Below are 40,590 nucleotides of genomic sequence, written 5' to 3' on the forward strand. Positions count from 1 at the left end.
AATCCGTTATGAAATTTTCCCCGCTTGCCACCGAACTCGGTATATACTTGTTGTGTCTGTTCATTCCTGGCGAGGAACATATCCAGCAGTTCAGGTCTGACATGAGGCACAAGGGCAAGCATCAGAATGAATCGTTCCTCGAAGGAGAATTGATATTCCCTGACCAGCCGGTGGTATCCGGAATCTTCCGAACTCAGCGTAGGAAGCGGGACTTCAAACACATCGGTGTACTTGCATTCTGCATTTGCGTTCAGCAGTGATCTGGTTTTAAGAACTTCACGGAACCACTGCAGTTCGGATTGCAGGTCGCGGGCATTGGATTTTATGGAGGTTGTTGTTACCATTCTACGTGTATCATTGATTTGTTCCAGGGCATCATCACCAGGGAAATCCCCCAGGGAAGGCGGTCCATCAGGATATCCACGGTTTGCCGCTCGACGTTAAGCTTCCATCCTCCCCCGAATCCTTCCCGTGACAGCAGTCCTTCGCGTTGAAGGAAGGTTTGCTGAATAGATGCCGGTGATGCATTCTTCAGAACCGTCCATTGTTTCACCACATGCTCCAGCAATGCCTGGCTCTCGCTTTTTTCACTTTTGGTAAGTCGGATTTTGGAAATAACGGGGGCCGAAGGTTCCATACCACACAGCAGTTTATTCAGGGTGAGTTCTTCTTCTCCCGCATTGCATCTTCCGTCTACGAGGTATTGTAACAGGTGAACCGCACGCATTTGTTTGCTCTCGGATACAAACTGTTTATCCTTCACGAGGCCTAGTCCTTCGAAATAAAATGGTAAAAGCGAATGAAGGATCACCACACCGGCATTTTTCACGAATGCCTCTTCGACCTTTGGCAAGGGCCAGGCGTCTTCCTTCCTGCTTGATTTCTGATTCTGAAAATTCAACGGTGTTGATTTCCCGTCTGACGGTCGCAATTCCTCTTTTGATTGACCGTTCGGATGTTTTTCGTTCTTTGTGGAAACCGTATCGCTTTTCTTTACCTCTCGTTTACTTTCCTCTCCGGATTTGCGGTTGTTTTCTTTTACCGTGCTTATTTCCTTTTCATACGTTTTACCGGCTACCCTTACCTTATTGGTTTCACCTTTTTGCTCCCCATCTTTATCTTTTCTTTCGGGTTCAATCGGTTTCGAATCCGTTCCAGATCTTCCCGGAAGCTGTCCGATCATATCTTCCCAGGCAGACTCCAAAACAGGCGAGAGCGCATGGTTCTTCCGCCATGACTGATATGTCCGGCTGAGCTGTATCTCTCTGGCACTTGCTAAAGGATGGTTTATTTCCGCATGTCTTGTCGACGTCTGCTCATCCCAACCCGAGACCATAACCCGGATGAGTTGGGCAACAGAAGACACATCGGTTGATCTGGTGGTGATGGTCCAGTAAATAATCGGTTGCCACTGCTTCCACCTTGTTGTTGAGCGATCGTCTCCACTTTGTGGTAGCCCGACTTTTGCGAGGGCATACAAGCCTGTGAGCAAATCCGTTTTTCCGGGAAGGATGGCTGCCAGCAGCTCGATCAGAGGTTTATCAGGGCATTGATATACCAGACGTTGTGCGCCGTGTGGAGATAACAGGCAGCGCCTGAGCACGCTGACGGTATCTTTGGGATGTTCGGTAATCAGGGTTTTGAGCCAAGTAGATAATGTTCCCCGGATCTCCCCGTAATGCTGACCGGTTTCGAGAAAGCGGATGATCGATTCCAGTTCGTGTACATGTGCTGATCTTCGTTCCGCATGTGGAACTTTTTCCGAAGCCTTTTCCGTCAGAAGTGGCGCGGATGGGTTGCGCGTTGTAGCGCCGGAAATGATATCAGGAAGTTTTGCGGCCAATGCCTCCTTCACCCTGGAAGGAAAATCTGCTTCCAGGCGATCCTTATCCAGGACACCAAGATCAATCTCTAATTTATCTATAACAAATACCTCCTCTTTTCCTCCATAGGAATCAAACAGCTTCTCCATCTCCAACAAAACCTTCTGGCGGTATATTCGACTTATGGTATTTTGCAGGACCTGGCCCTGATTTCCTGGTACGTTACATTGAAGTTCCAGTTTTTGTTTGGCAATGGAATGTTTGTTACCCATAGTATGAATTCGGAGTTAGACAATACTATTTTCTTTTAAACAGCGCATCCACCATATCGCTTCTATTCAAACTGGCGTCTACGCCCAGTTGCTCCGCTAACTTGAAAAGTGTTTCATCACTTAATGATGCTACCTCTTTTCTGGTCAGCGGTTGCGTTTTCAATCCTTCCTGTAGTTTTTTTGATAATGTTTCTCTTGTATCGGCCGTGGTCACTTTAAGCTGTCTGGACTCCATCAGGGCCGACAGTTCATTTCTGTTCAGGAATAAAAGATTATCCGTCAATGTTATTGTAGGTGTGGTCTCTCCCTGAATCTGGAAGTCCACGATCTGAGAAGAAGCCATGGCACCATCAAGGTCTACCGCCCTTCCCTGAAGTCTGTACGAACCGGCCTTGAGACCTTCCATGACATACCCGAAATTCTGTTCCTTGGTGGTCACACCGTGGAGTTGTCCGTTCAACAGCACCTCCACTTTTGCCACGCCGGTATCGTCACCTGTGATGAACACCACATCAATGGCAGAGCCAACCGGGAAGATCTGGTTTGTTTTCGGCTGTGCGATATTTACAAAGGGTGGTTCATTGCCACGAAGCAAACTGATATTCAGGAATGCCTGTGCAAACAATCCACTTGGATCGGTCACGCGTATTCCCAGTTGGAAGCCTTGTGAGTTGGGGAAGTTGGTGTTGCTGGCTACCACGATCTGTCCGGTGTTTGCAACAATGCGGAATGCATTGCCTGTATTTCCGGAAACGATACTGAAGGTGAGCGGATCTCCGTCAGGATCGCTGGCTTCCATGGTGGTCACCACTGTTCCTACCGCTATGGTCACAGGAATCTCAACACTTTGATTCCCGATGTTAGGGGCTTTGTTCTCATCAAACACCGTGATCACGACAAATGCTTCATCAAACAAGCCGAGAGGGTCTGTCACCCGAACACCCATTTCATATGGGATCGGCTCCATGGAATCCGGGTTGATGATCTGGATCTCTCCGGTTTGCGGATTGATGGCGAAGATATCCGTACGTCCTGTAAAGAATGAGAATGTCAGTGGTTCATTATCCGGATCGGATGCCTCCACAGTTCCAACGATGGTACCTTTAGGGCTATTCAGTGAGATAGAGAAATCCTGGTCAGGAATAAACGGCTCACCATTGCCTGTCGGGCGCAGGGTGATCTTTCCGCATCCGTCATTCTTATCACCTTTCGCGGTGTACTTGAATGTATAAGGATCCTGGATGCTTTGGTTTACAAACATATGCAGTTCCACGCCACCGTTTTCAATGGATACGATTTCCTGATTCACATCCGGATCATTGAACGTAAATCCTGGGTTATCCTTCAGGCTGGCCACCACATGGTCACCTTCTTTCACAGCAAATTCAAATGACGGGAGGCGAACGCACATCTCACGAACAAGAACGGTGACGACCCCGGTATCTCTGAGCCCGTTATTGATGTTCTCCAAGGTATAGCTGTATTTTACAATGCCGGTGAAATCTTTGGGTGGGGTGAACAGCACACTGCGTTTGTCCTTGCTTATCTGCAATTGCGGTTGGTTATCATCAAGCGGCTTGACACCTACGATAAATACATTCCATGTCTCTTCCACTTCTTTGACGCAGAACTCTTTTTCCAGGTCATGAAGATTATGGTCGTTGATAACCAGCGGCATGGTGATGGATACATTCTCGAAAGTATATCCGTAGTCAGGTCTTGCGTATGGCGCCACCATGATGTGTTCTTTCGCGATGGCATCATCGCAGACAGGAATGCAGCGGTGATCGTCACAGCATCGGTAAGGCAGGGAAAAGTCTGCCAGCACACGCTGGTTCATCCCCAGGAAATTGCCATAGACGATCACGAATGTTCCGCCGGATGGTGTACCGGCCATATGTTCTATGCCGGGATGTTTGGCGATGTATTCACTGAACGTCTGACTATGTTTATTGAATTGAAGGGAGTAGTAATATTCCCTTCTTCTGAAAGCATAGTAAATTCTGTACAGGCGATTAAAGAACAGCATATCGAAGAACTGGTACACCACATGTGTAGCTTCTGCGATCACTTCCTGTGCAATATCGATACCAGTCACGTTATCCACTTCCTGGGCACCTTCATCCACATCGTTCAGGTCAAGATGTTCGAACACCTTATCGGTCACAAAGACGATGGCATCTGCATAGCGATCTTTTAGCTCTTCGAATGATGCGGCGAAATCCGGAAGGCAGGGAGGCAATGTTTTACAGATGAATGTAACGATGCCTTTGTACACCTCTTCAATGATCTTCCTGACTTCGTCATTGATTGGTTCTTCAAAATCCTTGTCGTTTTCCTTTGCGATCTCTTCGATCCTTTTGTAGAGATCCCAGACCGTGGGGCCGAACTTGAGCATGTTCACGATCTGGTAGCGGCAGGAAATGTAGTCTTCGTGCAGGTCATGGAATCCGCAGTTGTAGTCTACGGGCATGTCTTCCAACGATGCAGGCACGACCGGGGCAGTCGCATTATTCACCCTTACCGCAACCACATCAAACGGGAGATTGTATTTGTGAATCTTTTCTTCCAGCAGGTCGATCACTTCGGCGCAGGATTTCCCGAGCCCACCTTCGATCCGGTAAAAACCGTAAGGGTCTCTGTTAAACTGAAGGGGCTTACTTACCTTGGTCTCTGTTGCCGGTCCGCCGGAGATATCATCATAGTTATTGGCATATGCCAGCAGTCCGTCACCAACGGCACATCTTCTTTTGATATCGTAGTCCCAAAGTGCTTCCAGGCTGCCAAACTTGCCATTGATCTTGGTTCTGAAATAGTATGGAATAGCCCGTTGGGTAAGCCAGGATTTTTTCTCATCGCTGGGTGTGACCTTTACTTTGAGCGGATCATAGCTTTCGGTCTTATTCACCCTGTCGGTATCAAATGCTTTAACCATTCGCTCCACCCGGTAAAACAGTGTTTGCGTTTCGAGCAACAACTTCCCGAAAGTCGCCTTGGCGGGGGAATGCATGAATTGCTGACGGTAGGCTGACGGGATGCAGTCGGTGGTCACTTCACCAAGCATCAGGTGTTTCGGAAACTTCTTTTCATCGGGACAACATCTTGTAAGCAGGTCAAATGACACTTCTCTGAATTCACTGTAGGAAACAAAGAGGTCTTTGATAAAGTCATAGTAATACTGTATCCCCATATACTTCGGCGCGCTGCCACTGCCGTCGAAAATGGCTTTCCATGCATTGGCCATGGCGACGGGGTCAGCGAACGGATTGGCAGGAAGTGATTCCCTCAATATGGGTGCGAATGCTTCATAGGCGTCTTTCCAGGCGTTGAGTATGGCGAGAACGGGGTTCTGAGCTGCCGAAAAAAGTACGTTTCCGTAGGGTGCTGCAATCTTGGCGAACGTATCGTAGTCTGCCACCGGTGGACTGAACAGCGGCAATTTCACACCAATATCCGGAAGGCGGTACCGGTCCGGGTATAGCATCACATCTTCATTCTCCGTACGCGGCAGTACCTTGTTTTCTATATCGGAAATAGAAATGAGCAACTTGCGCAGTGTGAATTTCCTTTCAATACCGATGTCGTCACAGCTTTTGGTGAGACAGGATTTCAGGTCTTTATCATAGCATTCGAGATAAAGAACCACCACCTTATTTTCGAAGATGGACTGATCAATTTGTACAATAGGTTCCTCACTTCCATCGGCTTCAAAATCATCCGTAAGCAGTTCCTGCATCACGATATCCTGCTGTTTGGTTGCAGGATTCTGAAACGGCGGATAGTCGATGTACGGATTCATCACATAATTCCGGTAGGATGTGATAGGACATCCGCAGAATTGGATCAGAAAACCTTCCGAGGTGACGCCTACACCTTCTGAGATGTACAGCGTATCCACACCGAGGTCCGAATCGCTTTCGGGCACAAAACGGGTTTCCAGTCCGCACAGCACGCCGATACCGATCAGGCTGGACCGTGTGAGTCTTCCCTGCTCTTCCAGATAAGAAACCAGCTGGTTGAGCTGGGTGTTGGTCAGCACCTGGTTCTTTTCAAAAATGGGATAGGCATTATAGGTTGTAGAAGCCATGATTACTTGTTTTAGGCATTTCCTAGAATAGAATTGTTCAGTATGATTGAGTTCTCCGTGGTATTGTCTTCCTCACAATCGTGCAGGTGTCCCACGGGGTATACATTTCGTAATCTTGTCAGGATATCGATGAGGTTGCTGAGGGCGATGCTCAGCTGAACATGATCTCTGTCTTCCTTCGATATTTCGAGCAGCCAGCGTTTGTACATCTCCTCGAATTCGGACATGTGTGCGTTGCTCACCCAGCAAATATTCAGGAAGATGTGAGCGGGTGCTTCCAGCCTGATCTTCCGTTCAAAGAATTTTCTGAAATCAGCGTTCCGGAACCGTCCTTGCCAGTAAGGCATAATCACCGAAGCGATATAGGTGTAGGGGTTCTCAAGCTGACAGTATATGCAGTCGGGATCCAGGTTTACGGGCAGCAGGCGATCCTGAACGAGGCTTTCGATGGATGCCAGGATGATGTGGGTGGAGCCGCCCTGTATCTCGGAAGATTCCACTTTGTACGTTCCATCGTTCCGTTGGTCCGTTGATCCTGTCAGATGCACAACCGTTTCTGCATCCACGGGTATTTCTCCGGCCACGATCACATCGCGGTTGGCGGTAATCACCGCCTGAACAGGAGATGACACATGATAAGACACAATGCCCTGCGGTTCGGTTGTGGTTTCCGGAAAAGCCTGAACCACCTTGATCTCCGTCACATCGTCACCAACGTCATAGGTAGCAGTATTTACCGTATAGGTATCATCATTGGCATGTGTTCCGCTGACAGCCACCAGCAGGCCGGCATAGATCTCGGCTGTCCAGTCACCTTCTACGCGGAATATTTTAGAGGATTTCACGGAAGACTTGATATCCAGTTTCCGTTCGAAAAAGATCAGACCTTTATCTGCCAGCCCGCTGGCCAGTGTGTCCTCATCCGCAGGTACAAAATACCAGCCATTTACACGTGGTCTGAGCAACAGATGCTCTACAAGGTGAAAACCTTCATTGCTATAAAACTTTGTTTTGAAGAAGGCAACGGTATCGTTCACTGCCTTTGTATCCAGTCCACCGAGCACGGTCACTTTGTTTCCGGAAATCAGGTGTACAGGGAAGGATTTGGTGAATGACAGTGTACCATCGCTGTTGGTGGAAGCGAGTTCTTCCTTCACCTCAATGACAGTATCTCCGCTGACCAGACTCACCTTACGGATATTGAACAGCCCGTTGTTAAAGCCGGAACCCATGATGAGCACATCTGCCACATCGTGAAGGATCGGTGTGTAATCACCAGACAGAATAAACGCATTGCCGGGTTTATCGGCGGTAAATGACAGGCTATCGGTATAGGCCAACTCACCATCAGAACCTGCGGCGGGCATGGGTGCGGTCATGGTCAGTTCCACATACGGACCATCCGCGGTGGCACCGGTAAATGTATAATCTCCGTTGTTGGTGTCAGCTCCGGTAATGCTCACCTGTTTTGTGGTGAGCGCATTGAATGCATCAGCGACCGGAATATTAAAATCGAATGCCGTACTTCTGCCGAGTTCACCACCCAGTCTACTGGTCAGCACAAACTCATAAGGTGAGGTAAAAGGAGCTTCATCAGGAAGGAAACTATACTGGTCAGGATCATCACCGTTGGCGACTACGTCCCAGATAAAATCAACAGCTCTCTCCTGGGCCAGGTTCTCCATCTCCAACAGGGTCATACCTTCTTCTCCGTCGCCGGTTTGTTCGCCGGTCATGATCACATCTCCCGGATCTGTTGAATAGGCCTCGGAATGCAACTTATAGGAGATGGTATATTCCGGGATGGTGGGAACCATATCCACGGCGATATCCACTTCAAAATAATTGTCTACCGGCGCCGCCAAATTATTGCGGTTGGATTCGGGGTTGAAGAAAATTTCATTAGCCAGGTCTGCATGCAGTTGGGTGATCGCTTGCCCTGCAAGTTCTTCGGAAGCGTAGTTCACTTTCTTACTTATGGCGGAAAGTACCTCATTGCAATACAGTGCAAATGAAAAGGCGCCGGGTCCTTCTTCCTTAACCACAAAATTGGTGACATACTGGCCATGGGTGATCACGTCCTCAATGGCAAGTGCTGCTTCATCGGTAGTATCAAAGAGAATGCCGTCAGGCGACTGTAAAATGTAAGGCGCACTGCCAATCTCAAAACGGAACTGATCGCCGACGGCGATGATGTCAAAGGGTGCACTGAAAGAAAGATCGGAAGCCTTTCTTTCGTCCACACCCACCATGAGTGCGCCTCTTTTTTCGAGTCCGGACTTATTGTCGATATGCCAGATATGGCAGCGGTCCATATAATTGAAAGCGGTTCCTCTTGCTGCGCTTATCTCGGGGTAGGCATTCAGGAAAGTAAGCTTGTCCTGGATCAGATCGCGGTCGGCATCGACACCTGCCAGGCGATAGGTCATCAGGGCGTAATCGGTAAACTGCTCGGAGAAGCGGGCCATCAGGTGATTGAGGAATTTGTTGCGCCGTTCAAAGAACAGGTGCTGATCCTCGGCCAGTTCGGCCAATGTTTCGGGGTGATGGTCCGGATCGGTGTACAGGCCGTCTGATTCGGGCACGATGTCTTTCAACACCTGCGTAAAATACGTTCTCCCGATGACGTAATTTCCGTCTTCATCTTTCTCCGCATTCATGGAGAAAAGATCTTTCACGTGTGCCAGCTGCGACATATAATTGGCCAGCAGCTGATCAAAAAACATAAGAAAGCCTTTCAGTTGTTTTACCTGGGCTTTTTGTTTAACCGGGGCACTGGCGGGCAGGCCTTCATCCCCGATACCGTATACCAGCGGAAAGTCTTCCTGAATGCTGGTGTATTCTTCCAATTGCAGATAATTGCCTCGTGGCACTTTCAGGTCAAGTACCGGGTTCTCTATTTTTTGTGATTGTTCTCCGGACTCCAGTTCTGCGACCAGGGTATCCACCACGGTCTGATCTGCCTGATAAGGAAGTTGATCTTTATAATAGGTGATCTTTGAATCGGTGACTGACAACCTGGGGATGTAGTTGTATTCGAAAGCCAGGTCGAGGCACCACTTCACGCTTTTGGAGGGGATGCCGTCATCATTATCCTGGGGCAGGTTGGCGATCTCGATCTTTTTTACGGCAACGACACCTTCCACATCCATAATGATCTGGATAAGATCGGAGACATGGATCACATCGCGACGATCTGCGGCGTCCACATCTTCATCCAGCAGAAAACCATGTTCCAGCAATGGGCCTTCGTAGATCTTCTCCACCGGAATATCCATTTCCAACATTTCATCCAGGGAATAGTAAGGCACGGTGGGTGACAGAAACCTTCCGATGTGATAGTAAATCTGCGCCTGCACTTCTTCCACGTCGGCTTCGAGCTCCAGTTCAATATCCGTGCAAAGAGCGATCTCTTCGATCTTGAGTGCATTGAATTTAAAAAAGTCCTCACACAGATTCCGATTGGCGTGGAGTTTTGCCTTAACGGCTTTCAGTATTCTGAATATCTTGAATACCTTGGCCTGATAGCGGGCAATCAAGCTATCCGGACCGTTGTAAATGTATGCGTTCAGGTTATCGGAGATCATATCCATACCCAGCACTTCCTCAGGATCCGGGGCTCCGGGCTTGAGGCCTGAGAGAACAACATACTTGTTATTGTCTACCTTATAATCGAAGGTATATCGTCTGGGTTTTCTGAAAAACTGAACATTGATATTCTGAACGGATTTGCGGATGCTATCCGGATCATTCCAGTCTACCCCTTCTTCATCCCAGCGTGGAAACTCCACTTCCACTTTGATCACCAGGCCGTTCAATTTATCGTCCACCGCTCCGGTCACGGTCATTTGTCCGTCGAGCTCATTTTCATTCAGATCACCATAGGCGTCGCATTTCTCAAACTCCAGCAATACGTTGTAAAGCGGTTTGATCTCCAATGGTGGTTTGCCCGGATGAAGGGGATGCGGATCATAGCTCAGGATACTTTCCACGGTATGGGCATGAACGGGAAATTCATTTTCCGGAGAAACGCTGACCCAGGCATTTTTCACACCTACGAATGAGCAACCGTCGTCACTGCTGTCGCTTACCGAAACATCCATGATGATCTTCCGGATATCGCGAATGGTCAATGCTTTATTGGGAAGGATTTTTGCCGCGGTGAAGAAATTCTGTATATCCTTTTTATCCGGGTCGGAAGGATCCTGGGCAATGATATTCCGGATGTCCTGGTTCACCCGATGTCCCAGGTCAGTGATGGCATAGCTCAACACTTCCAGAATGGTCACTCCCGGATCGTGGCTATTATAATCGGTCCAGATCTTTCCTGACAGGTTCTGCACATGCTCAACACCCAGATCACGAAGGGCTTGATACTGCATGCTCTCCAGTTCCGGTAGTTTCTTCGATATTTTGATGGACTCTTCCACGTCTGTTTTTTGAGGATTACTCGTTCATTATATGATCTCTATCTTTCTTCATTAATCACAACCACATCCATCAGCAGCTAGCTCTTTCACACCGAACACTTCGTTTTCATCGCATCCGCAGATCGCCTCTTCCATCACGTGGATGAGATGTTCCGGTGCAGATCCGAGTACGGATCCGGTGGTGCTGGCTCGCGCCTCGTTAATGTCTATGGTTGACGGTGCCACACCCTCCGATGGCACTGTATGATACATTTTAAAGCAGGTCACATAATCTACATAGTCCCGTTCTTCCACAAAATTCAGGATCATGGATTTGTGTATTCTTCCGCCGAAGACGATATCCGAGCTATCCTCATAGGCCCATGGGGACAGGAAAGCTTTGATCTCATCATTCAGTAATTCCTGGTAATAACCATTGTCGATACCGTCATAAAACTTGACATTCAACTCCACCTGAATTTCTTCATACAGTGGGTTTCTGACATGAAGCTCTACGCATTCCGCTTTAATATCGGTAAGGAATGTTTCGATCTCCGCCAGGGTAATCAGACTGGTTTTAGGTTTTAGCGGGTCTACCGCATTCTTATTGATCACGCTGGAAATCACAATGAGGGACACATGTCCAGGCGCAACCTCGGAGTAGTCTGTTGTTGTTCCATTAAAAATGGTATGGTTGATGCACTTCACCTTATACACGGAAGGGAACTCTTCCAGCACGAGTCTTTCATAGTCCCAGATGGTGATAGCGCGCTGCTTATGCCTCAGCCGTTCACTGACCCGCGTATAAAAAGCACTGCTGCTTTCTTTCAGCTTTCCACCGAATGAGCTGAAAGGCTGCTCTACCTTATCAATGGCAGAGTCGCTTTCCCGGAGCTTCTTGATCGTCTCCGCAGGCAAAGCCTTTCCCAGTCGGTTGGGGTCATTGTTGATATCCTCAGCGGTGGCTGTAACCGCTTGTGCGCGGATATCCACCATATCGGAAATGGCGGGTGTATCCTTGTCGACGGTAGCCCTGATCCAGAGCAAACCATCGGAGAGTAATTCGTGTGAGGTATTCGCTTCTTTGGGCAGAGCAAAGGAAATGATACCGGAAGTCAGCAAACCGTTGGTGGAATCTGACAATATCTTCCGGTCGTTGAAGGTCTTCCAGGTATTGCCGGCCAGATAACTCCAATTTACCTTCTGTTGCAGATAGTCAGGGTTTGCGCTGCCCTCTGCAACCTGGAAAAGAAGTGACAGATTACTTCCTCCGGTTAAATTTTCAATTCCGATATAGAGGCTGCCTTCGCTGGTGATTACCGGCATCAGGTCATTGGTGGCTTCCCTGGCATCCGTTTCTGCCGCACCGAATGGGTGCACATGAAAGAACTGTTCCACCCGGTTTTCCCATGCCTTCTCCGATTGCTTTACAATATTCAGATCAACAGAGGAGGAATAGTCCAGGGACAGTTCCTTGATCGTTGGTGTGTAGGGTTCATTCGGAAGATTTGGAGGGACCGGCGGATTGGCGGTTACACCTGCCAGCACCTGTTGGGTATAAGAAGTAGGATAATCCTTATGACCGAAGTTTTCCCCTTTCAGGGTCATCCTCAGAAATCCTTTTTGTGTTGTCGTATCAAGCTGGGTGAACGGAATGATCTCCGGATCACGTTTTACATCGCCAAGCGAATCGGTTGCTCCGGTGTTCGCTACAGATAAAAATAGGTTGTTGACCGGATTGATGATTTCCTCATCGGTGGCATTATCGAATAGCTGGAGATAACTTCCGTCTTTCATCACCGGCGTCCACTCTCTTTTATCAAGCAAAGAAACCTCTGTAAGAAAGGTGGTATTCTGACGTTCGCCGGTCTGCACGGTATAGTTGGCATAATACGCGCCGAAGCTTTGTTCTTCAGGAAGCTCATGCCATTGTATGTTGACGGTCAGTGTTTCCAGATTCTTTTGAAAGATCTCCTGGTTGCCGATGTAGAAGGAGGCATCAAGTTGCGGCCGGTTACCGAATGGCTGGAATGGCTTGGCCGGATCAAGCCGGGCAGCATCATTCTGAATAATATTACTCTTCACATCCGACACATTCACATGGATGTTGGCTGCGGTCAGGTCGAGGTCCCTGAGATATTTATACACATACGGGCTTGCCGGATAATCACGATTCAATGTGACCTTCATCACCGGCCACGATGTTTTATACGGTTCAAGAAGTACCTCCTGATTGTAAGCAACCACGGCGGGCTGACTTTCCTCTATGGTACGGATGATGGTGATCGTGTTGGCAACGGGGTCTACAATGGTGGCATTGGACAGGTTCCTGAAAGTGTAGGCCATGTCGTTCAGCTTATCAATACCGAAGCCTTTCACATCCAGCAGCTGATCAAGGGAGGTGTAAGAGCCGATGATATTCCGTTTGGCGACGATGCGTTCTGCCACCAGCGCACCTATATCATAATCATCGATCTGGTCTCCATAACCGGTATTCGGGTCATCGCTGATCTTGTGATCGAGGTCATCTTTCGTGGCAGAGTTTGCAAATGCCAGTATTCTTTCGACCACCTGCGGATGATACTTTCCATCGGTGACATCATACGCATCCTCACCTTCGGGAGATATCCATTCTTCTTCTCCACTGAACACCACATCAAATGATTTATCAGCATGCGGAAACACGGATCCGATCTTTGTCTCCGGAGAAAATGTGAGGGTAACGGTTACCGTTCTTTCTCCTTCGGCAAGGAAAAGTATGGGAGATGCAAATGCAAAACCGATCTCGGGTTGATCCCTGTCGGTATTACCGAATATCTCCCAATGCATGTCTTCACTCTCGATTTCAGCACCTTCTCCATCTGATGAGTTTGCGATGGGAGAGGCATACAGGCGTTGCGTGTTTTCTACATCTGCAAACAGTGCCTTGATGGCGCTCACCTCACCTTTGTTCACCACGAGTTCATCATCCGTAGCGAAGAACAGAGGTTGTCCGGTGTCATCTTTCCCGGCCTTCAGCTCTGTGTTTTCCTTTACAGCATGGGATTTGGCAATGTGCTTTGCCAGGGTGAAGATGAGGAATACCTGATCTGAAACGGCTGGCTTTTCTTCCAGGCGAAGTACTTCTTTATAATAGAAATCAAGATGGCGTTTTGTAATGGTGTTAAGGTCATCCTGTGCCTTCCTGAATAACTTCAGAAACGCAAGGAATAACGCAAAATGAGGCTGGGTGAATCCGCCCTTCTTTTCAACATAATCCAGAAAATTCTCTGTGTCGCTGTAATCTTCATCCAGCAGGATATCGATGTCATTGTCGGCGTTGAAGAACGTTTTCCAATCACCATCTGCCAGGTTATCAATATCCACATAGGCGATCTCACCCGCATACTGCTGCACAAAGGTGATGAGGTCCTTCATGCTGCGTTCGTCCACCGCCACATATTCAGGCAACAATGCTTCCGCCAGCCGTTCATTCCGGTTGGTTCCGTCGCGCTGTATAAGGGCTTTATTTTCGCAGGTTTCCATGGATAAGTACTAAATATCTGTTCCTTCGTTAAAGTAAAACGGGTAAACGAGGTTGGTCCTCGTATTGGTCGCGATGATGGTATAATCCAACTGTATGAGGATGTATCCTTCTTCAGGATCCTGTTGATAGGACACATCTTTCACACTTACCCTGGGTTCATGGAAGAGGATGGCGCGTTTAATATCTTCAGTCAGTCTGGCGGCAGAAGATACCCGAAGCGGCTCGAATATCTTTTCGCGCAGACTGGCACCATAGTCCGGTCTCATCACGCGTTCTCCGCGGATGGTAGACAACAGTATTTCCAGACTTTCACGGATGTCCTGTTCGTCTTCCGACAGTTCCACCATGCTGCCTTCTTTATTAAAAGTCACAGGCCAGGCCCATCCCCTTCCAAGGAAACTGTTCTGTTGTTGACTTTCAATATCTATGTCTTCTGTTTCAGGCATTGTCTTAATTTTTATCCGATCATCACCGTTGGTTCACCAACAGCGGCGCCAGCACCACATATACAAACATCACCTACCCGGATGGCCGGCTTGCCCCCTATCAGCACCGTTGTACTTCCCATCGGAAAGGGACTTGCCGTAGGCTGATGTGCATTGGGTGGCAGGGAGCATACATGATTATCTCCTGCCACACATGCCGGCATGTTCCCGATAAGCACGGTGGCTTCTCCGGGTCCTACGATGGTTCCCCCATGGGTCGTTGTGTCGGTTACTCTTGCTGCGGGTGGCATTGGTTGGTTTTTAGTTTGTGGTTTTTAGTTTGTGGTTCTTTCAGCAAGCATTATCACATCATCAAATTTTCAAATTGCCACATTTTCAAATTGTCTAATTGATCTGAACCAGAGAGCCTTTGACAACGGTTTGGGCGCTGGAGGTAAGTTCCGCACCTGCACCGCCGTCGGCTTTATAGCTCGCACTGGCTTTTTCAGTGATGTTTGTTCCTTCTATATTGATATCTCCTGATGCTTTCAGGTTGATGTCTTTTGCACTTTCGATTGTGATCCCGTCGGAGCTCATCGTAATTTTATTTCCATTCTCATCTTCCAGGTTGATCCCTCCTTCATCATCGCTGATGACCATGGTATTTCCGTTCGGGGTCTCAAGCGTGATACTGAGCTTATCATCGTTGAAGGTGAGTTTAAGTTCTCCCCTTGTAACAAAACCCTTCTCATTATTCTCTTCTTCCGCATCGATCGGCGCGGGTTTGGCGCTGCTGTGCACCATCCCCAGAATGATCGGGTCACGGGGATCATCATTCAGAAATCCAACGATCACCTCATCTTCCACTTCGGGTCTGAAGACCATGCCGCGATTCTCTCCTGCATCGGGGCTCACCATTCTTGCCCAGACCCCTTCATTCTCAGGGTCGATGACAGGCAGTCTGACCTTGATCCGGAAATCGCCGTCCGGGTCTTCATGGATATTGGTCACCACGCCTACCTGCAACCCGTGTATCGGTGGCAGCATACCACCTGCAGGCTTATCCACGATGTCATCATAGCGGGTGATGAACCATTGCTCATCCAATCCGAATTCCAGGTGCGTATACCAGGCCATCCCGGTGGTGATCTGATGAACAACCGAGGATACGAATGCAGGTCCGTTAAATCGGTTTCCGAGTCCCTGGAACGAGATGATGTGGCCTGGTTTGATGTCACTGAAGCCAACGATCTTCACACGCCCTTTTACTTTTGACAAGCGGCTTCTGAGCAGGCGTGCATCCGACCAGGCTTTGAGTTCGGTGTCCTCTACCTTTCCGCTGTGTTGCTGTGTAAACGTTTCCAGGCCGATCACGTCAGACAGGTCCGAGGTCGTAAAGTCACCCTGTTCGGAAAGACCGGGATCCTCTCCTTCCTCTTCGATCATCTCCTGTGCCGTGAAGTCCCATGATTTACTGACGGAGGCGGCCAGCTGATCCCGTGCGTCCATGTCGGCCTCAAATTCCATGATGTTGTGTCCGTAAGCAAGGTTCAGCAAGGGATCCTGTGAAAGGTCCGGCGCTTTTACACCCAATGTGCCGTCATCCGCAAACACCAGCAGACCGTTTACTTCGGCTCTGCTTACAACGAAGTCCCAGTCTGTGCAATGGTATTGCACCATTTCTTTATGTGTAACGGAAGTGGCTTCGACGTCTGTTTGCAGTCCGTATTCACCGGCGATCTCTTCGATCACATCACTGTCCGCAACCTCTTCAAAATATTTGCTTTTCCTGCCTATGGTCATTTTAACGGCGGCATCGCGCAGCTCTATGATGAGGACCGGGTTTTTATTTTCCAGGGATTTGATACCATGTTTAATGATGATCCCTTTAAAAACGGTGTCTTCAATATTGTGATAACCACCTTTGATCTCCACTTCTTTACCGGGGACGAACATGTCTCCGCTGCTGACCTCAAAATCTTCAAGCGCCACATCTCCGTCGCTCAGGATCAGTCTCGCCTTGGGGATTTTGTTGACGGCCTTGGATACCATGATCGAGATCAGACCGAACAGTCCACCGATATCCTCCCCGTCCACCAGCACCTTGAAGGTGGGCAGGTCGGTTGCAGCCTGGGTTGGTATGGTGAGGGTTTCGGCCATGGTTATTTTTTCTTGTCAATTGGTGGCAGAATCAGCTTCTGTCCCACTTTCAGTTTCCGGAAGTTGATCAGTTTATTCACGCGGGCGATCTCCAGGTAGAAAGATGGATCGCCGTATATTTTGTTGGCAATTCGTGGCAGTGTATCTCCGGCTTTCACCAGGCGGTAATGGGTAAGGTCAGGAGATGACTTCCTGTCTTGTGCCGCCTGTTCCTGCAAGGATGTATGCTTCCGGAAGCTGCATGCCACGGTAGACCGGATAGGGTTACCATCCAGGTTGAACAGCTTATGTGTTACGGTCGCCGATTCGAGCAGTCCTCGGAATTCGAAGTTCCCCCAACGGAGTTTGAGAAAATTCGGTTGGTGCGTATCGCCGGAACGCTGGTATGTGACTTCGAGAAAATTCTTGATCGCATCATCGGTATGCTTGTCTTTCAGTACCTGGTCGGCGATATTGGAAGTGCCGGACAAACTGGCACCGGTGGCATCAAAAAGGAACTCAAACGAGACATTCTCCGGTTCGGTATGGGTGAATACGAGTGTACCGGTATTTCCCTGGGTGGTGGGACGCTCGTAGTTATTCTTGTATTCCTGGCTGTACGTATTGGGATTGTACATCACCTGAAACGTGGCAATCTCATCCCCATCGTTGTATTCCTCATCGGGATAAGCGTCGATGGTCATTTTGGCCAGGCCATCCAGCTCGCTGAATATGTCAGTGATTGCCATCAGCGCTCGTTTTTATCTTCCTTGATCAGTTCCAGAATCTGACTGAGTGTTTCTTCCAGTTTCTTATCGCCGGTATTGCCATTACCTCCGCGTTGCGGTGACTCATCAGGCTTCCGTTGGCTGGCATGGTCCACCACAGCTTTGATCACGAGTTCACGTACTTCTATGGGCATGGCACGGGGTTGTTAAACTGATTAGAACGGTAACAGATCCGTAGGATCGATGCGGCGGAAGTACTGGTAAGAGAACTCCACGGATTCGATCAGGATTTGTGCATCCTGCGCATTGAGATTGGCGATATCCCATTTCACCGGGTAGGCCTGAATAAAGTTCCAGGCTTGAAGCGGAATGTGATCGCCGTTCAACAATACCACGGTGATATCAGCCGGTTCAAAGGTGAAATTCTCGGTGCTTTCCTTGAACCATTGCATGAGTTGAGAGCCGATGAGCAGGCCGCGTTTCATGACAAGATTCTGGTAGCCCGCCGGCTGGGGAAGGCGATGTTTAAATCGGTTCTCGCCTCCCTCGTGATACTCTTCCGTAGCAATATCCACGTTGATACCGGACACTTCCTGAAAGCCAAGATCCGGAATACCCAGATACTTGGGATTGGTGAGCAGTCCTTCGAACCGCACCAGAAAATGAAACCCTACAGGTGGATTGAACAATGGCATGATGCAATCGTTTCAGGCAGATTATGCAAACTCGATGGACAGTCCTTCGTGTTGAAGCTCGATGGATTCCACGGCAACTTCGTTACCGGTAGAGTTCAGGCTCGGACCTTCCACTTTCGAGGGCCATGCATCCTTTACCTTCCAGGTTACGATAGGCGCATGCTCTTCATTCAGCAGACTGATGGTAAGATCGCGTCTTTCGATGCTGTTCAGCTTAACGGTATTCAACCATTGGAAGAACTCATTGTCGCCCTGAAAAATTCCACGCTTCAAAGTGATGGCGGAAAACTTCGGGATACCGGGCATTTTGGTTACCTGATATTCCAGCGAAGATCCTTCCCTGTAGTCGATAGACTGCAGTTCAATAGAAAGGCCCGATACTTCGGTAAAGCCAATACGTTGTCCACCCCATTCTACCTGAAAATGAAAAGCGGTTACTGGATAATTGATTGCCATATGCTTCTTTTTTTATGGTGTTAAAAATGATTGTTGCGGTTATGATTGCTGTAATTTGTGTGAGAATTTCAGGATGATGAATTCTGCGGGTCTGACAGCGGCCAGTCCGATTTCAATGTTCATTCTTCCTTCCAGGATATCCTGAGCAGACATGGTCACACCCAACCCTACTTTCACAAAAAATGCCTGATCTGTCTTGGCTCCGGCCAATGCACCATCCCTCCAAAGTTTGGTCAGGAAATTCTCGATCATGGTTTTAACCCGCAGCCAGGTGTTGGCGTCGTTGGGTTCAAACACGGAAAACTCTGTGGCTTTCTTCACCGATTCCTCTACAAAAATGAAGAGACGGCGAACCGGTACATAGCGCCACTCATTATCGTTTCCGGCCAGGGTTCTTGCGCCCCACACCAGGGTTCCTTTTCCGGGGAAAGCGCGCAATGCGTTGATCGACTTCCCGGAAGTCGCATCGATATTGAGGCTTTCCTGTTGCTCGCGTGTGATCTTGATAGTAGGTCCGACGATGGAAAATACACCAACGTTTGCCGGGGCCTTCCATACGCCGCGGTCATTGTCTACCCGGGCATAGATACCCGCCATAGCCGGTGACGGTGGCAATGTCACAAGCAATGTCGTCAGCTTGGCGATGATGCTGCGATACACATCGGGGTTTGACGCTTTGATGGCCGCAATGGTATCACCATCCAATGCACCGGGGTTGGCCGGATTGATTTCATTATGCGATACGGTCAACAGGCTTTCATCATAACCATATGCCAGTGTTGTTTTGATATAAGGATAGTAGGCAGCACCGTACTTCAGGTTGTCAGAGCTTACGCCTGAACTTCTGAAGGCGGTGGCATCTGCGAAGGCGTCGCCCGTCTCACCTTTATAGTCCATGATCACAAAGCGGTCTTTCAGTTTCTGGCATTGGGCCAGCGCTTCGTCGTAGACATCCTTGTAATTGGCCACGGTAGAATGGTCCGGGAATACCAGCAAGGTCGGTTCATCGATCTTCTCGATATCGGCCACACCATTCATCAACTTGGACTTTGCAACGTTGGCTGTGGATCCCGAGTAATCACCTACCGATACGATGTAACACGGACCGCCACCATTAGCGAAGAAATGTTGCAGCGCATAGTACATCTTGAATGCACTCGCGCTTCCGATGGCAACGGATATGGTTCGGCTCACCACTTCGGCGCCGCCGTCCATATCGTCTTCTATGCCAACCGTGATGGCGGCATGTTCGGAAAACGGACCGCCGAAATACTGCTCGTACTCCAGCATATTGGTGATTCGTGTGGGAACGCGATCGAGTGCACCGCCCACGCCATTCTTATCCGCGATCTCTGTGCATCCTATGAATGCGGGTATCGCCGTTTCTACCGCCGCAACCGAGGGAGGCAGCGTGCTGACCTCTTCGATGTAGACTCCGGGGGTTTTGGGAAAAGCCATAGTATCTTGTTTTTATTGGATGAGTAAGGTGAGTTATATTAGGATTCCTGAAGTTTATGAGAGAATTTCAGGATGATAAATTCTGCAGGACGAACAGCGGCCATGCCGATCTCTACATTCATCCGCCCTTCCAAAATATCCAGGGGTGTCATGGTTTCTCCAAGGCCTACTTTTACAAAAAAGGCCTGTTCGGGTTTGGCACCCGCAAGGGCACCTTCACGCCAGAGTTTTACCAGGAAGTTCTCGATCATGCCCTTTACGCGCTGCCAGGTACCGGCCGTATTGGGCTCGAATACCACGAACTCGGTCGCCTTTTTGACAGACTCTTCCACGAAAATGAACAACCTGCGAACAGGCACATAGCGCCATTCGTTGTCGTTCCCTGCCAGGGTACGTGATCCCCATACCAGCACGCCTTTTCCACTGAAGGTGCGAATGGCATTGATGGACTTTCCGGAAACCGCATTCACATTCAGGTTTTCCTGCTCTTCCGCTGAAATATTGAGGAGAGGTTCTGCTACACTGCGTACGCTTACGTTAGCAGGTGCTTTCCACACCCCACGCTCACGGTCTACCCGGGCGTATATTCCGGCAACGGATGATCCGGGAGACAGGATCACCTTTGCCTGGCGATTGATCTCACCCTTGATCTGGTAGTAAACCGCCAGGTTGGTGTTGGCACCTTCACTGCTGAGGTCATCCAGACCCAGACCGTCAAAAGCGCCGGCAGGATTGGTGTCACCATCGTCGGTGGTATGGGTGATGGTGACGTCCGCATCAACATAAGGAACCACAATGGATGAACGGAGGTACGGATGGTATACCGCACCATACTTCAGGTCGTCGATCCCTAAGGTTGTTGATGCGTCTACCGTATCTGAATCGCTGTTGTGTGTATCGATGATGGTGAATCTGTCTTGCAGAGATGCACATTGTGCCAGCATTTTCTGCGCGAGTTCATAGTGATCATCGGCGTTAAGTCCATCAGCGGTCTCAGGCATCAGAAGCAATGTGGGCTCATCCACTTTCTTAATGGCATCCAGGCCATCTTCAAAATCATCCTTGCTGAAGGCCGCCACAGGAAACGTGTGGGGATTCGGGTTTACCGAAACGATATAACACGGACCGCCGCCGTTGGCAAAGTACATCTGCACGGCATGATAAAGGTTGTGTTCAGACGGATCCGCCTGGGCTACCGTTATGGTACGGCTGATGAGATCGCCGGCCGGGCCGGTCAGTTTATCATGAACGGTCACATCCAGTTCTTCAGATTCGGGTCCACCGAAGATCTCTTCAAATTCAGGAAAGGAAGTGATGCGCACGGGGACGTTAGGTCCCAGCGTGACGCTGTCTTTCCTGCGTTTCTCCGTATAGCCTATAAATGCCGGGATCGCTGTGGCAACGGCCGCAACAGATGCAGGGAGTTTGGATATCTCCTGAATATAAACACCAGGGGTTTTGATCACTGTAGCCATGTGTTGAATGGGTTAGCTTGTTTTACAATGGGTTTAGGATTCCTGCAGCTTATGAGAGAACTTCAGGATGATAAATTCGGCGGGGCGAACGGCGGCAAGACCTATCTCCACGTTCATACGTCCTTCAAGGATATCCAATGCGGTCATGGTTTCACCCAGACCTACTTTCACAAAGAAGGCATCTTCGGGTTTGGCACCTGCCAGGGCACCTTCACGCCATAGTTTCACGAGGAAGTTCTCGATCATGCCTTTTACCCTGAGCCAGGTGTTGGCATCATTGGGTTCAAAGACCACGAACTCTGTTGCCTTTTTGGTGGATTCTTCAACAAAAATGTAGAAGCGGCGAACGGGAACATATCGCCATTCATTGTCATTCCCTGCCAGGGTGCGCGCACCCCAGATCAGGATTCCTTTACCTGCAAAATTGCGGATAGCGTTGATTGATTTACCGCTGTTGGCATCCACGTTCAGGTCTTCCTGTTCTTCACTTGAAACAAGTGCAACGGGAGCTTTTACAGAACGCAGGCTGACATTTGCAGGAGCTTTCCAGACTCCGCGGTCACGATCGACGCGGGCATAAGTTCCGGCAATAGCGCTGCATGGATATAATTTCACTTTGATCTTCCGGATCTCATTGATCAGTTTGGCGTATGCATCGGTGGCTGTTTCTTTGATATCGGCCAGGCTGTCCTGATTGGCAGGTGCTGCATCCAGGGTGATCACTGCATCATCAAAATCTTCGGCAGCCGCGTATGCTCCGTTCACCGTGCGATTCACTTTCAGAGCGGATTCATCGTAGGCGAAATTAATGGTGGTTTCCAGCTGAGGGTAGTACGCGGCACCATACTTCAGGTAGGTACTTCCTACATAATCATCGCGAAAATCATCGCCATCCTCTTTCACAGTTTGTGCGCTATCGGTAACCACATCCATGATCACAAACCGATCCTGGAGTTTGTTGCATTGCGCGAGGGCGGCATCGTATAATTCTTTGGCATCCGCAGGATCCAATGTATTTGCCTCGGGGATGGTGATGAGTGTGATCTCATCTTCCATCTCACATTTCTGGAGCCCTTCCAGAAGAGCTGCCTTGGCGGGAGAACCTGCTGCCGTGCCTCCCACGGATACGATATAACATGGGCCGCCTCCATTGTTGAAATACATCTGAATGTAATAGTACATTTTGTAATCACTTTCAGATGGCAGGGTCACCTCATACTCCCGGCTTTGAAGCAGCCAGGTACCCGGGTTGTCGGCATCTTCTTCTGTTGTATCCTTAACCCTCAGGGTAAAGGTTTCGTTCTTCGCAACGCCGAACCATTGCTCATATTCAAGGAGCGACGTGATGCGTGTAGGCACATCGGTGATGTCTTCTCCATTGCGGGTGGCGTCGGCAGTATAGCCTATGAAGACGGGGATAGCCGTGGCTACCGGTGCAATTGAAGCCGGCAGGGTGGATATCTCCTCCACATAAACACCGGGGGTTTTGTATTCAGGCATGGTTAAGGTGTTTGGTTTTATACAAATACATACATCTTGGATTCAACGATATGGTTTCCCGGTACGGCGGGATTGTTCAAATGCGATATGATCACGGGATCAGACGCGCTGGTATTCTTGAGTGCCAGTCCTGTTTTGGGCGACTGGAACAAGGGTATGGGTTGTTTTGAATTAAAGGTGATGGCATTCCTTCCGGCCCACTCCGTACTGGATTCATCCAACGGCCCCTTCACAAATTCGTAAGTGGCATAAGGATTTCCCGTATCACCGCTGTCATCTTCAATGACCAGATCAGCGTCTGTGAAATCGATCTGACCTGACTTGTCTATAATGGTGAATGTCCAGTAGGTGGCCTTCTGGTCAAACTGTAGTGCGTAATATTCCTGGTCGCCAAACAGGTGGGCATCAGCTCCCGGGTATGCAATCTCCACGATTCCCAGTGGTGCGGTACCTGCCAGTTCGGGATGATAGTAGAGTCGTTTCGTGGCAAGGGTCTGCGACTCATCCGTTGTTTTCACAGTAAAGATGTAAAGGCCTGAAGGTCTGCTTCCCAATCTCACGGGATGTCCGGACACCCCATCATCATCTGGGATGATGGTTGCGGTATTGTCGTCCGGTCCGGTTAATTTGAAAACCTCTCCTGTTGGGCCCGTCACTTCCACGATCGTATCCACCGGGGTTTCGAGTGCATATACAAAGTTGAAGGCGGCCGGCACGATCCTGTCGATCAGATCTTGTGCGATGATCTCCGCGTTATTGGGATCTGATGAGGCGGATGCGGGTACATTTTTAAAATACGCCACTTTGCCCGAGGTATATTCGGTCACTTCGTAGCTGGCATTTGCGAACACGGAAAGTTCTTTGATACCATACCCTTTTCCATTGTTGCTTTCCTCACATTGAATTCTCACGTACCGGCCGGTTGCAGCCAATCCGGAGACATTGATATTGTTGCCGTTGCTTCCTTCAAACCTGGATATGGCAATCCATTGACCGGGCTGGTGTGCAACCTGGATCTCAAAAGTCTCCGCACGTTTTTGCCATTTGATATCAATTTCAGTGATGCGGAATAACTGTCCAAGATCTACGATGATGAATTGATCATCATTCTCCTCGCTTTGCCATGAAGTGGCGTTGGAGCCGTCTACTGCGTTTTCACCTCCACTGGAACCATCCTTGACGGACGACACTGTCACATCCTTATTCTCTGCCTGATTCACCGATGGATTAACAGCCGTTTCCGTGATCACATCCAGGTCTGTAAAACTTTGAAACACCTGGGGGCTGGAATGATCAAGGCTGAACACGAGGGTCTGATCTCCCGATATCCCGATCACCGGATCACTGCCGGAGGTGATGTATTCATATAGCATCACATAACCGGATTCCAGTCTTCGCCATATCCAGCGACCATTTCGCATCAGGAGCGAAGTATTTCCATCAGGTTTCAGATAGAGGTCACGTCCCTTCCCATCATGATAATACGGATGATTGAAATCTACCTGAAATAATGGAGTGTATGCAGCCATGATTACCCCCCGATCAGATTTAGATTGTTTTCCAGGATCGGTGGACCCTGTTCTTTGACCGCTGCTTCCTGGAATCTTACCACCCGGATTTTGTACAGCACAGAAGGGAGGTACTTCGCGCCGATAACGGTCCAAAGGTTGTCCTGTTGTTCGAAGCCGTAATAGTACAGTTCGACAATCAGCTTTTCCAGTTCACCCATGGCTGCCATGGCCGGTGTATTGGCGGGCGTGAACACATGTTTCTGCTGGAAAAAAGAGATGATGTAGGAAAGCTGCTTGAGCCCTTCCGTATATTTTGTACTGGTGGCGTCGGTATCTCCGTTTGGGAAATTGGCCGTTACCAAAGCGTATAAATTAAACCGGAGTTCCGGATTGTAGAAAGATATTTTCCCGTCAGGATTTTTGTGCGCAGAATTTTGTTCCTTCAGCATTCTCTCCTCTTCCACCTTCACAAGGGACATGCCCAGCTTGTCTTCCGGAATAGCCCAGCTTCCACTCTCGGTAGCTACGTTGGACAGTACGATCTTATCTTCAACCGTTCCGTTCTTCAAATTCAGATAGCTATTGGCTTCACCTCTGAGCAGTATGAGGGCCTTATCAATCATAATTGTTTTGGTATTCTCCTAAAAACACTGGAAAGATAGCGGCTCACGCCTGCCTGCTCAAAGTACACTTTGATGAAAAATTGACAGACTTTGAAGGACTAACCGAAGAAGGAAAGTCTTTTGTCAATGGGGCATAGATCAACAATGGATGTTTGCATTATTGACAAGCTTTGCCTCATTTATGTTATTTAAAAGGGGGCAGATTTTATGATTAAATAACAAGAACTACTTAAGAAGAGGGTAAAATACCGCGGCAGGATATCACCCGAAAACCGGCAAGCGTTTGTTACGGTTAAGGCTGTGTTCATGACCTTCCAGCCATTCACCGGCCGGGATCAATTCAAAAGCGATAGGGTCCCAGGCAAGACTATTACCGGACTTTCCGTCAAAAGTCAGCAAAGTAATCTGGCGCCCGTGTGGTTCGCGATGATCAGGAATACCGGCTGTTCGGACAATGGAAGCAAGGGCACGGGCAATCAATCTGTAGCGTTGCGTTCCCGGTTCATCCCTGCGTTTCAATAATTGCTGAAATGCATCAATACGTATCTGAGCCAGGTCCCACTTCCGGCTTTCAATCAGGAGGATCAATTCGGTGTAACGGTAACCAAGATCCGCACCGTACACCCTGTCGTCCAGCATGCAGGTGGCTTTTTGAATTCCGAGAAGGGCGGCTTGCAGGTGCCCCTTTCTGTAGTGTATAACGGATCTGTAGAACATCCAGCGGTATCCCTTTTCTGTCTGACCTACGGCATTGAGCAGGTACTTTTCGGTCAATGCTTCAGCTTCCTCGTATTGCCGGGCATACAGGTAGGTCCTGAATAACAGTTCACTCCATACTTCCGTAACAGGCTCACCCTTCATTTCATCATAAATCAGACTTTGAAGTCTGGCTGACGCCTCCGCCCATTGCCCCGTGTACAAATAACAGAGGGCAATATTAAAACTCCCGTTCTGTCTTCCGGAATGGGACAATGATTCCGGGTCCATGTTATCTACTTCAATCGCCTGCTGAAGCGCTTTCTGGTATTCTCCTTCCACCCTCAGAATGCACGATGAGAAGCTAAGCAGGTAATAACGAATTTCAGCTGTAGGTCGACTGCTCATGGCACCACTAAGATCATTCACCAAATCTCTGATCACTTCTTTCCGTTCAGAAAGCATCGCCAGGTTTTCATACAGTGCGGCGCGGTTGAACACAAATGTTTTGAGGTATTGCCGGGCCACCAGAAGATGGGCCATCTGTCGAAGGTCATGAGGATCCTTTTCACCGATCAATTGTTCCAGGGTCTCTCCCGGAAAAAATTCAGAAATAAACTCCAGAACCATCACCTGCTCTGTAGACAGATGATTTTTCCAGGCGAGCTGGGCAGCAGTCTTCAGATTCCGCCACCCCTCTGTTTTAATTCCTTTTCTCACCAGGATCTCGCTGAGCAACATCTTTTTTCTGCAGGCAGTGCGGGATGCTTCAACCATATCTCCATCCGAGATATTGGCCAGCATGACATCCATGATGTCGTCGAGCAATCTGCTTTTCAAATGGGAAAACGCGGAATTCGGCTTACCCCCATATAACATCTGCGCAGCATCCAGATCGGTGCATACTTTTCCACGGTGCACCAACTCAAAAAGTTCAAGTCTTTTTGAATGCTGACTATCATTTCTGTTCTTGTAATACGTCCGTATTTTAATGATGTCGGCCCTTCCGAGTGCTCCGATCACCTCTTTAAGTCTTTCCATACCACTTAACTAAATATTCCGCTTTGCACAAAGACAAAGCGCTGGCCGGAGGAAAGGCAAAGGGACCGGACCGCTACGGATGCGGATCACAGCTGATCTCCAATGTCACCTCCACATTGAGCATCGCGGTTAGTAAATCAACAACTGATACAAATTTCATCCACTCCGGCGCCATGCTGCACCAGGAGAGCTAAAGATAGAAAATCCCTCCCATATCCGAATGATTGGTGCCATGAAATAATTTTGAACCGTTGAAAACAACGGTCGCCAGATGGTCATGTAATGGTTCGCCACGATGGAATTTATTTGATACATCAACCAAAACGGACAAGACAATCAGCAAACGAATCACCATTGAACATCTATCCCTATTATCTTTGCCCCATGCCAATTGCTACGGATCTTTTGATTGTCGGAGGCGGAGCCGCAGGAATATTTGCTGCCATCCGATACGCCTCCGGACACCCGGAACACAAGGTGTTGGTGCTTGAGAAAAGCCCACACCTCCTATCCAAAGTCAAGGTTTCCGGGGGAGGCCGTTGCAACGTCACCCATGCGTGCTTCGAGCCTGAAGAACTGATCACACACTATCCCCGGGGAGGCCGGGAATTACTGGGAGCCTTCCATCGTTTTCAGCCCGCTAATACGGTAAGCTGGTTTAAAGATCATGGCGTAAACTTAAAGACGGAAGCTGACGGACGGATGTTTCCGGTATCGGACAGGTCACAAACCATCATCGACTGCTTTCTCAAGGAGGTGAAGAAACACAACATCACCATTGAGGTCAAAACTACAGTCACATCCATTACGCAAGCAGCCGCTGGCTTCGAAATCAGGGCCGGAGAGAAAACCATTTTAAGCCCCAAGGTCATACTGGCCATGGGCGGCTCTCCAAAGGGTGAAGCATACGATATGATCCGGCAACTTGGCCATACCATCGTACCTACCGTACCATCGTTGTTTACCTTTAATCTACCGGGATCAGACCTGCTTTCTCTTCAGGGTCTCGTAACGCCGGTGACCCTAACCCTACCAGGAAACGGCCTCACCTCTTCCGGACCATTGCTTGTTACCCATTGGGGAGTGAGCGGCCCCGCAGTCCTGAAACTCAGCGCGTGGGCAGCTCGGTGGCTAAATGAACAGAATTATCATTTCAAATTCCTGGTGGACTGGCTGCCTGACACCTCCGAAGAAATGTTGACCGGACATCTGATGAAATCCAAGGACATGCCTGGTGCGGTAACGGCATCAAAGGTTTTTCCTCCGGGACTTCCAAAGCGCCTTCAGGCCTACTTGTTGGATAAGTCGGGCATTGATGCGAACCGCCGATGGGCTGAGATCGGTAAGAAACAAGTGAGAGAATTGGTACGGATACTTAAACATGACGAATATGAAGCGTCAGGAAAGACCACCTTCAAAGAGGAATTTGTTCAATGCGGTGGGGTGACGCTAAAGGAAGTGGACATGACCACCATGGAAAGTAAACTGGTGCCCGGACTGTACTTTGCTGGAGAGGTGTTGGACATAGACGGGGTGACGGGCGGGTTCAATTTTCAGGCGGCATGGACGACGGGGTTTTTGGCGGGGAGTATTGGTTAAAGGTTTAAAGTTAAAGGTTTAAGGTACCGTTTACTTTCTCTTACTTCCGGAATCTTTTTTGCCGAATGAAGGTTTATGTAGTTTGGCGAAGATTATATCTTCGTCAGGTCGTGATGCAGCTCTTTAGTCAGGATCAAGTTTCAGCTCCGGTAGTCAGTGTCACGAAGCAACTTTAAACCTTAAACATTAAACTCTACATTTGTCTGCCATGGCATTTGAATTCATCGACTGGACGATCATTGGTGTTTACCTGGCGTTCACCTTATATATAGGTTTTCGCTACCGCGGTCAGGCAGGTGGTGACCTTACTTCGTTTTTCCTTGGAGGCAGAAAACTGCCCTGGTTCATTGCCGGTATATCCATGGTTGCTACCACCTTTGCCGCGGATACACCCCTCTGGGTTACCGAGGTGGTTGCACAGCATGGTATTTCAGGCAACTGGCTTTGGTGGAACATGCTTGCAGGCGGCATGTTAACCACCCTGTTTTTCAGCAGACTCTGGCGCAGGGCAGGTGTAATCACCGAACTGGAATTCATCGAACTGCGCTACAGTGGCAAACCTGCTGCAGTACTCCGCGGATTCAAATCGGTATACATGGGCATCTTTTTGAATGGCATCATTATCGGCTGGGTGAATGCCGCCCTGATGACCATATTGCATGTATTTTTTGACATCCCGGAACAGGATGCCTTCTGGTATACGGGCCTTGCCATGCTCCTGGTGGCGCTCTATTCCACCCTTGCGGGATTGATAGGGGTTGCCCTTACGGATGCCGTGCAGTTTGTGATTGCGATGGTGGGATGCATCATCCTTGCCTACGTGGCCCTGGACCAACCAGAGGTGGGAGGACTCAGTGGCCTCACCGAAAAGCTACCGGCCTGGCGCTTTGATTTCTTCCCCCATATAACTTCCGGTGCAAGCCTAAGCGAAAACATAGGCACATTCAGCATTACCATTGGTGCCTTCCTGACCTTTACCTGCGTACAATGGTGGGCAAGCTGGTATCCCGGTGCCGAACCCGGCGGAGGCGGCTATATCAGTCAACGGATGATGAGTGCCAAAAACGAAAAACATGCCGTTCTGGCCACCTTATTTTTCCAGGTCGCACATTACTGCCTGAGACCCTGGCCATGGATCATTGTTGGACTTTGCGCGCTGGTCCTTTATCCGGAACTTCCCCTGGCTGACTCCGGAAAAGGTTTTGTCTTTGTGATGAGGGATTATCTTCCGGCGGGCTTGAAGGGCCTGTTGTTCGTCGCCTTTCTCTCCGCCTACATGAGTACCATATCCACCCAGTTGAACTGGGGTGCCAGTTACCTGACCAACGACTTGTATAAAAGGTTCATCCGAAAAGAGGATACATTCTCGACGGGTGAAGAAGGCAACCGTCACTATGTTTCTGTCGCCCGGATTATCACCCTTGGCTTGGTGTTACTGTCATTTGGTGTGACATCTATGATAGACAGCATTGATCAGGCTGCAAGATTCCTGATCGAATGTGGTGCCGGCCTGGGTCTTGTCCTTATCTTAAGATGGTATTGGTGGCGTATCAATGCATGGAGCGAAGTGGTAGCAACCGTTGCCCCGTTGGGTGGATGGCTCATAGCCAATAAAGGGCTTCATCTTGATTTTCCGGAAAGCTTTCTGCTTACAGTAGGCTTCAGCACGATATGCTGGATTGTGACAACTTTTCTGACCGCCCCTGACAAACAGGAACACCTTCAGCAATTTTATGACCGCGTCAGACCCGGAGGCGCCTGGAAGCGCTTTCATAATAGTGATTCCGGCGATCGCCCTGTTCGGATAGGCCTGCTTCTGGCATGTTGGCTTACCGCCACATTGTTTACCTATCTCCTTTTGTTTACCATGGGGGCGTTACTTTTCAAGCCGTTGACAGATGCTTGTGGGTATGCATTGATAATGGTCGGACTGCTCCTTGTGTTTCTATGGCTGGCTAAAAAGGCACGGCTTTTTTCTGACTGATAATCAACACCTAAGCTTTTACAGACGTCTGTTCCGAAGCATCATGAACTTTTTGAGAATTGATTATTTTTTGCTTACTTGCAGCCTCTTTTAAAACCCGCGTAATATGAAGGTATTCAAGAATCGGGAACTGTCGTTTTTAGCCATATTCGGGCTTGGTCTGGCGATGGCCACTATGACCGGTTGTGATGGTGGAACCAAGGACACACCCGAGGAGGAGATCTTAGAAGACGATACGGATTCTATGCAATCTTCCATGTTTAAGATCGGTAATTCTGTTTTCAGCATTCCATCTCCGTTTCAAACCGCTTTGTTGATCAACAAGGTGGAAGCGACCTATAAGAAGGACATCCTGAACAGCACCGCGAACCTTCCTTCCTATTCGACGCGTTTCAAAAAGGCCCTGAACCTGGGAATCTATGGTGCTGACCTTGGCTACATCACGGTTTATGATGTTCCGCAGGATGCCATTTCCTACCTGAACTCAGTCAAGAAACTGGCTGATGAACTGGGGGTGTCTTCAGCGTTCGATGAAAATACCATCAAACGGTTTGAAAGCAACATCGGCAACCGTGATTCACTGCTGTCACTCATTTCTGTTGCATACCGTGCTTCGGATACCTATTTGAAGAATAACGAACAAAATGACGTAGGTGCGCTTATCCTTGCCGGAGGTTGGATTGAAGGTCTTTATTTCTCTACCCTGATCGCCAAGACCAATCCGCACAGTGAACTACTGAACCGGATCGGAGAGCAGAAGCATTCACTGGAGAACCTGATCGCCCTGTTAAGAGATTACAATGCAAGTTCCGAGTACGATGCCTTGCTGAAGGAACTGGTTGAGCTTGCCTATGACTTTGATGCCGTTGAGATGCACTATACTTATGAGAAACCTACGGTGGACAGGGATAAAAAGGTAACACACATCCGCAGTAAAAGTGAAGCCATTGTCAGCCAGGAATTGCTTGCAAAAATTGGCGAACGGATTGAAAAGCTTCGCGGACAGATCACTGGATAATCTTATAAATTCAAAGGAATACCTCTACGTCAATACTTCAAATTACAGAGGACCCAAATCGGACCGAATATGACTAAAACAATACGTAAGATTGTAATGCTGGCCGGGTTTGCATTGATCTCCGCTTCAAGTTACAGCCAGTGTGATTCGACTGCGTCGATTTGTACAACACATATGACCGCTGATTACATTTCGGATGGTCAGGTGTACCGAGCTCTTCTGCTCAAGAATGAAACAGCGGAATTTCATGCTACCTTTTATGGTGGCAGTACTTACCGTGTGGCAGGCTGTAGTGGTCAACAAGGAAAAGACCTCGTATTCAGCATTTACGACCCCGAGCACAACCTCTTATTTACCAACACGGATTACGAAGGCTCCCCATATTGGGATTTCCAGTTTGACTTTACCGTCAACTGTACCATTGAAGCAAAACTGGATGACATGGGTTCACCAAGCGGGTGTGCCGTCCTCCTGATAAGTTTCAGACAGTAAGCGATTGGGAAGACCTTAATAAAGACATGAGGTATTGAATATTTCGTGTCTTTCTGGTATTTGGGTTTACGTAACCACCCGGATTCATGAGTGAAAGAATACTAAAGGCTTTGATGCAACTGTTCGCCATTATTGCGAACGTTGAAGAAGGTATTTCCAGTGACCGGCGGAAGGTGGTGCAAATGTTCCTGAAACTCCAACTCAATCAGGAACAGATCGATGAATATCTCCGGATTTTTGATGAGTACGTAGAGACGCACAGTGCGCTGTTTAAGAGAAAAGACAGCACCGAAAAGCGCAAGCGGACGTCCCTGAACTCCGTTAAAGTACTGAAGATCTGTACCCAGATCAACGAAGAACTGGCTCAAAAACAAAAGGTCGTTGTACTGATCCGGCTGCTTGAGTTTGTCAATATCGGCGACTCCATCTCCGACCAGGAAATGGAATTTGTCACCACCGTGGCAGATACCTTTAATATTGACAAGGAGGAGTTTGATCGTTGCCTGAACTTTGTACAAAACAAAGAAGGTTACGAAAGCCATGCAGGTAAACTCCTGGTTGTCGACAACAAGAATGCTGCCCCACACCCTAACACCAAACACATATACTCAGAATTTCTGGAAGGGGAACTGAGGGTGATGTTCATCACCAGCGTGAACATGTACCTTCTCCGTTATCTGGGTGACGGGGAACTCTATCTGAATGGGCAGATCATCGATCCGGGACGCATCTATGTGCTCACACATGGTTCTTCCATCCGGAGTTCGAAGGTAAACCCGATCTACTACAGCGATATTGTCAGCACTTTCCTGAGCGATTCCCGTCAGTCCAAGATCGTCTTTTCCGCAAAGGATCTGGAGTACAAATTTAAAGGAGGTAAGATCGGACTTCATGACCTGAATCTTCACGAAGAAGGTGGAAAACTGATCGGCATCATGGGTGCCAGCGGTGCAGGAAAATCCACACTGCTGAACGTTCTGAACAGCAATGAGAAGCCTACTTCAGGCTCCGTGCTGATCAATGGCGTAAACATCCACGAAGACAAGGAGGAGATTCAGGGAGTGATTGGTCACATTTCTCAGGATGACCTGCTTATTGAAGAACTTACCGTTTTCCAGAATCTCTACTATAATGCCAAGCTATGCTTCGGTAACCTGAACGAAACGGAGATCAAGAAAAGGGTGATCGACCTGTTGACGAACATAGGTCTGTATGAGACCAAAGACCTGAAAGTGGGCAGCCCATTGGATAAAAAGATCAGCGGAGGCCAGAGAAAAAGGTTGAATATTGCCCTGGAATTGATCCGTGAGCCATCGGTCCTGTTTGTTGATGAACCCACCAGCGGATTGTCTTCACGTGACTCCGAGAACATCATGGACCTTTTGAAGGAGTTGACCCTGAAGGGAAAGATGATCTTTGTGGTGATCCATCAGCCATCGTCCGACATCTTCAAGATGTTTGACAAACTGCTCATTCTTGATACCGGCGGATACCCGGTTTACTATGGCAACCCGGTAGATGCGGTGGTATATTTCAAAACGCGCATCCTCCATGTGAACAGTAATGAGAGCGAGTGTGTGAAATGCGGTAATGTCAACCCGGAGCAGATCTTCAATATCATAGAATCCAAAGTACTGGATGAATATGGGAATCAAACGCTCAACCGTAAGATCTCACCAAAGGAGTGGAATGAATTTTATCATGAGGTAAAAACCAACGATGCGGAAGAGGCATCCGTGGATTCTACGGAAATACCGCCAAGTATTTTCAGCATCCCCAATAAGATCAAGCAATTTGTTGTCTTTATCACCAGGGATGTACTTTCAAAGCTAACAAACAAGCAATACCTGGCCATCAATTTACTTGAGGCACCTTTGCTTGCCTTTATACTGGCATTTCTTGTAAAATACTACCGGATAGGAGCAGACTCCGTAGGCTATGTATTCAGGGAAAACGAGAACCTGCCCGCCTATCTGTTTATGGCAGTGGTTGTCGCCCTGTTCATGGGACTCACCGTAAGTGCAGAAGAAATCATACGCGATCGCAAGATTCTTAAGAGGGAATCTTTTCTGAACCTCAGCCGGTCAAGCTACCTTCTATCGAAGGTGTCCATTATGTTTGTATTGTCAGCGATACAAACACTTTCCTTCGTCCTTATCGGAAATATGATCCTTGAGGTCAAAGGCCTTGGGATGAATACCAATTACTGGTTCATTTTGTTTACCACATCCTGTTTTGCGAATATGCTGGGATTGAATATTTCTTCCAGTTTCAATTCTGCGGTTACTGTGTATATCCTCATTCCGTTTCTGCTTATTCCCCAGTTACTGTTAAGCGGTGTGATTGTTAAGTTCGACAAACTTCATCCGATCCTTACGACACAGGACAAGGTGCCGTTGGCCGGAGAGGTCATGACTTCCAGGTGGGCTTTTGAAGCGCTTGCCGTGACGCAGTATAAAGCCAATGAATTCGAGCGGTCTTTTTACCTGATTGACAAGATCAGGAGTTTCGCTGAATTCAAGAAGAACTATTGGGTTCCGGCCTTACGCGCAAAGCTGGACAAGTGCATGTACAACCTTTCCTCAGGAGAGGAAAACAGCAAAGAAGAGCTCAAAAATGATCTCGCTTTGATCCGAAATGAGTTGAGCAAGGAAGCGATAATCAATACCAAAGCTACATTTCCTGAGGTAGACATGCTCGTTCCCGGTAAATTCAATGCGGTGGTATTTGAAAAAGCCAAAGCCCATCTTGATGCATTGAATACATATTATATCAGAAGATATAACAAGGCCAGTCAGAAGAAAGACGAACGCATATCCCGTATGCAGGATAGTGAACAAGGTCGTGCGGATTTCCTTCAGGCCAAAAACGACTATCAGAATGAGAGCCTGACCAATCTGGTGCGTAAGTCAAACGACATGGACAAGATTCTGGAATGGAATGATGAGCTGATCCAGCGTGCTGATCCGATCTACCTTGACCCGAGATTCTCACCAACCATCAGGAGTCATTTCTTTGCACCGAAAAAGAATGTATTCGGCAAACTGGTTGATACATTCTGGGTGAACATGATGGTCATCTGGGGCATGTGCCTCTTATTGTACGTCACCCTGTATTTTGATGTGTTGAAGCGTATCCTCGATGCACTTGAACGCATGTTAGGCAGACTGACCGGAGGTAGCACATCAATGGATTAAACCTGCCAGACCAACATCCGGCCTGATATAAAACAAACTTCATTCATTACAAAGTTGCCTGTCCCGGAAAAAGCCCGGCAGAAATTTACGCATAAAAAAAGCCCGGCAGAACCGGGCTTGGGTAGTATTTATTGTACGACTGCTATTCGTCGGTTTCGATCAATTTAAATGGGATACCGATGATGGCCTGGTAGTCTTCACCAGCCTCCTGCATATCTTCATCATCCTCCTCATAAAACCAGTTGATCACCATATCATGCCCTCCTTTGTGTATGGCCTCAAGCTTTTTAAAAACATCCAGGATACACTTGGAAGAACTGGTATTGAAATATTCCAATTGAATATTCACGTTGGTAAGGGTTTTCGGGGAAGATGAATACCCTTCAATCCACTCGATCAGCGGCTTGTAAAATTCAATGGCATTTTCCGGAATGGATCTGCCTTTGATTTCAAGCACACCCTGATCAGAGTTAAAATTAACCACGGGGGTTTTAGGGGTTCCTTCGATTACAATTGCTTCCATAAAATTCGACTTTATTGCACGATTTTAATATGAAGGCTAAAAAATGAATAGGTGTCATCCACAGGCTTAAAGAAATAATCCAGCTTCTGTCCGGTCTTCCTGGCAATATCGATCATGCCTAACCCACCGCCGCCTTTGGCGCTGAATTCATCATTGTTTAACACTTCTTTGTAATAATCCTTCAATTCTTCCTTCGACATTGAATTGATCTTATCCAGTCGTTCTTTCAAGCCCTTGATGCGGTCGGTAAGAATGTAATTACCAGTCATCACATAATAATTGGCATTCTCTCTGCCAATCATAAAAATTGCTGATTTCTTTCCTCTCAGTTCTTCTTCGGAAAGGTCGCTTCCATCTTCCACATCGAGGTGATGATAGAGATTCTGAAGGCATTCTACGAGTACGTTGAAAACCTTCTTCTTGACCTTTGGTTCTTCGTTGATGTTTTCCAGCTTGTTCTCCATGATCTGGAGTATGGATCCCAACAGCTCGGATGTAATCTCCCCTTTGAACGACAGCATGATATTGCTGCGCTGCATTTTGTCATAAAAATCAAAAATATCGATCATCAGCCGAAAGTTTCATTTTCAGGGATCCGCTCTGCCAAAAAACAGTCTGAACGCAACAAAGATTTGACCCTGTTCCGTTTCGGATTAACAAATATAAAAATTAGTTGGTTCGATAAGCACAAAAGCCTTGGATTTATAAAAAAAAGAGCCCCGGTGTGATTTGACCGGGGCTCTGAATTTCAAGGGTCTTATTGCATGGTGATTTCGTAGCTCTTTCCCTTAATGGTTACCGTTGCTTTGTTATCACAGGTTTTATCACCGAAATCCACAGTTCTGGTTGAAAGTCCTTCAGGTGTAAGCTCCAGCACTCCGGAAGTGATCCAGTCACAACTTCCATCCATCCTGATAGGTGAAGTCACTTTCACTTCATAGGTCTTCCCTTTCCGGTTTGTACCATTGGCACTTCCTGTAACTTCAAAGATATCATCGGTTTTCACCGTATCGGTATCAAAGCCTGACAGCCATTCAATGGTGCGGCTGGACTCCCATTGTATGGTTCCCTGGTCCGTCACTATACTGGCGTTGTCCACATTAATATCAAAGGTACGGGTGTTTGCTCCAGGCGCCGTCTGATTGATGGCCGTAAGCGTACCGGTATGTTTCTGCAGGTTCACGTAATAATTCACCAGTTCGGCAGTAATCTGGCTTTTGTATTCGTTCCATGGACCCGTGATGGTCACCTTGATTTGCCCGGAACGCAGTCTGCCATCATCTCCGAGGCAACCTGTTCCGAAATCAATGGTCAGTACACGTGGCCATGGATCTGTGGTATCCGGCGCAGTGATCGTGTAACACTCATTCAGTATCTTTTTGGTTCCGGGTTCACGGATCACAATATTATTACTGGTGGAAAAGACCATGGCGAATTCTGTTTCTGCCATGCTGTTATCTGTTGCCGACTGTGTTTCCGAGTCCACCTCTTCCTTATTACAGGCTGCCAGGGCAAGTCCTGCAAAAGCAAGTGTGAAATACAAATTGCGATGATTACGTAGCATGATGTTGTCTTTTATGGGTTTAGATTACGAACGTGATTCTCCATTTTTCAATAACCATGCCATTTACCTGCTATGGCCATTCCGCATAAACGGTTCGAAGCTTAATTGGGATCTAAAACCGGATTCCGATCACAAGCACATCATCCACTTGTTCCTCTTCCCCTCTCCACTCCTCAAACTTATCTTCGAGCAGCTTCCCTTGTTCATTCATCGGCCTGTCACCGGCGTGTTCCAGCAATTCGCGAAACCGCTTGGTCATGAATTTCTTCCCTCGTTCTCCTCCGAACTGATCGGTATAACCGTCAGAAAAAAGATAGATGCGGTCACCGGCGGCAACCTTGATCTTTTGATTGGAGAAGACCCTTGCTTCATCCATTTGTACTCCCCCAATGGGAAATTTGTTTCCCTGAATCAGCTGAAATCCATCTTTTCCGAAATAATACAAGGGTCTGAAGGCACCCGCGAACTGTACCTCCATCTCTTCTGCATTAATACAACAAATTGCGACATCCATACCATCCGAGGTTTCCACCTGGTTGGCATGCCCCTGCTGAAGGGCTTTCTGAACGCCGGCATTCAATCGGTTTAGAATCTCAGAGGGGCGGGTAATGCCATTCTCAATCACGATCTGATTCAACAGATTATGCCCGATCATAGACATGAAGGCGCCAGGTACGCCATGACCTGTGCAATCCACCGCCGCAATGATGTTGAGTCCATCCCTTCTGGCAAACCAGTAGAAGTCACCGCTTACAATATCTTTGGGGCGATAAAGGATAAACGCATCTGTTATATATTGATGTATATAAGATTTGGAAGGCAAGATGGCTTCCTGAATTCGCTGGGCATAAATGATACTGCTGGTGATGTCTTTGTTCTTTTGAGCCAGCTCCCTGGTTCGTTCAGCCACTTTTCCTTCGAGCACCTTTTTCTCCTTTTGAATCTTGCGTGTCCGTATCTGGATGAATGCAAAAATCCCGCCCAGGAAGGCAATGATACATAGTGCATAAAACCATTCCGTTTCCCAGAAAGGAGGCTGCACGTATATCTGGATAGATGCGCCTTCTTCATTCCACAACCCGTCGCTGTTGGAAGCCTGAACACGGAAAGTATAATGGCCGCCCTTCACATTGGTATATTCCGCGAACCGTTTTCCACCTTCAGGACGCCAGTCAGCGTCAAACCCTTCCAGTTTAAATCGGTACTGGTTCTTCATTGGATCTACATAATCGAGCCCCACCACCTCAAAATACAGGTAGTATGCATCCCGCCAATCCAATTCGATGTAGTGTTTCACCATCGCAGCAGAGTCGGTCTCCAGTTTTCTTCCGAGCACATTGATGGACTTGATATAGACAGGTGGTATGTGATTATTTTCAATCAGGTTGCTCGGGTAAAATGAATTGAAGCCCTTGATACCACCGAAGATGATCTCACCGTCGCTAAGCCGTGCATATGCACCCTGGTTGAATTCATTATCCTGCAAACCGTCGTCCTTATCATATACCTTGATCTCTGGATTACCATCCTTGCCGGGAGCCGGGGTAAACCGCACCAGCCCTTTATCCACCGTACTGATCCAGATGTTTCCCTGATCGTCTGATTCCAGACCGAGCAGGAAGTTGCTCGGAAGGCCATGCACCTCATAAAACGGTGTTACCTCTTTGTTGATGGGGTCTATCCGGTTAAGACCGTTACCCGTGGCCAGCCATATAAAACCTTTGTCATCTTCAATGATAGAAAAGACGGAGTTGTCACTCAATCCTTTGCCTTGTTCGGCCTTCGCATAGTTCACAATATCTCCCGTAGTAGGATCATACACATCCACACCCGACCCAAGGGTACCGATCCATATTTTACCGCTACGCGCAGGGTATATGGAGTAGACCACATTATCGGAGAGACCGTTCTCTCTCGTCAGGTAGGTAAACTTCTGCGTTTTGGGGTCATAAATGTTGATCCCATTGAATGTTCCTGCCCACACTTTGCCTTTATCATCTTCGGCCAGGCAAAGAATGGTTTTGTTATTCACATAGTCCCCGTTGGAAGTGGTCAGTTTCTTCGGAGTGTGGTTCCTGAATTTTTTTTCATTCGGCAAACGGGAAAACAGTCCGCCTCCATAGCTTCCCACCCATATGACACCGCGGCTGTCCTTGAGCAGGCTGATGATACTGCCATGTGCCAATTCTTCCGGACCATCTTTCACAATCCAGGAAAACGCATCCCGTGTCCGGTCCCACACTGTAATGCCGTTATCGAGTGTACCCACCCAGACCGTATTCGGGTCTATTTCCTGAAAACACATGACCATGTTTCCGGACAAACCGCCACCGTTGCCGGCCTTGCGAAACACCTCGAACTTGTGTTTTGTTCTCAGGTATACCTTTACACCCTGCCCGGAAGTTCCTATCCAGACGTTACCGGCATTGTCTTCATATAAACTTTTCACCTTGATCAGGTTGGTGGTATCCGCTGATGCATCCGATTCTTCCCTGATACACTTCATGGTTCTGGAAACCGGATCCATGAGTGTCACTCCATTTCCGGTTCCGATCCACATTTCACCGTTTCTGGACTGAACCACCTGGGAGATCCGTTCATCACACAAACCACTTCCGTCCTTTTCCGTGAAAGTTCTTGTTTGCTGGGTCTTCGGATCAAAGATGTTCAGACCGGTTGCCATATTACCGATCCACAGCTCCCCCTTTGTATCTACCAGCAGACTGGTAACCCAATTGCTGTAAATTCCCTTGGAGTTACCTTCATCGAGAAAGAAATGATCAAAGGTGCCGGACTTGCGATTGAACCGGTTAAGCCCACCTTTCTCCGTGCCCACCCACAACTCGTTTTGCTTATCAAGTGCAAGGCAGGTAACTCGGTCATGACTTAGGGTGGTCCGGTCACCCTCCCGGTTCTGATACCGCTGACCCGTTCCTGTGGCCCGATCAAATGCGAAGAGTCCGTTGTTCGTCCCCACCCATAAGACACCATCGGTATCTAACAGTAATGTTTTAACCTGGTCTCCCGGTAAACTTTTCAGATTTTTTCCTTGCTTCCGGTAGTTCCTGAAAACACCCGTAACCGGGTTATATGTATTAAGTCCGCCACCATCCGTACCAATCCAAAGAATGCCATTTTCATCTTCCAGGATGCAATTGACAAAATTGTGCGAAAGAGAGTTCGAATCGAGTGGATTGCTTTTGTAGATGGTAAATGAGTAGCCGTCATAACGGTTCAGACCGGATTGGGTTCCGAACCACATAAATCCTTTATGATCCTGAATAATACAATTAACCACACTCTGAGACAATCCTTCCAATTGTTTAAGCGTGATCTCCTGGGCCCATAC

General features: G+C 48.2%; 28 protein-coding genes. 6 read left to right on the forward strand and 22 right to left on the reverse strand.

Going from position 1 to position 40,590, the window contains the following annotated elements; translation table 11 throughout:
- From KDD36_05575 to KDD36_05660, 18 genes are all read right to left on the reverse strand, one after another.
- A partial coding sequence (locus KDD36_05575) for a hypothetical protein (GenBank protein MCB0396099.1) occupies positions 1–344 on the reverse strand: 344 nt, incomplete at its 3' end.
- Entirely contained in the window at positions 338–2,095 is a 1,758-nt protein-coding gene (locus KDD36_05580) for a hypothetical protein (GenBank protein MCB0396100.1), read from the reverse strand. The genes KDD36_05580 and KDD36_05575, both read right to left, overlap by 7 nt.
- A gap of 25 nt (positions 2,096–2,120) precedes the next feature.
- Positions 2,121–6,182 carry a cadherin domain-containing protein gene (locus KDD36_05585; protein MCB0396101.1) on the reverse strand — a complete coding sequence of 1,354 codons (4,062 nt, stop codon included), beginning with the start codon at positions 6,180–6,182 and terminating at the stop codon, positions 2,121–2,123.
- A gap of 11 nt (positions 6,183–6,193) precedes the next feature.
- A complete protein-coding gene (locus KDD36_05590) occupies positions 6,194–10,612 on the reverse strand; it encodes a hypothetical protein (protein MCB0396102.1) in 4,419 nt (1,472 codons plus the stop codon).
- A gap of 51 nt (positions 10,613–10,663) precedes the next feature.
- Positions 10,664–14,116, reverse strand: a complete 3,453-nt coding sequence (locus tag KDD36_05595) for a baseplate J/gp47 family protein (GenBank protein MCB0396103.1) — start codon at positions 14,114–14,116, stop codon at positions 10,664–10,666.
- A gap of 9 nt (positions 14,117–14,125) precedes the next feature.
- Positions 14,126–14,563: a GPW/gp25 family protein gene (locus tag KDD36_05600; GenBank protein MCB0396104.1), complete on the reverse strand. Its 438-nt coding sequence runs from the start codon at positions 14,561–14,563 to the stop codon at positions 14,126–14,128.
- 11 nt (positions 14,564–14,574) lie between these two features.
- Positions 14,575–14,853 (reverse strand): PAAR domain-containing protein, encoded by a 279-nt coding sequence (locus KDD36_05605; GenBank protein ID MCB0396105.1) that lies wholly within the window; start codon positions 14,851–14,853, stop codon positions 14,575–14,577.
- A gap of 94 nt (positions 14,854–14,947) precedes the next feature.
- Positions 14,948–16,702 carry a type VI secretion system tip protein VgrG gene (gene vgrG, locus KDD36_05610; protein ID MCB0396106.1) on the reverse strand — a complete coding sequence of 585 codons (1,755 nt, stop codon included), beginning with the start codon at positions 16,700–16,702 and terminating at the stop codon, positions 14,948–14,950.
- Between the two features lie 2 nt (positions 16,703–16,704).
- Complete coding sequence (locus tag KDD36_05615; GenBank protein MCB0396107.1) at positions 16,705–17,430, reverse strand: LysM peptidoglycan-binding domain-containing protein; 726 nt, start codon at positions 17,428–17,430, stop codon at positions 16,705–16,707.
- Complete coding sequence (locus KDD36_05620) at positions 17,430–17,603, reverse strand: hypothetical protein (protein ID MCB0396108.1); 174 nt, start codon at positions 17,601–17,603, stop codon at positions 17,430–17,432. Before KDD36_05620 ends, KDD36_05615 begins: the two co-directional genes overlap by 1 nt.
- A 21-nt stretch (positions 17,604–17,624) precedes the next feature.
- Positions 17,625–18,104, reverse strand: a complete 480-nt coding sequence (locus tag KDD36_05625) for a phage tail protein (protein MCB0396109.1) — start codon at positions 18,102–18,104, stop codon at positions 17,625–17,627.
- 21 nt (positions 18,105–18,125) lie between these two features.
- Complete coding sequence (locus KDD36_05630; protein ID MCB0396110.1) at positions 18,126–18,554, reverse strand: phage tail protein; 429 nt, start codon at positions 18,552–18,554, stop codon at positions 18,126–18,128.
- A 45-nt stretch (positions 18,555–18,599) separates the two neighbouring features.
- A complete protein-coding gene (locus KDD36_05635) occupies positions 18,600–20,018 on the reverse strand; it encodes a phage tail sheath family protein (GenBank protein ID MCB0396111.1) in 1,419 nt (472 codons plus the stop codon).
- Positions 20,019–20,056: 38 nt separating this feature from the next.
- Complete coding sequence (locus KDD36_05640; protein ID MCB0396112.1) at positions 20,057–21,493, reverse strand: phage tail sheath family protein; 1,437 nt, start codon at positions 21,491–21,493, stop codon at positions 20,057–20,059.
- Positions 21,494–21,526: 33 nt separating this feature from the next.
- Positions 21,527–22,993, reverse strand: a complete 1,467-nt coding sequence (locus KDD36_05645) for a phage tail sheath family protein (GenBank protein MCB0396113.1) — start codon at positions 22,991–22,993, stop codon at positions 21,527–21,529.
- A 17-nt stretch (positions 22,994–23,010) separates the two neighbouring features.
- Positions 23,011–24,522, reverse strand: a complete 1,512-nt coding sequence (locus tag KDD36_05650; GenBank protein MCB0396114.1) for a discoidin domain-containing protein — start codon at positions 24,520–24,522, stop codon at positions 23,011–23,013.
- Between the two features lie 2 nt (positions 24,523–24,524).
- Positions 24,525–25,127, reverse strand: coding sequence for a DUF4255 domain-containing protein (locus tag KDD36_05655; GenBank protein ID MCB0396115.1), 603 nt, complete (start codon positions 25,125–25,127; stop codon positions 24,525–24,527).
- A 261-nt stretch (positions 25,128–25,388) separates the two neighbouring features.
- Positions 25,389–26,864, reverse strand: a complete 1,476-nt coding sequence (locus KDD36_05660) for a hypothetical protein (GenBank protein MCB0396116.1) — start codon at positions 26,862–26,864, stop codon at positions 25,389–25,391.
- A 23-nt stretch (positions 26,865–26,887) separates the two neighbouring features.
- Here KDD36_05660 and KDD36_05665 point away from each other — a divergent pair, with 23 nt between their 5' ends.
- The 6 genes from KDD36_05665 (at position 26,888) to KDD36_05690 (ending at position 35,154) form a co-directional block, all read left to right on the forward strand.
- Positions 26,888–27,058, forward strand: coding sequence for a hypothetical protein (locus KDD36_05665; protein MCB0396117.1), 171 nt, complete (start codon positions 26,888–26,890; stop codon positions 27,056–27,058).
- Positions 27,059–27,248: 190 nt separating this feature from the next.
- Positions 27,249–28,463 (forward strand): NAD(P)/FAD-dependent oxidoreductase, encoded by a 1,215-nt coding sequence (locus KDD36_05670; GenBank protein MCB0396118.1) that lies wholly within the window; start codon positions 27,249–27,251, stop codon positions 28,461–28,463.
- Between the two features lie 208 nt (positions 28,464–28,671).
- Positions 28,672–30,447 carry a Na+:solute symporter gene (locus KDD36_05675; protein MCB0396119.1) on the forward strand — a complete coding sequence of 592 codons (1,776 nt, stop codon included), beginning with the start codon at positions 28,672–28,674 and terminating at the stop codon, positions 30,445–30,447.
- Positions 30,448–30,553: 106 nt separating this feature from the next.
- Positions 30,554–31,465 (forward strand): hypothetical protein, encoded by a 912-nt coding sequence (locus tag KDD36_05680; protein ID MCB0396120.1) that lies wholly within the window; start codon positions 30,554–30,556, stop codon positions 31,463–31,465.
- A 69-nt stretch (positions 31,466–31,534) separates the two neighbouring features.
- Positions 31,535–31,957, forward strand: coding sequence for a hypothetical protein (locus KDD36_05685; protein ID MCB0396121.1), 423 nt, complete (start codon positions 31,535–31,537; stop codon positions 31,955–31,957).
- 86 nt (positions 31,958–32,043) lie between these two features.
- Complete coding sequence (locus tag KDD36_05690) at positions 32,044–35,154, forward strand: ATP-binding cassette domain-containing protein (protein MCB0396122.1); 3,111 nt, start codon at positions 32,044–32,046, stop codon at positions 35,152–35,154.
- 142 nt (positions 35,155–35,296) lie between these two features.
- Here KDD36_05690 and KDD36_05695 read toward each other — a convergent pair whose 3' ends face one another.
- The 4 genes from KDD36_05695 to KDD36_05710 form a co-directional block, all read right to left on the reverse strand.
- Positions 35,297–35,677: a DUF1987 domain-containing protein gene (locus tag KDD36_05695; protein ID MCB0396123.1), complete on the reverse strand. Its 381-nt coding sequence runs from the start codon at positions 35,675–35,677 to the stop codon at positions 35,297–35,299.
- Positions 35,678–35,688: 11 nt separating this feature from the next.
- A complete protein-coding gene (locus tag KDD36_05700) occupies positions 35,689–36,246 on the reverse strand; it encodes a SiaB family protein kinase (protein MCB0396124.1) in 558 nt (185 codons plus the stop codon).
- Between the two features lie 188 nt (positions 36,247–36,434).
- The gene (locus tag KDD36_05705) at positions 36,435–37,241 is read right to left on the reverse strand and encodes a hypothetical protein (GenBank protein ID MCB0396125.1); all 807 of its coding nucleotides are present in this window, start codon (positions 37,239–37,241) and stop codon (positions 36,435–36,437) included.
- Positions 37,242–37,353: 112 nt separating this feature from the next.
- Positions 37,354–40,590, reverse strand: a 3,237-nt coding sequence (locus KDD36_05710; protein ID MCB0396126.1) for a SpoIIE family protein phosphatase, incomplete at its 5' end; no start/stop codon positions are given.

The organism is Flavobacteriales bacterium (genome assembly GCA_020435415.1).
Taxonomy (GTDB): Bacteria; Bacteroidota; Bacteroidia; order JACJYZ01; family JACJYZ01; genus JACJYZ01.

Bases quoted from the DNA above. Each gene is read 5' to 3' on its own strand.
- KDD36_05580 (MCB0396100.1), bottom strand. From the start codon at position 2,095: ATGGGTAACAAACATTCCATTGCCAAACAAAAACTGGAACTTCAATGT.
- KDD36_05585 (MCB0396101.1), bottom strand. From the start codon at position 6,182: ATGGCTTCTACAACCTATAATGCCTATCCCATTTTTGAAAAGAACCAG.
- KDD36_05595 (MCB0396103.1), bottom strand. From the start codon at position 14,116: ATGGAAACCTGCGAAAATAAAGCCCTTATACAGCGCGACGGAACCAAC.
- KDD36_05600 (MCB0396104.1), bottom strand. From the start codon at position 14,563: ATGCCTGAAACAGAAGACATAGATATTGAAAGTCAACAACAGAACAGT.
- KDD36_05605 (MCB0396105.1), bottom strand. From the start codon at position 14,853: ATGCCACCCGCAGCAAGAGTAACCGACACAACGACCCATGGGGGAACC.
- vgrG (MCB0396106.1), bottom strand. From the start codon at position 16,702: ATGGCCGAAACCCTCACCATACCAACCCAGGCTGCAACCGACCTGCCC.
- KDD36_05615 (MCB0396107.1), bottom strand. From the start codon at position 17,430: ATGGCAATCACTGACATATTCAGCGAGCTGGATGGCCTGGCCAAAATG.
- KDD36_05620 (MCB0396108.1), bottom strand. From the start codon at position 17,603: ATGCCCATAGAAGTACGTGAACTCGTGATCAAAGCTGTGGTGGACCAT.
- KDD36_05625 (MCB0396109.1), bottom strand. From the start codon at position 18,104: ATGCCATTGTTCAATCCACCTGTAGGGTTTCATTTTCTGGTGCGGTTC.
- KDD36_05635 (MCB0396111.1), bottom strand. From the start codon at position 20,018: ATGGCTTTTCCCAAAACCCCCGGAGTCTACATCGAAGAGGTCAGCACG.
- KDD36_05640 (MCB0396112.1), bottom strand. From the start codon at position 21,493: ATGGCTACAGTGATCAAAACCCCTGGTGTTTATATTCAGGAGATATCC.
- KDD36_05645 (MCB0396113.1), bottom strand. From the start codon at position 22,993: ATGCCTGAATACAAAACCCCCGGTGTTTATGTGGAGGAGATATCCACC.
- KDD36_05650 (MCB0396114.1), bottom strand. From the start codon at position 24,522: ATGGCTGCATACACTCCATTATTTCAGGTAGATTTCAATCATCCGTAT.
- KDD36_05655 (MCB0396115.1), bottom strand. From the start codon at position 25,127: ATGATTGATAAGGCCCTCATACTGCTCAGAGGTGAAGCCAATAGCTAT.
- KDD36_05660 (MCB0396116.1), bottom strand. From the start codon at position 26,864: ATGGAAAGACTTAAAGAGGTGATCGGAGCACTCGGAAGGGCCGACATC.
- KDD36_05670 (MCB0396118.1), top strand. From the start codon at position 27,249: ATGCCAATTGCTACGGATCTTTTGATTGTCGGAGGCGGAGCCGCAGGA.
- KDD36_05675 (MCB0396119.1), top strand. From the start codon at position 28,672: ATGGCATTTGAATTCATCGACTGGACGATCATTGGTGTTTACCTGGCG.
- KDD36_05680 (MCB0396120.1), top strand. From the start codon at position 30,554: ATGAAGGTATTCAAGAATCGGGAACTGTCGTTTTTAGCCATATTCGGG.
- KDD36_05685 (MCB0396121.1), top strand. From the start codon at position 31,535: ATGACTAAAACAATACGTAAGATTGTAATGCTGGCCGGGTTTGCATTG.
- KDD36_05690 (MCB0396122.1), top strand. From the start codon at position 32,044: ATGAGTGAAAGAATACTAAAGGCTTTGATGCAACTGTTCGCCATTATT.
- KDD36_05695 (MCB0396123.1), bottom strand. From the start codon at position 35,677: ATGGAAGCAATTGTAATCGAAGGAACCCCTAAAACCCCCGTGGTTAAT.
- KDD36_05700 (MCB0396124.1), bottom strand. From the start codon at position 36,246: ATGATCGATATTTTTGATTTTTATGACAAAATGCAGCGCAGCAATATC.
- KDD36_05705 (MCB0396125.1), bottom strand. From the start codon at position 37,241: ATGCTACGTAATCATCGCAATTTGTATTTCACACTTGCTTTTGCAGGA.